At 71.2% G+C, this 57,671-nt stretch carries 44 protein-coding genes (1 of these 44 running past the window's edge); 25 read left to right on the top strand and 19 right to left on the bottom strand.

The features are described from left to right. The 3 genes in view from AB0I66_RS31280 to AB0I66_RS31270 are tightly spaced (at most 52 nt apart) and all read right to left on the bottom strand, a layout consistent with a single transcriptional unit that may run on beyond the window. Nucleotides 1-10 carry the 5' end (the start) of a hydroxymethylglutaryl-CoA lyase gene (locus tag AB0I66_RS31280; protein WP_363211325.1) on the bottom strand. Its footprint begins 965 nt before the window's first position, so 10 of the gene's 975 nt are visible here — the first part of the coding sequence; it begins with the start codon at nt 8-10; the stop codon falls past the left edge of the window. Then, nucleotides 7-1,953, bottom strand: coding sequence for an acetyl/propionyl/methylcrotonyl-CoA carboxylase subunit alpha (locus AB0I66_RS31275; RefSeq protein WP_363211324.1), 1,947 nt, complete (start codon nt 1,951-1,953; stop codon nt 7-9). Before AB0I66_RS31275 ends, AB0I66_RS31280 begins: the two co-directional genes overlap by 4 nt. Before the next feature lie 52 nt (nt 1,954-2,005). Further along, nucleotides 2,006-3,622: a carboxyl transferase domain-containing protein gene (locus AB0I66_RS31270; RefSeq protein WP_363211323.1), complete on the bottom strand. Its 1,617-nt coding sequence runs from the start codon at nt 3,620-3,622 to the stop codon at nt 2,006-2,008. Nucleotides 3,623-3,709: 87 nt separating this feature from the next. Here AB0I66_RS31270 and AB0I66_RS31265 point away from each other — a divergent pair, with 87 nt between their 5' ends. The 4 genes from AB0I66_RS31265 to AB0I66_RS31250 all read left to right on the top strand — a co-directional run bounded on the left by AB0I66_RS31265 (nt 3,710) and on the right by AB0I66_RS31250 (nt 7,493). Then, nucleotides 3,710-4,300 carry a TetR/AcrR family transcriptional regulator gene (locus AB0I66_RS31265; protein ID WP_363211322.1) on the top strand — a complete coding sequence of 197 codons (591 nt, stop codon included), beginning with the start codon at nt 3,710-3,712 and terminating at the stop codon, nt 4,298-4,300. Between the two features lie 126 nt (nt 4,301-4,426). Continuing rightward, entirely contained in the window at nt 4,427-5,584 is a 1,158-nt protein-coding gene (locus AB0I66_RS31260; protein WP_190080337.1) for an acyl-CoA dehydrogenase family protein, read from the top strand. Nucleotides 5,585-5,625: 41 nt separating this feature from the next. Continuing rightward, the gene (locus tag AB0I66_RS31255; protein ID WP_363211321.1) at nt 5,626-6,495 is read left to right on the top strand and encodes an acyl-CoA thioesterase II; all 870 of its coding nucleotides are present in this window, start codon (nt 5,626-5,628) and stop codon (nt 6,493-6,495) included. A 20-nt stretch (nt 6,496-6,515) separates the two neighbouring features. Continuing rightward, nucleotides 6,516-7,493, top strand: a complete 978-nt coding sequence (locus AB0I66_RS31250) for a cation diffusion facilitator family transporter (protein WP_363211320.1) — start codon at nt 6,516-6,518, stop codon at nt 7,491-7,493. A 19-nt stretch (nt 7,494-7,512) separates the two neighbouring features. On the opposite strand, the gene AB0I66_RS31245 is transcribed toward AB0I66_RS31250, so the two are convergent. Both AB0I66_RS31245 and AB0I66_RS31240 read right to left on the bottom strand, forming a co-directional pair. Then, entirely contained in the window at nt 7,513-8,310 is a 798-nt protein-coding gene (locus AB0I66_RS31245) for a phosphatase (protein WP_363211319.1), read from the bottom strand. Between the two features lie 77 nt (nt 8,311-8,387). Continuing rightward, nucleotides 8,388-9,917: a PucR family transcriptional regulator gene (locus tag AB0I66_RS31240; protein WP_363211560.1), complete on the bottom strand. Its 1,530-nt coding sequence runs from the start codon at nt 9,915-9,917 to the stop codon at nt 8,388-8,390. 167 nt (nt 9,918-10,084) lie between these two features. Between AB0I66_RS31240 and AB0I66_RS31235 the strand changes: the two genes are divergently transcribed. The 7 genes from AB0I66_RS31235 to AB0I66_RS31205 all read left to right on the top strand — a co-directional run bounded on the left by AB0I66_RS31235 (nt 10,085) and on the right by AB0I66_RS31205 (nt 21,425). Then, nucleotides 10,085-11,554 (top strand): sodium:solute symporter, encoded by a 1,470-nt coding sequence (locus tag AB0I66_RS31235; RefSeq protein ID WP_363211318.1) that lies wholly within the window; start codon nt 10,085-10,087, stop codon nt 11,552-11,554. Between the two features lie 98 nt (nt 11,555-11,652). Then, nucleotides 11,653-12,651: an agmatinase gene (gene speB, locus AB0I66_RS31230; RefSeq protein WP_363211317.1), complete on the top strand. Its 999-nt coding sequence runs from the start codon at nt 11,653-11,655 to the stop codon at nt 12,649-12,651. Further along, on the top strand, nt 12,648-14,333 hold the full coding sequence (locus AB0I66_RS31225) for a thiamine pyrophosphate-binding protein (RefSeq protein ID WP_363211316.1): 1,686 nt from the start codon (nt 12,648-12,650) through the stop codon (nt 14,331-14,333). The genes speB and AB0I66_RS31225 overlap by 4 nt, the downstream gene beginning before the upstream one ends. Nucleotides 14,334-14,546: 213 nt before the next feature. Continuing rightward, entirely contained in the window at nt 14,547-15,485 is a 939-nt protein-coding gene (locus tag AB0I66_RS31220; RefSeq protein WP_363211315.1) for a serine hydrolase, read from the top strand. A gap of 131 nt (nt 15,486-15,616) precedes the next feature. Beyond that, nucleotides 15,617-19,375 (top strand): ABC transporter ATP-binding protein, encoded by a 3,759-nt coding sequence (locus AB0I66_RS31215; protein WP_363211559.1) that lies wholly within the window; start codon nt 15,617-15,619, stop codon nt 19,373-19,375. Nucleotides 19,376-19,471: 96 nt separating this feature from the next. Further along, on the top strand, nt 19,472-19,867 hold the full coding sequence (locus AB0I66_RS31210; RefSeq protein WP_363211314.1) for a hypothetical protein: 396 nt from the start codon (nt 19,472-19,474) through the stop codon (nt 19,865-19,867). 139 nt (nt 19,868-20,006) lie between these two features. Further along, complete coding sequence (locus tag AB0I66_RS31205) at nt 20,007-21,425, top strand: S28 family serine protease (RefSeq protein ID WP_363211313.1); 1,419 nt, start codon at nt 20,007-20,009, stop codon at nt 21,423-21,425. 222 nt (nt 21,426-21,647) lie between these two features. Here the strand turns inward: AB0I66_RS31205 and AB0I66_RS31200 are convergent, their stop codons facing one another. The 6 genes from AB0I66_RS31200 to AB0I66_RS31175 all read right to left on the bottom strand — a co-directional run bounded on the left by AB0I66_RS31200 (nt 21,648) and on the right by AB0I66_RS31175 (nt 28,504). After that, the gene (locus AB0I66_RS31200; RefSeq protein ID WP_363211558.1) at nt 21,648-22,262 is read right to left on the bottom strand and encodes a hypothetical protein; all 615 of its coding nucleotides are present in this window, start codon (nt 22,260-22,262) and stop codon (nt 21,648-21,650) included. Between the two features lie 130 nt (nt 22,263-22,392). Then, nucleotides 22,393-24,231 carry a glycoside hydrolase family 3 protein gene (locus AB0I66_RS31195; protein ID WP_363211312.1) on the bottom strand — a complete coding sequence of 613 codons (1,839 nt, stop codon included), beginning with the start codon at nt 24,229-24,231 and terminating at the stop codon, nt 22,393-22,395. A gap of 364 nt (nt 24,232-24,595) precedes the next feature. Next, complete coding sequence (locus tag AB0I66_RS31190) at nt 24,596-25,519, bottom strand: LysR family transcriptional regulator (RefSeq protein WP_363211311.1); 924 nt, start codon at nt 25,517-25,519, stop codon at nt 24,596-24,598. Nucleotides 25,520-25,609: 90 nt separating this feature from the next. Further along, complete coding sequence (locus tag AB0I66_RS31185; RefSeq protein ID WP_363211310.1) at nt 25,610-26,413, bottom strand: sugar phosphate isomerase/epimerase family protein; 804 nt, start codon at nt 26,411-26,413, stop codon at nt 25,610-25,612. After that, entirely contained in the window at nt 26,410-27,357 is a 948-nt protein-coding gene (locus AB0I66_RS31180; protein ID WP_363211309.1) for a bifunctional helix-turn-helix transcriptional regulator/GNAT family N-acetyltransferase, read from the bottom strand. The genes AB0I66_RS31185 and AB0I66_RS31180 overlap by 4 nt, the downstream gene beginning before the upstream one ends. Before the next feature lie 88 nt (nt 27,358-27,445). After that, a complete protein-coding gene (locus tag AB0I66_RS31175) occupies nt 27,446-28,504 on the bottom strand; it encodes a LacI family DNA-binding transcriptional regulator (protein ID WP_363211308.1) in 1,059 nt (352 codons plus the stop codon). A gap of 122 nt (nt 28,505-28,626) precedes the next feature. Between AB0I66_RS31175 and AB0I66_RS31170 the strand changes: the two genes are divergently transcribed. The 3 genes from AB0I66_RS31170 to AB0I66_RS31160 are packed head-to-tail and all read left to right on the top strand — an operon-like array spanning nt 28,627 to nt 31,789. Continuing rightward, nucleotides 28,627-29,793: a Gfo/Idh/MocA family oxidoreductase gene (locus AB0I66_RS31170; RefSeq protein ID WP_363211307.1), complete on the top strand. Its 1,167-nt coding sequence runs from the start codon at nt 28,627-28,629 to the stop codon at nt 29,791-29,793. Beyond that, complete coding sequence (locus tag AB0I66_RS31165) at nt 29,790-30,947, top strand: dihydrodipicolinate synthase family protein (protein WP_363211306.1); 1,158 nt, start codon at nt 29,790-29,792, stop codon at nt 30,945-30,947. The genes AB0I66_RS31170 and AB0I66_RS31165 overlap by 4 nt, the downstream gene beginning before the upstream one ends. Then, nucleotides 30,944-31,789 carry a sugar phosphate isomerase/epimerase family protein gene (locus AB0I66_RS31160; protein WP_363211305.1) on the top strand — a complete coding sequence of 282 codons (846 nt, stop codon included), beginning with the start codon at nt 30,944-30,946 and terminating at the stop codon, nt 31,787-31,789. Before AB0I66_RS31165 ends, AB0I66_RS31160 begins: the two co-directional genes overlap by 4 nt. Before the next feature lie 37 nt (nt 31,790-31,826). Here AB0I66_RS31160 and AB0I66_RS31155 read toward each other — a convergent pair whose 3' ends face one another. After that, a complete protein-coding gene (locus AB0I66_RS31155) occupies nt 31,827-32,366 on the bottom strand; it encodes a DUF937 domain-containing protein (RefSeq protein ID WP_363211304.1) in 540 nt (179 codons plus the stop codon). A 263-nt stretch (nt 32,367-32,629) separates the two neighbouring features. On the opposite strand from AB0I66_RS31155, the gene AB0I66_RS31150 reads away from it, so the two are divergent. Then, nucleotides 32,630-34,870: an ATP-dependent RecD-like DNA helicase gene (locus AB0I66_RS31150; RefSeq protein WP_363211303.1), complete on the top strand. Its 2,241-nt coding sequence runs from the start codon at nt 32,630-32,632 to the stop codon at nt 34,868-34,870. Between the two features lie 198 nt (nt 34,871-35,068). Then, on the top strand, nt 35,069-36,361 hold the full coding sequence (locus AB0I66_RS31145; protein WP_363211302.1) for a citrate synthase: 1,293 nt from the start codon (nt 35,069-35,071) through the stop codon (nt 36,359-36,361). Nucleotides 36,362-36,793: 432 nt separating this feature from the next. On the opposite strand, the gene AB0I66_RS31140 is transcribed toward AB0I66_RS31145, so the two are convergent. The 4 genes from AB0I66_RS31140 to AB0I66_RS31125 all read right to left on the bottom strand — a co-directional run bounded on the left by AB0I66_RS31140 (nt 36,794) and on the right by AB0I66_RS31125 (nt 40,898). Further along, the gene (locus tag AB0I66_RS31140) at nt 36,794-39,031 is read right to left on the bottom strand and encodes a heavy metal translocating P-type ATPase (protein WP_363211301.1); all 2,238 of its coding nucleotides are present in this window, start codon (nt 39,029-39,031) and stop codon (nt 36,794-36,796) included. Nucleotides 39,032-39,113: 82 nt separating this feature from the next. Continuing rightward, nucleotides 39,114-39,434 carry a heavy-metal-associated domain-containing protein gene (locus AB0I66_RS31135; RefSeq protein WP_363211300.1) on the bottom strand — a complete coding sequence of 107 codons (321 nt, stop codon included), beginning with the start codon at nt 39,432-39,434 and terminating at the stop codon, nt 39,114-39,116. 132 nt (nt 39,435-39,566) lie between these two features. Further along, nucleotides 39,567-39,764: a MarR family transcriptional regulator gene (locus tag AB0I66_RS31130; protein WP_363211299.1), complete on the bottom strand. Its 198-nt coding sequence runs from the start codon at nt 39,762-39,764 to the stop codon at nt 39,567-39,569. Between the two features lie 234 nt (nt 39,765-39,998). After that, nucleotides 39,999-40,898, bottom strand: coding sequence for a sugar phosphate isomerase/epimerase (locus AB0I66_RS31125; protein WP_363211298.1), 900 nt, complete (start codon nt 40,896-40,898; stop codon nt 39,999-40,001). A 136-nt stretch (nt 40,899-41,034) separates the two neighbouring features. On the opposite strand from AB0I66_RS31125, the gene iolC reads away from it, so the two are divergent. From iolC to AB0I66_RS31085, 8 genes are all read left to right on the top strand, one after another. Beyond that, a complete protein-coding gene (iolC, locus tag AB0I66_RS31120; protein WP_363211297.1) occupies nt 41,035-41,994 on the top strand; it encodes a 5-dehydro-2-deoxygluconokinase in 960 nt (319 codons plus the stop codon). Beyond that, nucleotides 41,994-42,872: a deoxyribose-phosphate aldolase gene (locus tag AB0I66_RS31115; RefSeq protein ID WP_363211557.1), complete on the top strand. Its 879-nt coding sequence runs from the start codon at nt 41,994-41,996 to the stop codon at nt 42,870-42,872. The genes iolC and AB0I66_RS31115 overlap by 1 nt, the downstream gene beginning before the upstream one ends. Nucleotides 42,873-42,881: 9 nt before the next feature. Continuing rightward, nucleotides 42,882-43,697 carry a 5-deoxy-glucuronate isomerase gene (iolB, locus tag AB0I66_RS31110; RefSeq protein ID WP_363211296.1) on the top strand — a complete coding sequence of 272 codons (816 nt, stop codon included), beginning with the start codon at nt 42,882-42,884 and terminating at the stop codon, nt 43,695-43,697. 16 nt (nt 43,698-43,713) lie between these two features. Next, nucleotides 43,714-45,588 carry a 3D-(3,5/4)-trihydroxycyclohexane-1,2-dione acylhydrolase (decyclizing) gene (gene iolD / locus AB0I66_RS31105; RefSeq protein ID WP_363211295.1) on the top strand — a complete coding sequence of 625 codons (1,875 nt, stop codon included), beginning with the start codon at nt 43,714-43,716 and terminating at the stop codon, nt 45,586-45,588. 24 nt (nt 45,589-45,612) lie between these two features. Next, nucleotides 45,613-47,115, top strand: a complete 1,503-nt coding sequence (mmsA, locus tag AB0I66_RS31100) for a CoA-acylating methylmalonate-semialdehyde dehydrogenase (RefSeq protein WP_363211294.1) — start codon at nt 45,613-45,615, stop codon at nt 47,113-47,115. 197 nt (nt 47,116-47,312) lie between these two features. Beyond that, nucleotides 47,313-49,967 (top strand): alpha/beta fold hydrolase, encoded by a 2,655-nt coding sequence (locus AB0I66_RS31095; protein ID WP_363211293.1) that lies wholly within the window; start codon nt 47,313-47,315, stop codon nt 49,965-49,967. A 35-nt stretch (nt 49,968-50,002) separates the two neighbouring features. Then, complete coding sequence (locus AB0I66_RS31090; protein ID WP_363211556.1) at nt 50,003-50,863, top strand: ABC transporter permease; 861 nt, start codon at nt 50,003-50,005, stop codon at nt 50,861-50,863. A 618-nt stretch (nt 50,864-51,481) separates the two neighbouring features. Then, on the top strand, nt 51,482-53,122 hold the full coding sequence (locus AB0I66_RS31085) for a von Willebrand factor type A domain-containing protein (RefSeq protein WP_363211292.1): 1,641 nt from the start codon (nt 51,482-51,484) through the stop codon (nt 53,120-53,122). 178 nt (nt 53,123-53,300) lie between these two features. Here the strand turns inward: AB0I66_RS31085 and AB0I66_RS31080 are convergent, their stop codons facing one another. The 3 genes from AB0I66_RS31080 to AB0I66_RS31070 form a co-directional block, all read right to left on the bottom strand. Then, nucleotides 53,301-55,013, bottom strand: coding sequence for a hypothetical protein (locus AB0I66_RS31080; protein WP_363211291.1), 1,713 nt, complete (start codon nt 55,011-55,013; stop codon nt 53,301-53,303). Between the two features lie 72 nt (nt 55,014-55,085). Next, entirely contained in the window at nt 55,086-56,309 is a 1,224-nt protein-coding gene (locus AB0I66_RS31075) for an acyl-CoA dehydrogenase family protein (RefSeq protein ID WP_363211290.1), read from the bottom strand. Between the two features lie 38 nt (nt 56,310-56,347). Continuing rightward, entirely contained in the window at nt 56,348-56,818 is a 471-nt protein-coding gene (locus AB0I66_RS31070; RefSeq protein ID WP_363211289.1) for an SCP2 sterol-binding domain-containing protein, read from the bottom strand. 69 nt (nt 56,819-56,887) lie between these two features. On the opposite strand from AB0I66_RS31070, the gene AB0I66_RS31065 reads away from it, so the two are divergent. Next, nucleotides 56,888-57,562, top strand: coding sequence for a TetR/AcrR family transcriptional regulator (locus AB0I66_RS31065; RefSeq protein ID WP_363211288.1), 675 nt, complete (start codon nt 56,888-56,890; stop codon nt 57,560-57,562). Nucleotides 57,563-57,671 lie beyond the last annotated feature (109 nt).

Genomic DNA, 57,671 nt, shown 5'->3' with positions numbered 1-57,671 from the left:
CGGTGGTCATTCCGTGTCTCCCTCGGCCTCGTCGGGGATCACCACGGCCAGGACCTGGTCCATGGCGACGGTCGAGCCCGGTGTGACGTCGAGCTCGCTGACGGTGCCCGCGTGCGGGGCGGAGATGACGTGCTCCATCTTCATCGCCTCCACCACCAGGAGGCTCTGCCCCTGGGTCACGTGATCGCCGGTGGACACCTTGACGACCGTGACCGTGCCGGGCATGGGCGCGGTAAGGGCGTCGGCCCCGCTGTGGGCGGCGCCGGTCAGGCTCGCCGCCACGGGGTCGTGGTCCTGGACGTGCCAGGCGTCGCCGTCCCTGCCGAGCCAGTCGGCGGCGCGGTGGAAGGTGTGGGCGACGCCGTCCACGTGCACCGTGACGCAGTCGGGCTGCACGGTGCGCGGGCCCTGGCCGGCGATGTGCGCCACGGGCTCGTGTCCGGGCACGCGCAGGTCGTGCGTCAGCGGGGCGGGAGTGCCGCCGAGGCGCCAGCTGCTCGGGGCCGAGAAGGGGTCCCGCCAGCCGGCACCGGTGGGTTCTAGGGCGGCGGTGCGGACGGCTGCCGCCGCCTCGTACACCTCGACGGGCACCCCTTCGGGGACGAGGCCGTCCGCCTCGCGCTCCACGAGGCCGGTGTCCAGCTCTCCGGAGACCACCGCCGGGTGGGCGAGGAGGCGCCGCAGGAACCCCGCGTTGGTCGGCACGCCCAGGGTGACCGTCTCCGCGAGCGCGGCCCGCAGCTTGCGCAGGGCGGTCGGACGGTCGGGGCCGTACGCGATGACCTTCGACAGCATCGGGTCGTACAGACTCCCGACCTCCGTGCCCTCGCTCAGGCCGGAGTCCGTGCGCACGCCGTCGCCCTGCGGCTCGCGCAGGGCGAGGACGGTCCCACCGGACGGCAGGAAGCCGCGGGAAGGGTCCTCCGCGCAGACGCGGGCCTCGATCGCGTGGCCCGTCAGCGTGATGTCCTGCTGCCCGTACGGGAGTTCCTCGCCCGCGGCGACCCGCAGCTGCCACTCCACCAGGTCGAGGCCGGTGATCAGCTCCGTCACCGGGTGCTCCACCTGGAGGCGGGTGTTCATCTCCATGAAGTAGTACGACGCCGGGTCCTTGCCCGGGACGATGAACTCCACCGTGCCCGCGCCCGCGTAGCCGCAGGAGCGTGCCGCCTGGACCGCCGCCTCGCCCATCGACGCGCGCGTGGCCTCGTCGAGCAGGATGCTGGGCGCCTCCTCGATGATCTTCTGGTGGCGGCGCTGGAGCGAGCACTCGCGCTCCCCGAGGTGGATCACGTTCCCGTGGCCGTCCGCGAGTACCTGGATCTCGATGTGCCGGGGGCGGTCGATCCAGCGCTCCACGAGCAGCGTGTCGTCACCGAAGGAGGAGCGTGCCTCGCGCCGCGCGGCGGCGATCTCGTCCGCGAGCAGCGAGGCGTCCCGCACGAGCCGCATGCCCTTGCCGCCACCGCCCGCCGACGGCTTGAGCAGCACCGGCATGCCGATCTCGCGTGCGGCGTCGGCCAGTTGCGCGTCGGTCAGGCCGCTGCCCGAGGAGCCGGGGACCACCGGGACCCCGGCCGCCTTGACCGTCTCCTTGGCGCGGATCTTGTCGCCCATCAGGTCGATCGCCGATGCGGGCGGCCCGATGAAGACCAGGCCGGCGTCCGCGCAGGCCTGCGCGAACTGCGCGTTCTCGGCGAGGAAGCCATAGCCCGGGTGGACGGCCTGGGCGCCGCTGCGGGCCGCCGCCTCCAGGAGCCGCTCTGCCGAGAGATAGCTCTCGGCGGCCGGAGCCGGGCCCAGGCGCACGGCAGTGTCGGCCTCCCGCACATGCCGGGCGTCCGCGTCCGCGTCGCTGAAGACGGCGACGGAGCGCACGCCGAGGGCGCGCAGCGTCCGGATGACGCGGACCGCGATCTCGCCCCTGTTGGCGACCAGAACCGTGTCGAACATCGTCCCTCTCCCCGGGATGGTCCCTTGCTGGAAGTCGCTCATCGTCCGCCCCTCACATCCGGAAGACGCCGAAGCCGGGCTCGCCCAACGGGGCCTCGGCGCAGGCGGTCAGGGCGAGGCCGAGGACCTGCCGGGTCTCCATCGGGTCGATCACGCCGTCGTCCCACAGCCGTGCCGTGGCGTAATAGGCGCTGCCCTGCTCCTCGTACTGAGCGCGGACCGGGGCCTTGAAGGCCTCCTCGTCCTGCGCCGACCACTCCTCGCCCCGCGCCTCCAACTGGTCGCGCTTGACGGTCGCGAGGACCGACGCGGCCTGCTCGCCGCCCATCACGGAGATCTTGGCGTTCGGCCACATCCACAGGAAGCGGGGGGAGTAGGCCCGGCCGCACATCGAGTAGTTCCCCGCGCCGTACGAACCGCCGATGACGACCGTCAGCTTCGGCACGCGCGTGCAGGCCACCGCCGTCACCATCTTGGCGCCGTGCTTGGCGATGCCACCCGCCTCGTAGTCCCGGCCGACCATGAAGCCGGAGATGTTCTGCAGGAAGACGAGGGGGATGCCGCGCTGGTCGCACAGCTCGATGAAGTGGGCGCCCTTCTGGGCGGACTCGGAGAACAGGATGCCGTTGTTCGCGATGATGCCGACCGGGTGGCCGTGCACGTGGGCGAAGCCGGTCACGAGCGTCTGGCCGTACTCCGCCTTGAACTCGGCGAAGCGCGAGCCGTCGACCACGCGCGCGATGACCTCGCGGACGTCATAGGGGGTGCGGGAGTCCGTCGGCACCGCCCCGTAGAGCCCGAGGGGGTCGACCTTCGGCTCCTCGACCGTCCGGACCGACCACGGGAGTTCGCCGCGCTCGGGGAGCGTGGAGACGATCGTGCGCACGATCCGCAGCGCGTGCGCGTCGTCCTCGGCGAGGTGGTCCGTCACGCCGGAGACCCGGGAGTGGACCTCGCCGCCGCCCAGCTCCTCGGCCGTCACGACCTCGCCGGTCGCGGCCTTCACCAGGGGCGGTCCGCCGAGGAAGATCGTCCCCTGATTGCGGACGATCACCGCTTCGTCGCTCATCGCGGGGACGTACGCCCCGCCCGCCGTGCACGAGCCGAGCACGGCCGCGATCTGCGGGACGCCCGCACCGGACATCCGCGCCTGGTTGTAGAAGATCCGCCCGAAGTGCTCGCGGTCCGGGAAGACGTCGTCCTGCATGGGCAGGAAGGCGCCGCCCGAGTCCACCAGATACAGACAGGGGAGGCGGTTCTCCAGCGCGACCTCCTGGGCGCGCAGGTGCTTCTTCACCGTCATGGGGTAATACGTGCCGCCCTTGACGGTGGCGTCATTGGCGACGATCACGCAGGTGCGCCCGGAGACCCGGCCGATGCCGGCGATGACCCCGGCGGCCGGCGCGTCCCCGCCGTACAGACCGTCTGCCGCGAGGGGTGCCAGCTCCAGGAAGGGCGAGCCGGGGTCGAGCAGGGCGTCCACGCGGTCGCGGGGCAGCAGCTTGCCGCGCGCGACATGGCGGGCCCGGGCCCGCTCGCCACCGCCGAGCCGTGCCGCCGCGAGCTTGGCCCGCAGGTCGTCGACGAGGGCGGTGTGCGCCGCCTCGTTCGTCCGCCATGCCTCGGACGCGGGATCAGCCGCGCTCGTCAGCACCGGTGCCTGCAGCATCAGTCGAGCCCCCTTGCTCGGTTAATGAGCGTTAACGCGTTTCCAACAGGTTAACGACCGCTAACCGCCCTGTCTAGAATTGATTCCATGGCCACCAGAACCGACGCCCCCACCCGTCGCGAGCAGATCCTCAGGGAAGCCGCCAGGCTCTTCGCCGAGCGCGGCTTCCATGGAGTAGGAGTGGACGAGATAGGGGCTGCCGTCGGCATCAGCGGGCCCGGCCTCTACCGCCACTTCGCGGGCAAGGACGCGATGCTCGCCGAGCTGCTCGTCGGCATCAGCGGACAGCTCCTGACCGGCGGGAAGCGGTGCGTGGCCGACACGGACGGACCGCCGGAGCGAGTGCTCGACGCGCTCATCGAGGGGCACATCGACTTCGCCCTCGACGACCGTTCCCTGATCACGCTGCACGACCGGGAACTCGACCGCCTGCGGGACACCGACCGCAAGCTGGTCCGCCAGCTCCAGCGGCAGTACGTGGAGATCTGGGTCGACGTCGTGCGCAAGGTCTATCCGGATCTCGCGGAGAACGCCGCCCGCGTCTGTGTGCACGCGGTCTTCGGGCTGCTCAACTCCACGCCGCACCTGAGCCGCCGCGACGCGCTGCCCAGCCGCAGCGCCATGGCCCAGCTGCTGCACGGGCTCGCGCGCGGGGCCTTCGCGTCGGCGGTGGCGTGACGGGAGCGACAGGACTTCTCTCTGGACGGTCCGGTGACCGACGGGTAACGTTGTTCTGAGCAAGCGCTTAGTCCGTGCTTGGACCACAGTGAGCCGCTGGGGCCGTCGTAGCAGAGGGAGTTTTCCGTGCGCCGTACCGTTTTCAATGAGGACCACGAGGCGTTCCGGGAGACCCTGCGCGCCTTCATCGAGGCCGAGGTCGTCCCGGTCCACGAGGAGTGGTTCGCCGCGGGTCAGGTGCCGCGCGAGTTCTACTACAAGCTGGCCGAGCTCGGCCTGTTCGGCATCAACGTCCCCGAGGAGTTCGGCGGCGCGGGCCTGGACACCCACAAGTTCGAGGCCATCCAGTACGAGGAGACCGCCCGCGCGGGCGTCACCTTCGGCGGCTCCGGCGTCCACGTGCTGCTCGCCCTGCCCTACATCAAGGCGCTCGCCACCGACGAGCAGAAGAAGCGCTACCTGGAGAAGTTCGTCTCCGCCGAGGAGATGTGGGCCCTGGCGATGACCGAGCCGGGCACCGGCTCCGACCTCGCGGGCATGAAGAGCACGGCCAAGCTCTCCGAGGACGGCACGCACTACGTCCTCAACGGCTCCAAGACCTTCATCACCGGCGGCGTGCACGCCGACCGCGTGATCGTCTGCGCCCGTACGTCGGCGCCCACCGCCGAGGACCGCCGCTACGGCATCTCCCTCTTCGCCGTGGACACCAAGTCCGAGGGCTACTCCATCGGCCGCAAGCTGGACAAGCTCGGCCTGAAGACCTCCGACACCGCCGAGCTCGCGTTCGTCGACGTCAAGGTCCCCGTCGAGGACCTCCTCGGCGAGGAGAACAAGGGCTTCTACTACCTCGGAAGCAACCTCCCCTCCGAGCGCTGGGGCATCGCCTACGGCGCGTACGCGCAGGCCAAGGCCGCCGTCCGGTTCGCCAAGGAGTACGTCCAGGACCGCACGGTCTTCGGCAAGACGGTCGCCTCCTTCCAGAACACCAAGTTCGAGCTGGCCGCCTGCCAGGCCGAGGTGGACGCCGCCGAGGCCGTAGCCGACCGCGCCCTGGAGGCCCTGGACGCGGGTGAGCTGACCGCCGCCGAGGCCGCTTCCGCGAAGCTCTTCAACACCGAGGTCGCGCACCGCGTCATCGACAAGTGCCTCCAGCTGCACGGCGGCTACGGCTTCATGAACGAGTACCCCATCGCCCGCCTGTACGCGGACAACCGCGTCAACCGCATCTACGGCGGCACCAGCGAGGTCATGAAGATGATCATCGCCAAGAACATGGGCCTGTAGGAACAGTGGGCCTGTAAAGACCGCCCTGTAGAACTGGATTCATGAACAAGGCACTTGAGTCACTCCTCGATCTGCTCGACCTCGAGCAGATCGAGGAGGACATATTCCGGGGCGTGAGCCGTTCGGCCCTCGTCCCGCGCGTCTTCGGCGGCCAGGTGGCCGCCCAGGCGCTGGTGGCGGCCGGCCGCACGGTCCCCGCCGACCGGCCCGCCCACTCCCTGCACGCATACTTCCTGCGCGCGGGGGACCCGGGCGCGCCCATCGTCTACACCGTCGACCGGATCCGCGACGGCCGCTCCTTCACCACGCGCCGGGTCGTCGCCGTCCAGCACGGGCAGCCGATATTCCACCTCTCCGCGTCCTTCCAGACGGACGAGGAGGGCCTGGAGCACCAGACGGGCATGCCGTCCGCCCCGGACCCGGAGACCCTCCCCACCGCCGCGGAGATGCTGCCGCGCCACCTGCCGTCGCACGTCGCCGAGCGCCTGATCGAGGCCCGCGCGGCCGTCGACCTGCGCTATGTGGACGCGCCGCCCTGGGCCACGGTCGGGCAGCCGCGCGAACCGCGCTCCCAGGTGTGGTTCCGCACGAACGGCAAGCTCGACAGCGGTGTCGACGCGTCTTTGCTGCACGTCTGCCTCGCCACGTACGTCTCCGACATGACGCTGCTCGACTCGGTGCTGCTCGCGCACGGCCGTGGCGGCTGGGCGGTCGGTGACGTCGTCGGCGCCTCGCTCGACCACGCGATGTGGTTCCACCGCCCCTTCAGGGCCGACGAGTGGCTCCTGTACGACCAGGAGTCCCCCTCGTCGTCCGGCGGGCGCGGGCTCGGCCAGGCGCGGATCTGGACCCAGGACGGGCAGCTCGCGGTGACGGTCATCCAGGAAGGCGTCGTTCGCGTTCCCCGCTGATCGGACATACCGTCCGATACATGACTGAGCAGCCGTCAGAGGGCGGGGGCGAGAACGGCGAGAGCACCTTCACCGTCATCGTCGCCGCCGTCGCCAATCTCGGGATCGCCGTCGCCAAGGCCGTCGCCGGTGTCATCAGCGGGTCGAGCGCGATGCTTTCCGAGGCGGCGCACTCGCTGGCCGACACCGTCACCGAGGTGCTGCTCCTCACCGCCCTGAAGCGGAGCGAGAAGCCCGCCGACGAGGACCACCCGCTGGGGTACGGCCCCGAGCGCTACATCTGGGCGATGCTCGCCGCCGTCGCCACCTTCGTCGGCGGCGCCGTCTTCTCTGTCTACGACGGCATCCACACCCTGGTGGCGGGCGAGGAACTCGGCGACCCGCTCATCTCGTACATCGTGCTCGCCGTCGCCTTCCTCCTGGAGGGCTACTCGCTGCGCACCGGCGTCAAGCAGGCCCGCGGTGAGGCGGCGCGCTTCGGGGCGTCCTTCGGGCGCTATCTGCGCCACACGCCAGACACCGCCGTGAAGGCCGTCGTCCTGGAGGACTCCGCCGCCCTGGCCGGGCTCGTGCTCGCCGCGGGCGGACTGCTCGGCGGGCAGCTCACCGGGTCCGGCGTGTGGGACGGCGTGGCCTCGCTCTGCATCGGCGCGCTGCTCCTGTACGTCGCCTGGGTGCTCGGACGCAGCAACGCCCAGCTGCTCATCGGGCGGCCGCTGCCGAGGCCGATGCGCGCGGAGATCCGCGAGGTGCTGCTCGCCTCCGAGCACATCGAGGCCGTCCTTGAGTTGACGACGCTGCTCCAGGGGCCGCGTGAGGCGCTGGTCGCCGCCAAGGTCGACTTCCGGGACGCCTCCACGGCGGCACAGATCGAGTGGGCCTGCGAGCAGGCCGAACGTCGGCTGCGGGAGCGCTTTTCCGGCGTACGACGGGTCTATCTCGACCCCACGCCGGGGTTCGCCCAGCGGCGCACGGAAGGGCTCAACCCGTGGCCGTGACTCAGGACGGCGGCGTGACTCAGGCCGCCGGCGTGAGGCCCGCGGCGTCCAGCAGGTAGGCCGTCATGGGGTCGTAGAAACGCGGGCTGGTGACGTGGTCGTCCAGCGGGACCGTCACCTGGACGGTGCCCTCGGCCTCGCCGATGAACAGCGCCGGGTCGTTGCAGTCCGCGTACCCGATGGAGTCGAGACCGCGCTGGCCCGCCCGGCCGGCCCACCCGTGGTCGGCGACGACCAGGTCGGGCAGCGGGCGTCCCGCGCGCTCCAGGCCGTCCAGGATCGCGTTCATCGGCTCGGGGGAGTGCGTGTGCCAGAGGGTCGCGCCACGCTCCAGCATCGCCACGTCCGCGAACTGGAAGACCATGCCCTCGTCGGCGGTGAGGCCTTCCGGGATGACGACGATCTCGCAGCCCGCCGCGCGCAGGGCCGCCGCTGTCGCGCGGTGCACGTCGAGCAGGCCCCCGGGGTGGCCGGTGGCGAAAAGGACCCTCTCCTTGCCGGCCGCGGCCTTACGGAGGCGCGCCGCCATCCGCTCCAGGGCGTCGACCGTCAGCTCCGGGTCGATGGTGTCCTGCCCGTGCCGGTGCTCGGCGTCGTCGATCACACCGCACCGCTCGGCCATTACCGCGAGGACGTCCTGCTCGTCGGTCCAGCGGTCACCGAGCTCCAGGCCGAGCCAGTAGTGACGGTCGCCGTTCGCGAGCTTCCTGTAGTGGCTGAGGTTGTTCTCGCGTGGCGTGGCGACATCGCCCGCGATACGGGAGCGAACGAGGTGATCGACGAGCGCGGGACGGCTGGGTATCGGCATGAAGCCCATTCTGCCGTCGGTGACCGGATGGTGGCGGGCAGTCCCGAACCCTGGACCTGTGAGTTGCGCCCCTCCGCAGCTCTGCGTCACCTCTCGCGGCCCAGCGCGAACCACAGCTCCATGCGGACGTCAGGGTCGTCCAGGTCCGCCTCCAGAAGCGCCCCGCACCGCGTGATCCGCTGTCGGACCGTGTTGCGGTGGACTCCCAGGGCCGTGGCCGTGCGGTCCCAACTGCCGTGCAGGGAGAGCCAGGTGCGCAGGGTCTCCGTGAGCGCCTCGCCGGCGCCGAGCGGGGCGAGCAGCACGCGCGCGTGGGCCGCGGCCTCGGCGGGCGACACCAGGGCCGCGATGCCGCCCTCCCGGTGCCGCACGAGCGGCGCGCGGGTGGCCTCGGCGCGGCGCAGGGCACGGTCCGCCTGGGCGTCGGCGGCGGGCAGGTTCCCGGGGGCGGTGGGGGCGGAGGCGCCCAGGGTCCAGCCCGGCTCGGCGGTGAGCTCACGGCCGGCGGGGAGCAGCAGCCGTACGAGGCCCTGTCCCGCGTCCGCGTCCACCAGGCCGCTGCCCAGCGCGGCGGCCAGCGCGGAGGCGGCGACGGAGTGCGCCACCGGGTCGTCGCCGGTGTCCCCGCGCGCGTGCACCACGGTCCACTCACCGGCCCCCAGGAGAGGCGCGACATCGCCGACCGCCGAGCCGAGCAGCAGCCGTACGAGAGCCGCCGACCGCACCGAGTCGGCGGCGCCCTGGTGCTTGCCGGTCAGGAGCGAGAGGAGGACGACCGCGACCCCGGTGATCGTGTGGTCCCCCGGCTCGCGCTGCTCGGCGGCGACCCCGAGCGCGAACCCCTGCCCGCCGCCCAGCGCGTACGCGGTGAGGTGGGCGCCGCCCACGGAGTCGGTGGCGGAGGCGGGGGCGGGGCCGGGCCGCCCCGAGGGACGCACGACTTCGGAGAGGTCGCGCACCGCCTGCCGCGCCCCTGCTCCCGGCGCTGTTCCCGCCGAGTGGAGCACCGTGCCGTCCGGGGCGTAGAGCGCCGCCCAGCCGCCCAGGCGCACCGCGAGCTGGCGAAGCACCGCGGGCACCGGGTCGGGGCGTGCTGCGGCCGTGGCGAGCCCCTGCTGTGCCTCGGTCACGCGGCGCAGCTCGGCGTGCCTGGCCTCCGCCACAAGGCGCCACACCGCGCGGGCGACCCCGCTGAACGTCGTGCGCGGCGGTACTTCGAGGAGCGGCAGGCCGTGGCGGTCGCAGGCCGTCACCAGGGCGCGCGGCACCGTGTCGTGCACGGGCGCGACGCCGAAGCCGAGGGCAGCGCCGCCCGCCTCGACGATCCGCGCCACATAGTCGTCGAGGTACACGCCCGCGCCCGCCGGGTCGGTGATGTGCACGCCCGCCGTCAACAGCAGCTCGCCGCCCAGGAGGTACGGATACGGGTCCGCCATCTCCGAGGTGTGCACCCACTGGACGGCAGCGCCGCTCTCCCCGGCGTCGGGGCCCGCGATCTGGCGCAGACCCAGGTCCTCCCGGGCCAGGAGCGCCGTCAGGGGGACGGGCGGGGTCGGGGGAGCGGGGGAGGGGGCTGAAGGGGCGAGGGGGTCCGGCACGGTGGATGTTCCATCCAGTTCGATCACGGGGAGTGGATGAAACGTACACTTCAGCGTTGCTTTCCGGCCACCTAAGGTCGTGCCGACCCCAGGCCGCGGGTACGGGCGGATGTCCCCGCGGCCGGTTGCCACCCCCCCACCCCCATCTGCACGACACGCCACCGAGGTGCGCGAAGGAGGGCCCTATGGCCGTCGACTACACAGTGATCGTCGTCTATCTCGCCGGCATGCTCGCGATGGGCTGGTGGGGCATGCGCCGCGCCAAGTCCAAGAGCGAGTTCCTGGTCGCCGGACGCCGCCTCGGACCGTGGATGTACTCCGGGACCATGGCCGCCATCGTCCTCGGCGGCGCGTCCACCATCGGCGGCGTCGGCCTCGGCTACCAGTACGGGCTCTCCGGCGCCTGGATGGTCTTCACGATCGGCCTCGGCCTGCTCGCGCTGAGCGTCTTCTTCTCGGCGCGCATCGCCCGCCTGAAGGTCTACACCGTCTCCGAGATGCTCGACCTCCGCTACGGCGGGCGCGCGGGCGTCATCTCCGGGGTCGTCATGTGGGCGTACACGCTGATGCTCGCGGTCACCTCGACCATCGCGTACGCCACGATCTTCGACGTCCTGTTCGACATGAACCGGACGATCGCGATCATCCTCGGCGGCTCGATCGTCGTCGCCTACTCGACGCTCGGCGGCATGTGGTCCATCACGCTCACCGACATGGTGCAGTTCGTGGTGAAGACCATCGGCGTGCTGCTCCTGCTCCTTCCCATCGCGGTCGTCAAGGCAGGCGGCTTCAGCGAGATGAAGGCCAAGCTGCCCACCGAGTACTTCGACCCGCTGGGCATCGGCGGCGAGACGATCTTCACGTACGTCCTGATCTACACGTTCGGCATGCTCATCGGGCAGGACATCTGGCAGCGCGTCTTCACCGCGCGCAGCGACAAGGTCGCCCGCTACGGCGGCACCGTCGCCGGTACCTACTGCCTCGTCTACGCGATCGCGGGCGCCGTCATCGGTACGGCCGCCAAGGTCATGTACCCGAAGCTGCCGAGCGCCGACGCGGCCTTCGCGACCATCGTCAAGGACGAACTGCCCATGGGCGTACGCGGCCTGGTGCTGGCCGCGGCACTCGCCGCCGTGATGTCCACGTCCTCCGGGGCGCTCATCGCGTGCGCGACCGTGGCCAACAACGACATCTGGTCGCGGCTGCGGGGCGTCGTGAAGTCCGGCGGAACCGACGACGAGCCGCACGACGAGGTGAAGGGCAACCGCCTCTTCATCCTGGTCATGGGCATCGCCGTCGTCTGCATCGCCATCGCCCTCAACGACGTCGTCCAGGCACTCACCGTCGCCTACAACCTGCTCGTCGCCGGTCTGCTCGTGCCGATTCTCGGCGGGCTGCTGTGGAAGCGCGGCACCGCGCCCGGCGCCCTCGCGGCCGTCGCCGCCGGTGGGCTCTCGGTCATCGGGCTCATGTGGGGGTACGGAATCCTCGCCAACGAGCCGGTCTACTACGGCCTGCTGATCTCCCTCGGCGTGTACGTCGTCGTCTCCCTCGCCACGAAGCCGACCGACGCGGCCGTGCTCGCCGCCTGGCGCGAGCGGCTCGCGGGCCGGGGGTCCGAAGAAGCGGAACCGGAAACGCCGGTAGCCGTCTAGTCCTGCGCGCGGCCCACTGCCGACGTCACTGTCAGTGGGCCGCGCGACACTTGTCCCAGCAGCAACGCAGTACTCGTACCAGCAGGAGGAACCCGACCATGAGCAGCGCCGAGACCCCGACCCCCCGCGGCCCGGTCGACTCCTCCCGCGTCCCGCGGTACGCGGGCCCGGCGACCTACGCCCGGCTGCCCCGCCTCGACGAGGTGGGCGGCAAGACCGACATCGCCGTGGTCGGCGTGCCCTTCGACACCGGTGTCTCGTACCGCCCCGGCGCCCGCTTCGGCGGCAACGCGATCCGTGAGGCCTCGCGCCTCCTGCGTCCGTACAACCCCGCGCAGGACGCCTCGCCCTTCGCGCTCGCGCAGGTCGCCGACGCGGGCGACATAGCCGCGAACCCGTTCAACATCAACGAGGCGGTCGAGACGATCGAGGCCGCCGCGGACGACCTGCTCGGCTCGGGCGCCCGCATGATGACGCTCGGCGGCGACCACACCATCGCCCTGCCGCTGCTCCGCTCGGTCGCCAAGAAGCACGGCCCGGTCGCCCTGCTGCACTTCGACGCGCACCTGGACACCTGGGACACGTACTTCGGCGCCGAGTACACCCACGGCACGCCGTTCCGCCGCGCCGTGGAGGAGGGCATCCTCGACACCGAGGCGCTCTCCCACGTCGGCACGCGCGGCCCGCTGTACGGCAAGAAGGACCTCACCGACGACGAGAAGATGGGCTTCGGCATCGTCACCTCTGCGGACATCTACCGCCGTGGCGCCGACGAGGTCGCCGACCAGCTGCGCCAGCGCATCGGCGACCGCCCGCTCTACATCTCCATCGACATCGACTGCCTGGACCCGGCCCACGCGCCCGGCACGGGCACCCCGGAGGCGGGCGGCATGACGTCGCGCGAGCTCCTGGAGATCCTGCGGGGGCTCTCCTCCTGCAACCTCGTCTCGGCGGACGTCGTCGAGGTCGCCCCCGCCTACGACCACGCGGAGATCACGGCTGTCGCCGCCTCGCACACCGCGTACGAGCTGACGACGATCATGTCCCGCCAGATCGCGGAGGCCCGCCAGAGCACTGAGGGGAGCGCGGCCAAGTGACGCACGACCACGACGTAGTACTGCGGCCCACCGACGCACAGCGGGACGCGGCCCTGAGCCCGCCGCCGGGGCGCAACGGCGGCGATCTCGTCGTGGAGACCCTCCAGGGCCTCGGCGCGACGACGGTCTTCGGCCTCCCCGGCCAGCACGCGCTCGGCATGTTCGACGCCCTGCGGCGCTCGTCCCTGTCGTACGTCGGCCTGCGCGTCGAGAACAACACGGGCTTCGCCGCGGACGCGTACGGCCGGATCACCGGTGAGGTGGCCCCGCTGCTGCTCTCCACCGGGCCCGGCGCGCTGACCTCGCTCGCCGCGCTCCAGGAGGCGGCGGCCGGGTCCTCGCCCGTGCTCGCGATCGGCAGCCAGATCCCGGTGGCGGGCCTCGGCGGCGGCCGGCACGGCTACCTCCACGAGCTGCGCGACCAGCAGGCCTCGTTCCGCGACATCGTGAAGTCCGTCCACACCGTGCGCACGGCCTCGCAGATCCCGTCCGCGATTGCCGCGGCCTGGGAGTCGGCGCTGACCGCCCCGCACGGCCCGGTGTGGGTGGAGATCCCGCAGGACGTCCTGCTCGCGGAGACGACGCTGCCCGTCGTCACGGCCATGGACGCGACCCCGGACGAGGTCGTCCCGCGCCCCGAGCTGACCGCGGTCGCGGCCGACCTGCTGTCCCGGGCCGAGCGCCCGGCGATCATCGCGGGCGGCGGAGTCGTGCGCTCGGACGCCTCCAAGAAGCTCCTCGCACTCGCCGAGCTGGTGAACGCGCCCGTCGTGACGACCTTCGGCGGCAAGGGCGCCTTCCCCTGGGAGCACCCGCTGTCGCTCCAGTCCTGGCTGGAGGACCGGTACACCACGGACTTCCTGGAGGACGCGGACGTCCTCCTGGTGGTCGGCTCCGGCCTGGGCGAGCTCTCCTCGAACTACCACACGTTCAAGCCGCGCGGCCGGGTCATCCAGATCGAGGCCGACGCGGGAAAGCTGGAGTCCAACCACCCGGCGCTCGGCATCCACGCGGACGCGCGGCTCGCGCTGTCCGCGCTCCTGGAGACGATCGACGCGCCGAGGGAGGACTCCGAGGCCCCGGAGCGGGTCCGGACGGTCCTTGCCAAGGTCAAGGACCGGATCGCCGCCCAGGAGCTCACCCTGGAGCAGCAGGTCCTCGCGTCGGTGCGGGAAGCCCTGCCGGACGCCTCGCCGTCCTTCTGGGACATGACGATCCTCGCCTACTGGGCCTGGTCCGCCTTCGACGCGCGGCGCCCCAACACCATGCACTCGGCACAGGGCGCGGGCGGCCTCGGCTACGGCTTCCCGGCCGCCATCGGAGCGGCGGCCGCCGACCCCTCGACGCCGGTGCTCGCCGTGTCGGGTGACGGCGGCGCGATGTACTCCATCGCGGAACTGGCCTCCGCCAAGCAGCACGGTCTGCCGGTCACCTGGCTGATCGTGGACGACGGGGGCTACGGAATCCTCCGGGAGTACATGGCGGACGCGTTCGGCGAGCCCACGGCCACGGAGCTCTCCCGTCCCGACTTCGTCGCGCTCGCGGAGTCCTTCGGGGTGCCGGGCGTCCGGTCGACCCCGGAGACCCTGCGCGACGACCTGACGAAGGCGCTCGCGGAGCCCGGCCCCTCGGTGGTCGTGCTCCCGGCCGTCCTGCGCATGTTCGAGCCGACGCATCTCTGAGCCGACGCATCTCTGAGCCGACGGCTCCTGTCGGCGAACGAGTGTGGACGCGTGCCATGACACGGGCTGATTACAGATCGGTCATCTGTTCTCAAACTCGTGCATCCATGTACGGGTGCCGGTGAGTCATCTGGGGTGAGTGTGCCGGGGGGCGCGCTTGTACGGGCCCGGAGGGTCTTGTACGGACCCGAACGGACCCCAGGGGGAAGATCCATGACTCACCGGACATCCGGTATATCCAGGCGTGCCCGCGTGCTCTCGGCGGGCCTCGCCGCCGGCGTGCTCGTGCCGCTCGGCACGGCCGCGACCGCCACGCCCGCCGCGGCCGCGACGCCACCGAAGGTCACCTGCACCTCCGCGCAGGCCGGCCTGGCCGCCAAGCTCACGAAGGACATCACGGCGGCCCTGAAGAACCGCAAGGGCACCATCGCGGTCGGTCTCCACGACCGCTCCACGGGCACCACCTGCACCCTGCGTTCCACCACATCGTTCGACTCGGCGAGCGTCGTCAAGACGACCGTCCTCGCGGCGCTGCTGTGGGACGCGAAGAAGACCGACCGCAAGCTCTCGGCCCGTGAGTCGGACCTCGCGTACGCCATGATCACCAAGTCGGACAACGCGGCGACGACCAAGCTCTGGCGCCAGCTCGGCACGGGGAAGATCAACGGCTTCCTCAGGGCCGCCAAGATGACGAAGACCGTGCCGGGTTCCGGCGGCTACTGGGGCCTGACCCGGATCAACGCGGCCGACGAGCAGAAGCTCCTCGCCCTGATCACCGCCAAGAACGCCGTCCTGAGCGACAACGCGCGCGCCTACATCCTCAAGCTGATGAACAAGGTCGTCGCCTCGCAGCGCTGGGGCACCCCGGCGGGCGCGCCGTCCGGCGTCAAGATCCACGTCAAGAACGGCTGGCTGCAGCGGTCCACCCACGGCTGGCGGGTGCACAGCATCGGCGCGTTCAAGGGCGGCGGCCACGACTACACGCTCACCGTGCTCACCCACGGCAACAGCACCATGAACTACGGCGTCGCCACCATCCAGGGCGTGGCCAAGGCCGTCCACAAGGACCTGGCGCCCAGGGCCTCCGCGGCCGGGCGTTACGCCCCGACGGTCACCCCGCGCGAGGCGTTCGTGGCGGCCCCCGCCGGTTGATCGCCTGTTCGAGGCCGGCCCCCTCCGGGTGGTCCTAGGACCTCCGACCCGTCTTTGTTGCGGTGGGATGAAATTCTCGTCCCACCGCGTTGGGCCTCTCGGCAGGTCAGGTCGACGGGAGGCAGCACGTGGTGGAGCAACGGGGCGGGGTCGAGCCGGAGAAATCCGGGGGTACCGAGGCGTTGAGATCCGGCTGGGCGAAACGGCTCACCGGGTACGCGTGGCGGTACCCCAAGGACGTCGTGCTCGCGCTCGGCTCCTCGCTCGCCGGCATGGCCGTCATGGCGCTCGTCCCGCTGATCACCAAGGTGATCATCGACGACGTCATCGGGGACAAGTCCCGCGACATGGGCCCCTGGATCGGCGCCCTCATCGGCGCGGCCGTCCTCGTCTACGTCTTCACCTACATCCGCCGCTACTACGGCGGCCGTCTCGCCCTCGACGTCCAGCACGACCTGCGGACCGAGATGTACGGGACGATCACCAGACTCGACGGACGGCGGCAGGACGAGCTGTCCACCGGGCAGGTCGTCGGGCGCGCCACCAGCGATCTCCAGCTCATCCAGGGCCTGCTCTTCATGCTGCCGATGACCATCGGCAACATCCTGCTCTTCGTGATCTCCCTCGTGATCATGGCGTGGCTCTCCCTGCCCCTGACCGCCGTCGCGCTCGCCGTGGCCCCCGCCCTCTGGTTCATCGCCAAGCGCAGCCGGGGCCGCCTGCACCCCTCCACCTGGTACGCGCAGGCCCAGGCCGCCGCCGTCGCCGGGGTCGTGGACGGCTCCGTCTCCGGCGTACGCGTCGTGAAGGGCTTCGGCCAGGAGGACCAGGAGACCGGGAAGCTCAGAGAGGTCGGCCGCAAGCTTTTCGCCGGCCGCCTGCGCACCATCCGCCTCAACTCCAAGTACACGCCCGCCCTGCAGGCCGTGCCCGCGCTCGGGCAGGTCGCGATGCTCGCGCTCGGCGGCTGGCTCGCGGTGCGCGGACAGATCACGCTCGGCACGTTCGTCGCCTTCTCCAGCTACCTCGCCCAGCTCGTCGGACCCGTCCGGATGCTCGCCATGGTCCTCACCGTCGGCCAGCAGGCCCGCGCGGGCGCCGAGCGCGTCCTGGAGCTCATCGACACCGAGCCGACGCTGACGGACGGCACGAAGGAACTGCCCGCCGACGCCCCGGCCACCGTCGAGTTCGACGACGTCTCCTTCGCCTACGAGGACAGCCGCCCCGTCCTCGACGGCCTCTCCTTCGAGATCCGGCCCGGCGAGACCCTCGCCGTGGTCGGCACCTCCGGCAGCGGCAAGTCCACCGTCTCGCTGCTGCTGCCCCGCTTCTACGACGTGACGCACGGCGCCGTCCTCATCGGCGGCCACGACGTGCGCGAGCTGACCACCGATTCGCTGCGGGCCGCGATCGGCCTCGTGCCCGAGGACTCCTTCCTCTTCTCCGACACCATCCGCGCCAACATCGCGTACGGAAAGCCGGACGCCACCCAGGAGGAGATCGAGACCGCCGCCCGCGCAGCCCAGGCCGACCGCTTCATTGCCGAACTGCCCGACGGCTACGAGACCACGGTCGGCGAGCACGGCCTGACGCTCTCCGGCGGCCAGCGCCAGCGCGTCGCCCTCGCCCGCGCCATCCTCACCGACCCCCGCCTGCTCGTCCTCGACGACGCGACGTCCGCCGTGGACGCGCGGGTCGAGCACGAGATCCACGAGGCGCTGCGCGGCGTCATGGCGGGCCGCACGACCCTCCTCATCGCCCACCGCCGCTCCACCCTGAACCTCGCCGACCGCATCGCCGTGCTGGACGGCGGACGCCTCGCGGCCATCGGCACGCACGAGGAGCTGACCGAGCGATCGGCGCTCTACCGGCGCCTGTTGACCGACCCGGACGAACTCGGCGGCGTCTCGCCGGGCCGCACGGTCCCGGTCGAGATCCCCGAGGACACCTCCGTACGCGACGAACTCGACGCCGAGTTCGACGCCGAGCGCGGCATCACCCCGCAGCTCTGGGTGGGCGACCGGGAGCCCAAGGACACCGCGATGGCCGGGATGCCCGCGACGCCCGAGCTCCTCGCCCAGGTCGACGCGCTGCCCCCGGCCACCGACACCCCTCAGATCGACGAGGCACGCGCGGTCACCCCGGAGGAGTCGTACGGCCTGCGCCGCCTGCTCGCCGGATTCGGGAAGCCGCTGCTCCTCGCCCTGCTCCTTGTCGCCGTCGACGCGGGCATGGGCCTGCTGCTTCCGGTGCTGATCCGGCACGGCATCGACGAGGGCGTCTCGCAGCTCGCGCTCGGCGCCGTGTGGGTGGCCGCCGGGCTCGCGCTGCTCGCCGTGCTCGCCCAGTGGGTGGCCCAGATCGGCGAGACGCGGATGACGGGGCGGACGGGCGAGCGCGTCCTCTACGCCCTGCGCCTGAAGATCTTCGCCCAGCTCCAGCGGCTCGGACTCGACTACTACGAGCGGGAGTTGACCGGGCGCATCATGACCCGGATGACCACGGACGTGGACGCCCTGTCCACCTTCCTGCAGACCGGACTCGTCACCGCCTTCGTCTCCGTCGTCACCTTCTTCGGCATCATGGTCGCCCTCGTCGTCATCGACGTGGAGCTCGCGCTCGTCGTCTTCGCGACCCTGCCGCCGCTGATCATCGGCACGGTCTTCTTCCGCCGCTCCAGCGTCAAGGCGTACGAGCTGGCGCGTGAGCGCGTCTCGGTGGTCAACGCCGACCTCCAGGAGTCCGTCGCCGGGCTGCGCATCGTGCAGGCCTTCCGGCGCGAGCGCTCCGGCGGCGAGAAGTTCGAGCGGGCCAGCGCCGACTACCGCAGCGCCCGTATCCGCGGGCAGTGGCTGATCTCGATCTACTTCCCGTTCGTGCAGCTGCTCTCGGCGGTCGCCGCCGCCGCGGTCCTGATGGTCGGCGCGGGGCGCGTGGAGGCGGGCACGCTGACGACCGGTGCCCTGGTCGCCTACCTCCTCTACATCGACCTGTTCTTCGCCCCCGTCCAGCAGCTCTCCCAGGTCTTCGACGGCTACCAGCAGGCCACCGTCTCGCTCGGCCGCATCCAGGAACTGCTCCGCGAGCCGACCTCCACCGAGTCCGCCGACGAGCCGCTCGACGTGCTGTCCCTGCGCGGCGAGATCGCCTTCGAGGGCGTCGACTTCGCGTACGGTTCCGCCGACGAACCGGAGGAGGCGCTGAGCGACGTGCGCCTGCACATCCCGGCGGGCCAGACCGTCGCCTTCGTGGGCGAGACCGGCGCGGGCAAGTCGACGCTCGTCAAGCTCGTCGCCCGGTTCTACGACCCGACCGGCGGCCGGGTGACGGTGGACGGCACCGACCTGAGGTCCCTCGACCTGACCGCGTACCGCCACCGGCTCGGCGTCGTCCCGCAGGAGGCCTACCTCTTCGCGGGCACGGTGCGCGACGCGATCGCCTACGGGCGGCCCGACGCCACCGACGCCGAGGTGGAGGCCGCGGCCCGCGCGGTCGGCGCGCACGACATGATCGCCACCCTGGACGGCGGCTACCTCCACGAGGTCTCCGAGCGCGGCCGCAACCTCTCCGCGGGGCAGCGCCAGCTGATCGCCCTGGCCCGCGCGGAGCTCGTCGACCCGGACATCCTGCTCCTCGACGAGGCGACCGCGGCCCTCGACCTCGCCACGGAAGCGCAGGTCAACCAGGCCACCGACCGCATCGCGGGCAAGCGCACCACCCTGGTCGTCGCCCACCGCCTCACCACGGCGGCCCGCGCGGACCGCGTGATCCTGATGGACCACGGCCGGGTCGCGGAGGACGGCACGCACGAGGAGCTGCTCGCGCTCGACGGGCGGTACGCGACGCTGTGGCGGACGTTCGTGGGCGAGGCGGAGCCGACGGCCGCCTGACCCGGAGAACAAATGGACCGTGGGGCGCAACCAGGCGCCCCACGGTCCGCGTCCGTACATCAGTACGCTGATGCGGAAGTGTCGGGAGGGAACCTGGTGAGCAGTGGTCGAATACGGCGGAGCCTCGCGCTCGGCGCCGTCGTCCTTGCGGCTGCCGTCCTGCTCGGTGTCGCGGGCGCGGGTGCCGCGCAGGCACAGGCGTCGGCCGGGCGCTGCGCCGGGCACAAGGTGCGCACCCTCTCCTTCAGCACCGGCAAGGTCGTCGTCTACAAGAGCCGCGGCTACGTCTGCGCCGTCACCGTCGCCAAGCGCCCCGGCGCCCGCAAGACGATGTCCGTGAGCGTCCAGGCCCGGGGCAACCGCCCGGCCAGGGACAAGGGCCGCTACACGCATCACGCGGGGCCGGTGACGGTGCACGCGGGACAGCGCTGCGTGTGGGTGAAGGGCAGGGTCGGCGGGGGTAGCACCAGCTCGGGCTGGATCCTGTGCTGACGGCTCACTGATCGCATGGTGCACGTTGTGCACCCCTTTGTGACGTACTGCGTCCGGACGTGACGCAAGAGCCCCTAGTGGTGAGCGAGTTGCTCCGATAAGTTCCGGCGGACGCAATCGCGAACTTAGGGGAGAGTGCATGCGCAAGGCGCTCAGATGGCTGCTGTCGCTCGTGGTGCTGATAGGCATCGGCACCGCGGGCACAGTGAGTGCGGCAGGGGCGGCCACCGCCGCGAAGCCGCAGGCCACCGACATCAAGGACCGGCTCCTGGCGATCCCGGGCATGAGCCTGATCGAGGAGAAGCCGTACACCGGCTACCGCTACTTCGTCCTCAACTACACCCAGCCGATCGACCACCGGCACCCCTCCAAGGGCACCTTCAAGCAGCGCCTTACGGTCCTGCACAAGGACACCGCCCGCCCCACGGCCTTCTTCACCAGCGGCTACAACGTCTCGACGAACCCCAGCCGCAGCGAGCCGACGCGGATCATCGACGGCAACCAGGTCTCCATGGAGTACCGCTTCTTCACGCCGTCCCGCCCCGAGCCCGCCGACTGGTCCAAGCTCGACATCTGGCAGGCCGCGAGCGACCAGCACCGCATCTTCAAGGCCCTCAAGCCCGTCTACGACAAGAAGTGGGTGGCGACCGGCGGCTCGAAGGGCGGCATGACCGCCACGTACTACGAGCGCTTCTACCCGCGTGACATGGACGGCGTCGTCGCGTACGTCGCCCCGAACGACGTCGTGAACAAGGAGGACTCGCGCTACGACGAGTTCTTCGAGACGGTCGGCACCAAGGAGTGCCGCGCCGCGCTGGAGGCCGTGCAGCGCGAGGCGCTCGTGCGCCGCGAGCCGCTGGAGAAGAAGTACGCGGAGTTCGCCGAGGCCGGCAACTACACCTTCAAGACCGTCGGCAACCTGGACAAGGCCTACGAGGCCGTCGTCCTCGACCTGGTGTGGGGCTTCTGGCAGTACCAGCCGGAGTCCGCGTGCGCGGACGTCCCCGACGCCAAGTCCGCCTCCGACCAGGCGATCTTCGACTACGTCGACCAGGTGGGCGGCTGGACCTCCTACACGGACCAGGGCCTGACCCCGTACACGCCGTACTACTACCAGGCCGGTACGCAGCTCGGCTCGCCCGACATCAAGCAGCCCTGGCTCGGCGACCTGAGCCGTTACGGCTACCAGCCGCCGCGGAACTTCGTGCCGCGTGAGATCCCGATGAAGTTCCAGTCGGGCGCCATGAAGGACGTGGACCGCTGGGTGCGGCACAACGCGCAGCGGATGATGTACGTCTACGGCGAGAACGACCCGTGGGGCGCCGAGCCGTTCCGTCCCGCCAGGGGCGCGAAGCACGACTCCCACGTCTTCACCGCGCCGGGCGCCAACCACGGGGCGAACGTGGCCGGGCTCGTCGCGGCGGACAAGGCGAAGGCGACGGAGCGGATCCAGGCCTGGGCCGGGGTCTCCTCTTCGGCTACGCCGAAGCCGCTGGCTCCGTACGACGCGAAGCTCGACCGCAAGGAAGAGCAGAAGCAGCTGACCCTGCGCCCGTAGGGACCGAAATTTTCCCCAACCCCACCCCTTCCCAAAAACCCGCTCGGCGCGGGGGCCTTGGTGGCCGTCGATCACCGGCTTCGCCGAGTTCGTCCTCAAACGCCGGACGGGCTGAGATTTCCCCGGCCGGGGAAATCTTTCAGCCGTCCGGCGTTTGAGGACCGGGGGCTGGGGCGGAGCCCCAGCTTCGGGAAGGGGCGGGATTGGGGAAAGAAACCCCGCTCACACCCGCACCGCACACCCCACCGGCTTCCCACCCTCCAGTGACACATAGAGCTGCGTGGCGGCCGGACACGCGTCACGTGACGGGACCGCTGAAATCACCCGGTACTCAGGGGCTTTCGCGCCCGACCCGTCACACGCCGTCTCGCGGACCTCCCCCTCGCCCGCCCCATAAACACAGTCCCCGACAACAGTCCGAGGACCACCCCCGCCCCCGGGATCCCCGGGATGCGGCAGCTCCAGGTTCCGCATGCAGGCGTACCCCCGCGGCACCTCGCCGTTCCCGTCCTCGTCCACCGTGGGGCGGTTCTCGCTGATGTGGAGGACGAAGTCCGTGCGGGCGGGGCACGAAGGGCCCTCGGCGACCTCGGCGTCATGACGGGCGATGACCCGCGCCGCCGCCCGCTCACTCGTGCAGGACACCTCCGTGAAGGTCTCGCGCCCCCGCGAACTGCACTCGTCCACCGCGAGGAAGACCGCTCCGTGCCCGGAAGGCGCCGCCGATGACGGTCGCCGGCCGGACGCGTCCGACCCCGGGTCCGAGGAGTTCTGGCAGCCGGCCGCACCGACGCACGCGACCAGAAGCAACACCCCCGCACACCGCCGCCCAAGCATGACAAGCACGACAAGCATGGCGAACCCCCGATATGTGCACCCAGCGTGGCCCGCGGGGGCGGGCGCACGCCAGGTGCGCGGGGTGCTTTGGGCCAGGTGGAGGTGGCGCGCCGCAGGCCCGGCGTACGGGTCAGTACGTCAGGCCGTGCCCGACCGGGTACAGCACCTGCGCCGGGTCATCCGCACGCTGAACCGGCACGGGAAGCTTCCCGCGTGGCTCGGCGCGCCCCGCGATCACCCGTACCGCGGCGCGCAGTTCGACGTCCGTCCAGCAGTACGCGGCAAGGGACGCGCTCACGCCCCCGAGCCGCGCCACGTCGTACGGATTGCGGATCGCGAGCGCGACGACCGGGACGCCCGTCGCCACCAGCGCCTCCACCAGGGCGATCTGAGCGCTGCCCGCCCCCACGTTGTACGTGCCCACGAGTACCGCGTCCTTGCCCGCGGCCGCCGCCACCGCCTCGGCGATCTTGGCGGCGGAGGGGGCGGTGCCCGTCGGCAGTACCGTCGGCGTGAAGCCGAGGTCCGTCAGCTCGCGCCCGATGACGGTCGTCGGCGGCCCCGTCGTCCCCGACGGCGACGCCGGATCGGCGCCCACGACGAGCACGTTCCGCTGCGTGCGCCGCGAGAGCGGAAGCACCCCGTCCGCGTTGATCAGCAGCGTCGTCGTCTCCTCCGCGATCCGGTCGGCGGCGGCGAGATGCGCGCGCGTGCCGACGGCCCGGTCGACGCCGCGCGCGGTGACGTACGGATCGGAGAAGAGGTCCAGCTTCGCCTTGAGGCGCAGGATCCGCAGGATCGATTCGTCGAGCCGTGCCTCTGTCAACTCGCCGTCCCGTACGGCCTGGAGCACCGCGTTCCAGGCGATCTCCGGCTTCGGCGGGTTCAGGAGCTGGTCGACGCCCGCCTTCAGCGCGAGCACCGGCACGCGGTCGTCGCCGTACTTGGTGCGCACACCCTGCATGCCGAGCGAGTCCGTCACCACGACCCCGTCGTAGCCCAGTTCCTCGCGCAGGATGCCGGTGAGGATGGGGCGGGAGAGCGTGGCCGGGTCCTCCGCCGGGTCGAGGGCCGGGACCACGATGTGCGCCGTCATGATCGAGTCGATGCCCGCGGCCACCGCCGCCCGGAACGGCGGGGCGTCCAGGGTCTCCCACTGCTCGCGCGTGTGGTGGATGTACGGCAGCTTGGAGTGGCTGTCGTCCTTGGTGTCGCCGTGCCCGGGGAAGTGCTTGGACGTCGAGGCGATGTCCGCGCCCTGGTGGCCCTTGACCTGCGCGGCGACCAGCTCGGCGACCGCTTCGGGGTCCGAGCCGAAGGACCGTACGCCGATGACGGGGTTGGCGGGGTTGACGTTCACGTCGGCCACCGGGGCGTAGTTCTGCCGGATGCCGAGCGCGCGCAGCTCGGTGCCCGCGATGCGGGCCGCCTTGCGGGCGGCGGAGCGTGAGCCGCTGGCGCCCAGGGCCATCGCGCCGGGCAGGAGCGTGGCGGGGATGCCGACGCGGGCGACGGCCCCGTGCTCCTGGTCGGTGGAGATGAGCAGCGGGATGCGGGCGGTGGGGGACTGTTCCGGGGCGTCCGGGGTGAGGGCGGCGCGCTGGATGCCGTTCGAGAGGTCGGCGATCTGGAGCGGGGCGCGGGTGTTGTGGGCCCAGCCGAAGTAGATGATGCCGCCGAGGTGGTACTTGGCGACCGCCTCCGCGGCGGTGCGCACGCCGAGCTCCTTGAGGTTGGCGTCGATGTCGGCCTGGTCGGGCTCGGTGGCGGAGTGGCCGTACACATGCATCACGAAGAGCTGGCCGACCTTCTCCTCGAGGCTCATGCGGGAGATGAGCTCCCGCAGCTTCCGGTCACGGCCGCGGTCGCCGCTCCCGGCCGCGTGGGCGGCGGAGGGTGCGGCCAGGGCCGTCGCCGCGACGGCCGTGGCCGTGAGCAGGGTGCGTCTGGAGGCGTTGCGGTGGGTCATGTGCGCTCCTTCGGGGACGTCCTTCGGGGACGGATGCCGGACCGTAGCCGGGCTGGGGAAACCGGCTGAAGGAAACTTTCCGAGTTCACGGATATCCCGAAGATTTCTGCCGGTCAAGGGAATCGGCAGCCACTGTGGAGGAGAGGGGCCGTCACCGGCGCTGGTGGAGGGGGGCGCACCGGTGACGGCATGCTGCCGGCCACGGGCGGCAGAGAGGGTGGTCAGCGTTCGCAGCCAGCAGCGATGCCGACACCGCCTCGCGGAGACTCACCCGGCAGCACGGCGGTTTGACGGAGGGCGGTCCGAGCGGGTTCCCCCGCGGCGGGCGTTTTCCGGAAAGTGGTGCTCAGGGGAATCCTGAGGCTCAGGAGGCCGCCTTCCTTCCGGGCGCCGCCTCGGCCCAGTGGCTCTGCAGCGTCCGTACCGTCTCCGCGATCGAGGGGCGCCGCGACGCCCCGGTCCGCCACAGCGCGTACAGCCGCCGCACCGGCAGCGGATCGAGCCGCACGGTGACCGCGCCGTCCGGGACAGGACCCCGGCCCAGACGCGGGATGAGCGCGATGCCGAGCCCTGCCGCGACCAGGGCGACCAGGGTGGGGTTCTCCTCCGCCGTGTGCGCGATGTCCGGCTCGCAGCCCGCCTCGCGCAGCGTGCGCACCAGCCACTCGTGGCAGACGAGCCCCGGCGGCTGGGTGATCCACCGCTCGCCCTTGAGGCCTTCGCGGCGTACGGAGACCTGTTCCGCGAGGGGGTGCGCGGCGGGCACCACGAGATCGCAGAAGTCGTCCCCGATGACGGCCTGTTCGACGCCGGGCGGCGTCGGCAGCGGCGCGATGTCCCAGTCGTGCACGACCGCCATGTCCACCGCGCCCTTGGCCACCAGGTCGATGGAGAGATGCGGGTCGATCTCCGACATGCGGGCGTCGAGCGCGGGGTGCCGCCGGGCCAGGTCCGCGAGGACGCCGGGCAGCAGTCCGCGCGCCGCGGAGGGGAACGCGGCGACGGTCAGCCGCCCCGCGGGCAGCCCGCGCCGCTCCTCCAGCTCGGTCTCCGCGCGCTCCACGATCGCCATCAACTCCTGCGCGGTGGAGGCAAGATGGCGCGCCTCCTCGGTGAGGGCCACGCCCCTGCCCTGGCGTTCGAGGAGGGTGGTGCGGGTCTCGCGCTCCAGCTTGGCGATCTGCTGGGACACGGCGGAGGGGGTGTAGCCGAGTGCGGTGGCGGCGGCGCCGACGGTGCCGTGCACGGAGACGGCGTGCAGGGCGCGGAGCCGGGCGAGATCGAGCACGGGTGGCCCTTCCCATGGGGCGGCGACGTCCGTCGGCGCCGTCGGTTTGCTTGGCGTTGCTTCTTGGCGGTGCAGGCGTCGGGGACGGTGTCAGCCCTGACGGTTCAGGAGGCGTGACAGGAAGTCCCGCCCCTGGCCCAGGAGTTCGGGAAGGGGCTTCGCCTCCTCGTACCACCGCTTCTCGTACTCCCAGCACAGCCAGCCGTCCCGGTGTTCCCCGCCGAGCAGCACGTCGACGCACTCGGCGAGCGGCAGGACGCCCTCGCCGAGACCCAGCGGCGTCGTGTCGTCGGCGGACGCGATGTCCTTCACCTGGACGTAGCCGAGGTACGGGGAGAGCGCCGCGTGGCTGTCGGCGGGGGACTCGCCGCCGAGCCAGGTGTGCATCACGTCCCACAGGGCGCCCGCGTTCCGGTGGCCGACCGCGCCGAGCACGCGCGTCGCCGCGGCGCCGGTGCGGTGCGAGTCGTGGGTCTCCAGAAGGATGCGTACGCCGAAGTCCGCGGCGGACTCCGCTGCCGTGCCGAGCCGTCGTGCGGCCGTCGCGTCGGCCTCGTCCGCGCTCTGCTCGGTGCCGCCGCCGGGGAAGACGCGGACGAAGGGGGCGCCCAGGTCGCGGGCGAGGGCGAGCAGGGAACGTATCTCTTCGAGCACGGGCCCGTCGTCACCCGGCTCGGCCACGCGCGCGTACCCGGAGACGCCGAGGATCTCGATGCCCGCGGCCTTGAACCGCGCGGCCACGTCGGCCCGTTCGGCGAGATCGATCCCCGGGTGGACCGGCTCCTCGGGATGCGCGCGCAGCTCGATGCCGTGATAGCCGTGGGTGGTGGCGAGGTTCAGCACGTCGGCGAGGGGGAGCCCGGGCACACCGAGGGTGGAGAAGGCGAGTTTCATGGGGCAGACCCTAGGTGCAGTTGCCAGTCCTGCCCCACGAGGTCGACGCCGAAGGAGCGGTGCGGCTTCTCGTCGACGAGGACGAAACCGTGCTTCTGGTAGATGGAGCGGGCGGCGCCGAGGATGTCATTGGTCCACAGGACCATCTCGCGATAGCCGACGCCACGCGCGAACTCGACGCAGGCGCAGACCAGTTGGTCCCCGATGCCGTGCCCCCGCGCGTCGGGCTCGACGAGCAGGAGCCGCAGCCGTGCGGTCCCCGGCGCGTCGTCGCGCACGCACATCACACAGCCCACGGGCCGCCCGTCGAGCTCGGCGATCCACGTCCGCTCCAGATGCGGGTCGTGATCCTCGGCGTAGTCGGCGATGATCCGGGCGACCAGGCCCTCGTAGTCGGTGTTGAAGCCGTACTCCGCCGCGTACAGGGCCGCGTTGCGCTGCACGATCCACCCGAGGTCACCGGCCCCGGGCTCGCGCAAGAAAGGGCGCGAGGGCTCCTTCCCCTCGCGGTCGGCCAGGATCTCCCGGACGGTGCGCAGGGCGTCCGCGAGGCGGGGCCGCTCACGGGCCGGGACGGTGGACAGCAGTGACCCCATGGCCTCGTTGGACCGCTCGTCCAGCAGCCCCGCGGTCTCGCGCCCCCGCTGGGTGAGCGTGATGCGCTGGCGCCGCGGATCGCGCTCGGAGGGAGCACGCTCGATGAGCCCCGCCTTCTCGAACTTGCCGAGCAGACGGCTCAAGTACCCTGCGTCGAGGGTGAGTTCAGCGCGCAGGTCGGCGGCGTCGGGGTGGGACGAGTGGGCGATCTCGTAGAGGACCCGGGACTCGGTGAGGGTGTACGGGACGTACAGCTGACGGCTGTAGTCGAGGGCGCCGATGAGGTTCGTGTAGAAGCGGTTGAAGGCGCGGATCTCCTGGATCGGCGTCTCGGAGGCGTGCGACATGACGGTTTCCTCCCGGGGCGGCCACGCGAGCCACCCTTGACTGAGTCAACGGTACGCCGCGCCGTCCAAGACCGCCATGCCTTGGGCCTCACCGACGTGGCGGCGCCGTGGACCCCCGCACCATCAGCTCCGCCCCGATCGTCGCCACGCCTCCGGGCGGCGCCTCCTCCGCACCCGTGGCCAGGCGGCCCGCTCGGGCGCCCGCCTCGTGCAGGGGCAGGCGTACGGTCGTCAGGGCGGGTACGGCGTCGATCGAGAAGGGCAGGTCGTCGAAGCCGGCCACCGAGATGTCCTCGGGGATGCGCAGGCCCTGGTCGCGCAGGGCGGCCGAGGCGCCGAGGGCGACCGTGTCGTTGGCGGCCACGATGGCCGTCAAGTCCGGGTCGCGGCGCAGGAGTTCGAGGGTCGCCTCGTAGCCGGACCGGCGGGTGTAGGGGCCGTGGACCGTGAGCTCGTCCGGGTCGCCCTTGGCTGCGCCCGACGCCGCCAGCGCCTCCCGGTGGCCTTCGAGCCGGTGCCGAGTGGTCGTGCGCTCCATCGGGCCCGCCACGTACCCGATCCTGCGGTGGCCCAGCGTCAGCAGATGCTCCGTGAGCCGCCGCCCGCCGCTGCGGTTGTCGAAGGTGAGCGTGGCCGCCACCGCGCCGGTGTCCTCCAGGGGCGGCCGCCCGCAGAGCACGATCCGGGTGCCCGCGTCCGCGAGGCGTGCCAGCTTCGCGGACATCGCGGCGGCATGCGCTGGGTCCTCCAGGGCGCCGCCGGTCAGGATGACGGCGGCGGCGCGCTGGCGCTGCAGCAGCGTCAGATAGGTCAGCTCGCGCTCCGGTGAGCCCCCGGTGTTGCAGACCACGGCCATCCGCTCGCCGCCGGCGCGCCCGCCGGGGCCGCCGATCTCGGACTGGACGGCGCCCGCCATGATCCCGAAGAAGGGGTCGGCGATGTCGTTCACCAGGATGCCGACCAGGTCGGACGTGGCCGCGGCGAGCGAACTCGCGGGGCCGTTGAGGACGTAGTCGAGATCGTTCACGGCCCGCAGGACGCGCTCCCGGGTAGCCGCGGCCACGGGGTAGTTGCCGTTCAGCACGCGGGAGACGGTCGCGGGGGAGACCTGGGCGCGGGCCGCCACATCGGCCAGGGTCACGGTCATCTCGTCGTCCTCCGGTCACGGCTCTGGTCCGAAGCCCTTGTCCGAACCTTGTGCGGCAGGCTAGCTTCTTCTCGTATAGAAAGCGCTTGCTATACGCTTACCTGCGTACGGAGGGACCCCCTGTGACTCGCAAGACGGTGCGCATCGCCATGAACGGTGTGACGGGACGGATGGGCTACCGCCAGCACCTCGTCCGCTCGCTGCTTGCCCTGCGCGAGCAGGGCGGACTCGCCCTCGGAGATGCCGACAACACGGTGCTGTGGCCCGAGCCGGTCCTGGTCGGCCGCAGGGAACACGCCCTGCGGGAGATCGCCGAGCGCCACGGACTTGACGCCGAGAAGGCCGTCTCGACCGACCTGGACGCGGTCCTGGCCGACCCCACCATCGACATCTACTTCGACGCGCAGGTCACCTCCGCGCGCGAGGAGGCCATCAAGAAGGCCATCGCCGCGGGCAAGCACGTCTACACCGAGAAGCCGTCCGCGACGGGCCTGGCCGGCGCCCTCGAACTGGCCCGCCTCGCCCAGTCCGCCGGCATCAAGCACGGCGTGGTCCAGGACAAGCTCTTTCTGCCGGGACTGCTCAAGCTGAAGCGCCTCATCGAGGGCGGCTTCTTCGGCAAGATCCTGTCCGTCCGGGGCGAGTTCGGCTACTGGGTCTTCGAGGGCGACTGGCAGAGCGCCCAGCGCCCCTCCTGGAACTACCGCGCGGAGGACGGCGGCGGCATCGTCGTCGACATGTTCCCGCACTGGGAGTACGTCCTGCACGAGCTGTTCGGCCGCGTACGCAGCGTCCAGGCGCTCGCCGCGACGCACGTACCGCAGCGCTGGGACGAGCGGGACAAGCCCTACGACGCGACAGCGGACGACGCCGCGTACGGCATCTTCGAGCTCGAAGGCGGCGCGATCGCGCAGATCAACTCCTCCTGGACGGTCCGCGTGAACCGCGACGAACTCGTCGAGTTCCAGGTGGACGGCACGGAGGGCTCGGCGGTCGCGGGCCTGCGCAACTGCCGCGTACAGCACCGGAGCAATACCCCCAAGCCGGTCTGGAACCCGGACCTGCCCGTCACCCACTCGTTCCGCGACCAGTGGCAGGAGGTCCCCGACAACCAGGAGTTCGACAACGGCTTCAAGGCGCAGTGGGAGCTGTTCCTGCGGCACGTGTACGCGGACGCGCCCTACCACTGGGACCTGCACGCGGGCGCGCGCGGCGTACAGCTCGCCGAACTGGGCCTGAAGTCCTCGGCCGAGGGCCGCCGCATCGAGGTGCCGGAGATCGCACAGTGACGCTTCAGCTGCCGCGGCCGGACGGCACGACGTACGCGTACGAGCCGCATCGCACCCCTCTGTCCGCCGACGCAGGCACCTCCCCGCTCACCTCCCGCACGGTCTTCTCGGCGGCCCACGTGGTCGCGGACCCCCGCGCCGACGTGTCCCCGGACTCCCCGGCGGCCGTCGACTGGGACGCGACCCTCGCCTTCCGCCGCCACCTGTGGGCGCAGGGCCTGGGCGTGGCCGAGGCGATGGACACGGCGCAGCGGGGGATGGGCCTCGACTGGAAGGGCGCGGCGGAACTGATCACGCGTTCCGCCGCGGAGGCGAAGTCGGTGGGCGGCGCGATCGCCTGCGGCGCGGGCACGGACCAACTGGCCGGCCCCGCGGACCTCCTGACGGTCCGCGGGGCCTACGAGGAACAGCTGACCCTGGTCGAGTCGAGCGGCGCCCAGGTGATCCTGATGGCGTCCCGGGCGCTCGCGGCGGTCGCGAAGTCGCCGGACGACTACCTGGAGACGTACGGCCACCTCCTGCGCCAGGCGAGCGAGCCGGTGATCCTGCACTGGCTCGGCCCGATGTTCGACCCGGCGCTCACCGGCTACTGGGGCAGCGAGGACCTGGACGCGGCGACCGAGACCTTCCTGGAGGTCATCGCCGCGCACCCCGACAAGGTCGACGGCATCAAGATCTCCCTGCTCGACCCGGGGCGGGAGATCGCCCTGCGCCGCCGCCTCCCCGACGGCGTCCGCTGCTACACGGGCGACGATTTCAACTACCCCGAGCTGATCGCGGGCGACGACCGGGGCTTCAGCCACGCCCTGCTCGGCATCTTCGACCCGCTGGCGCCGCTGGCCGCGCGGGCGGTGCGTCTGCTGGACACCGGTGACACGAAGGGGTTCCGCGCCTGTCTCGACCCGACGGTCGAGCTGTCCCGCCATCTCTTCCAGGCCCCCACCCGCTTCTACAAGACGGGGGTGGTCTTCCTGGCGTGGCTGGCGGGCCACCAGAGCCACTTCACGATGGTGGGCGGCCTCCAGTCGGCACGATCGCTGCCGCACCTGACCCGCGCCTACGAACTGGCGGACGGGCTCGGCCTGTTCCCGGACCCGGCTCTGGCCGAGTCCCGCATGAAGTCCCTGCTCACCACGTACGGAGTCCAGCAATGAGCGTGTTCGGGAGCGGGGACCTGGCGCGGTTCTCCGTCAACCAGATGACCGTCAAGCAACTGTCCCTGCCGGAACTGGCCGAGGCCTGCACCGACTTGGGCGTCCCCGGGGTCGGGCTGTGGCGGGAGCCGGTCCAGGCATACGGCCTGGAGGCGACCGCCAAGCTGATGCGTGACGCGGGCCTGACGGTGACCACGCTCTGCCGCGGCGGATTCCTGACGGCCGTCGAACCGCACGCGCGCGTGGCGGCCGTCGACGACAACAAGGCGGCAATCGACGAGGCCGCCGCCCTCGGCACGGACACGCTGGTCCTGGTCTCCGGCGGCCTGCCCGCCGGCGGCAAGGACCTGCACGGGGCGCGCTCGCGGATCGCCGATGCGCTGGCGGAACTGGCTCCGTACGCGGCTGCGCGGGGTGTCCGCCTGGCCATCGAGCCCCTGCACCCCATGTTCGCGTCGGACCGCTGCGTGGTCTCCACGCTGTCCCAGGCGCTGGACCTGGCGGAGCGGTTCCCGGCTGCGCAGGTCGGGGTCTGCGTCGACACGTATCACGTGTGGTGGGACGACACGGCTCCCGCGCAGATCGACCGCGCGGGGCGGGGCGGGCGCCTGCACGCGTTCCAACTGGCGGACTGGGTGACGCCGTTGCCGGAGGGCGTCCTGAACGGGCGTGGCCAGCTGGGGCAGGGTTCGGTCGACCTGCGGTTGTGGCGCGCGCTGGTGGAGAAGGCGGGCTACGAGGGTCCCATCGAGGTGGAGCTCTTCAACGACACCCTGTGGTCACGCCCGGGCAAGGAACTCCTGGCGGAGACGGCCACGGCCTACACCGAGCACGCCTGCTGACGTCCCGCCCGATGCCGGTGGCCCCGGCCTCACGGGGCTACCGCTTCTTGCCGCCCAGGATCTGGTTCAGGAGGTCGCCGATGCCGCCGCCTCCGGGGGAGCCCGTGGCGCCCGGCTTCGACGACGTCCGGGCCCGCTTCGTCAGGACCGTCAGGAGCACCGGGATCAGGAGTTCGATCACCCGGGTCACGGAAGCCGCGGGCAGCCCCGTCTTCTTCGCCACCGCGGTCGCCACCGGACGGCTCATCTTCGCCAGTACACCGGACAGCATCCCGCCCGCCGCGAGACCGCCGAACCCGCCGAACCCGGCGATCCCCTGCAAAGGAGGTTCGGCGGGCGCCGTCTCCGTCTCGGTGAGCGCCTGCTCGACCTCGGCCGCCTCCGCGGGGTCCTCCGCCTTCTCCTGAAGGTTCCCCGAGAGCGCGGTCACCGTGGTGCCCACCACGTCCTGCGCCCCCGCGGCGTCCGTACCGAGGAGCCCCGCGATCTCCTGGAGCCTGTCGTCGCCGAGTTCGTCGAGGACGTCCTTCTCCAGCGAGGTCTCGGGCGCGGGGTTTTCGGGAGATTCTTCGCTCATGCGTTAAAAGTTACGTCTGCACGACTTCGTCGGCACCCCGAAAATTCTTCGCCTTGCCCGTGCAACCCTTCCCGCCCGACGCGGGTCGTACTTTGCGTCGGGACTTCCGTGGGGGGAGATCTGGGGGGATCAGCGGAGTTCCGGCAGGGGAGGGGAGACCCGAGGGGGCCCGGTCGAAAGACCGGGCCCCCTCGAAGTTGTCCACAGCTCGAAGTTGTCCACAGACTTCCCGCGCTGTCGGCGCCGGGCGATAGCGTCGGCCCATGTCGAGTCCAGCCAGAGCAGCGGCCGCTTCGGCGGTGGTCGAGGGGGTCCTGGAGCGGATCACCTACGCGAACGAGGAGAACGGGTACACGGTCGCCCGCGTGGACACCGGCCGCGGCGGCGGCGACCTCCTCACCGTCGTGGGCGCACTGCTCGGCGCCCAGGTCGGAGAGTCCCTGCGCATGGAGGGCCGCTGGGGCTCCCACGCCCAGTACGGCAAGCAGTTCACGGTGGAGAACTACACCACCATCCTCCCCGCCACCATCCAGGGCATCCGTCGCTACCTGGGCTCGGGCCTCATCAAGGGCATCGGCCCCGTCATGGCCGACCGCATCACCACCCACTTCGGCGTGGACACCCTCGACATCATCGAGCAGGAGCCGAAGCGCCTCGTCGAGGTCCCGGGCCTCGGCCCCAAACGGACCAAGATGATCGCGGCGGCCTGGGAGGAACAGAAGGCCATCAAGGAAGTCATGGTCTTCCTGCAGGGCGTGGGCGTCTCCACGTCCATCGCCGTCCGCATCTACAAGAAGTACGCGGACGCCTCCATCTCCATGGTGCGGAACGAGCCCTACCGCCTTGCCGCCGACGTCTGGGGCATCGGCTTCCTCACCGCGGACCGCATCGCCCAGTCCGTCGGCATCCCGCACGACAGCCCGGAACGGGTCAAGGCGGGCCTTCAGTACGCCCTCTCCCAGTCCACCGACCAGGGCAACTGCTTCCTCCCGGAGGAGCGCCTCATCGCCGACGCGGTGAAGCTGCTCCAGGTGGACACGGGCCTGGTCATCGAGTGCCTGGCGGAGCTGGCGAAGGAAGAGGAGGGCGTCGTACGCGAACGGGTCCCCGGCCCCGAGGGCGAAGGCGACGTCACAGCCGTCTACCTGGTCCCCTTCCACCGCGCGGAACTCTCCCTCTCCGCCCAGCTCCTGCGCCTCCTGAGGGCTCCGGAGGACCGCATGGCGGCTTTCCGGGACGTGGCCTGGGACAAGGCCCTGTCCTGGCTCGCCACCCGTACGGGCGCCGACCTCGCCCCCGGGCAGCAGGAGGCGGTCAAACTCGCGCTGACGCAGAAGGTGGCCGTCCTCACCGGAGGCCCGGGCTGCGGCAAGTCCTTCACGGTCCGCTCCATCGTGGAGCTGGCCCGCGCCAAGAAGGCCAAGGTCGTCCTCGCCGCCCCCACGGGCCGTGCCGCCAAACGCCTCGCCGAACTCACCGGCGCCGAGGCCTCCACCGTCCACCGCCTCCTGGAGCTGAAGCCGGGAGGAGACGCCGCCTACGACAAGGACCGCCCGCTCGACGCCGACCTCGTCGTGGTCGACGAGGCGTCCATGCTGGACCTGCTCCTGGCCAACAAGCTGGTGAAGGCCGTCGCCCCCGGCGCCCACCTCCTGTTCGTCGGAGACGTGGACCAGCTGCCGAGCGTCGGCGCCGGCGAGGTGCTGCGGGACATGCTCGGCGAGCAGAGCCCCGTCCCCGCGGTCCGGCTCACCCACATCTTCCGCCAGGCCAAGCAGTCCGGCGTCGTCACCAACGCCCACCGCATCAACTCCGGGGTGCCGCCCATCACCCAGGGCCTGAATGACTTCTTCCTCTTCGTGGAGGACGAGACCGAGGACGCGGGCCGGGTCACGGTGGACGTGGCCGCGCGCCGCATCCCGGCGAAATTCGGCCTCGACCCGCGCCGCGACGTCCAGGTGCTCGCGCCCATGCACCGCGGCCCCGCGGGCGCGGGCAACCTGAACGGCCTGCTCCAGCAGGCCATCACCCCCAGCAGACCCGACGTACCGGAGAAGCGTTTCGGTGGCCGGGTGTTCCGCGTCGGCGACAAGGTCACCCAGATCCGCAACAACTACGAGAAGGGGCAGAACGGCGTCTTCAATGGCACCGTCGGAGTAGTCACCTCGCTCGACTCCGACGAGCAGCGGCTCACGGTCCTTACGGACGAGGACGAGGAGATTGCGTACGACTTCGACGAACTGGACGAACTGGCGCACGCGTACGCGGTCACGATCCACCGCTCCCAGGGCAGCGAGTACCCGGCGGTGGTGATCCCCGTGACCACGGGCGCGTGGATGATGCTCCAGCGGAATCTGCTCTACACGGCGGTCACCCGCGCCAAGAAGCTGGTCGTCCTGGTCGGTTCGCGCAAGGCTCTGGGGCAAGCGGTGCGCACGGTCTCCGCGGGCAGGCGCTGTACGGCCCTGGATTTCCGGCTTGCCGGAGGCCGTGGGAAGTTTTGATCGATCAAACGAGTAGGAAAGGTCACAGAGCACTTCCGCAACCGGGGCACAGGGGGGCAGGATGAGTAGGTTGGCGGCACTCAGTGCCGCCAATAGGCCCAATGGTCGACCCCGAGTGCACTCTCCAGGGCCAAATGGGGGATGGTAGAGACAGTCAGGGCACCTCGAAGAAGAGGCACAACGTCGGTGAGGGATGACGTGAGCGACAACTCTGTAGTACTGCGGTACGGCGATGGCGACGAGTACACCTACCCGGTGATCGACTCAACTGTCGGCGACAAGGGCTTCGACATCGGGAAGCTCCGCGCCCAGACCGGTCTGGTGACCCTGGACAGCGGCTATGGCAACACCGCCGCCTATAAATCCGCCATCACCTACCTCGACGGCGAGCAGGGCATCCTCCGGTACCGCGGCTACCCGATCGAGCAGCTGGCCGAGCGCTCCACCTTCACCGAGGTGGCGTACCTGCTGATCAACGGCGAACTGCCGAAGGTCGACGAGCTCGCCAGCTTCAAGAACGACATCACGCAGCACACGCTGCTGCACGAGGACGTCAAGCGGTTCTACGACGGCTTCCCGCGTGACGCCCACCCGATGGCGATGCTGTCGTCCGTGGTCAGCGCGCTGTCGACGTTCTACCAGGACAGCCACAACCCGTTCGACGAGGAACAGCGCGACCTCTCGACGATCCGCCTGCTCGCCAAGCTTCCGACGATCGCGGCGTACGCCTACAAGAAGTCCGTGGGCCACCCGGTCGTCTACCCGCGCAACGACCTCGGCTACGTCGAGAACTTCCTGCGCATGACCTTCTCGGTGCCTGCCGCCGAGTACGACCTGGACCCGGTCGTCGTCTCCGCGCTGGACAAGCTCCTGATCCTGCACGCGGACCACGAGCAGAACTGTTCGACCTCCACCGTGCGTCTGGTGGGCTCGTCGCAGGCCAACATGTTCGCCTCGATCTCCGCCGGCATCTCGGCCCTGTGGGGCCCACTGCACGGTGGCGCCAACCAGTCCGTCCTGGAGATGCTCGAGGGCATCAAGCAGGACGGCGGCGACGTCGACAACTTCATCCGCAAGGTGAAGAACAAGGAAGACGGCGTGAAGCTCATGGGCTTCGGGCACCGCGTCTACAAGAACTTCGACCCCCGGGCGAAGATCATCAAGGCGGCGGCACACGACGTCCTCTCGGCTCTCGGCAAGGACGACGAGCTGCTCGACATCGCGCTCAAGCTCGAAGAGCACGCGCTGGCCGACGACTACTTCGTCGAGCGCAAGCTCTACCCGAACGTGGACTTCTACACGGGTCTCATCTACCGCGCGATGGGCTTCCCGACCGAGATGTTCACCGTTCTCTTCGCGCTGGGCCGCCTGCCGGGCTGGATCGCCCAGTGGCACGAGATGATCAAGGAGCCGGGATCCCGCATCGGGCGCCCGCGCCAGATCTACACCGGCGAGGTGCTCCGGGACTTCGTCCCGGTCGAGGGCCGCTGACCTTCGAGGCCGCCGGGCCAAGCGAAAAGCGCCCCGCCGTCGATCCCCCCACGGGTCGACGGTCGGGGCGCTTTCCTGTTTCCCGGTGCGGATTCCCCCCACGGGATCCGGCCGGGCGTCTGTGGTGGCAGCGCGCCAGTCGTACTGCGATCTGCCGGGACCCGTACTGATCGGGAGGGCCGCTCAAAGCTCCCCGGTGCACGTGTCCCGGCCTACGCATTCCTAGGAACATCCCCCAAGATGTCCCCGATGTCTAGAGACGTCCCCCAAGACGTCCCTGGCATCGTCCTCTTAGACTCACGAGCCCCCCGAATGGTTACGTTGGGATCGCTGTGATCTGCGTCTCCTGCATATGTCCTGTACATGCGCAAGAGGCCCGATATGCCGATCGAGACTCAGGCGTGAGAATGCTGCGACCAAGATGTGAAGAGCTTATGTGAAGTTCCTGAGACGGAGGCTATTGGTGACAACAAAGACCGAGGAAAATGCCATCGCGGCCCCGGCGATCATCGGATTCAGGAGCCCGGCGGCGGCGAGCGGCAGTGCGGCGACGTTGTAACCGAAGGCCCAGAAGAGATTGCCCTTGATCGTGGCGAGGGTCTTACGGGAGAGCCTGATCGCGTCGGCCGCCCCGCGCAAGTCCCCGCGCACCAGCGTCAGGTCACTCGCCTCGATGGCCGCGTCCGTGCCCGTGCCCATCGCGAGGCCCAGATCGGCGGTGGCGAGCGCGGCGGCGTCGTTGACCCCGTCCCCGACCATCGCGACGACCTTGCCCTCGTCCCGCAGCCGCCGCACGACGTCGACCTTGTCCTCGGGCAGCACCTCGGCGTACACGGCGTCCGCCCCGATGCCCACGGACTGCGCCACCGCCAGGGCCACGGCGCGGTTGTCGCCGGTGAGCAGCACCGGCGTCAGACCCAGGGCACGCAGCTCGCGCACCGCGTCGGCGCTGGTGTCCTTGACGGTGTCGGCGACGGTCAGGACACCGCGGGCCACGCCGTCCCAGGCCACCAGGACGGCCGTACGGCCCGCCTCCTCGGCCCGCGCCCTGAGCGAGGCCACCGAGGCGAGTCCCTCGACTCCCGCGTCCGCCAGGAGCCGTTCACGGCCCGCGAGCACCAAGTGCCCTTCCACCGTGCCGCGCACGCCCGACCCCGCGATGTTCTCGAAGCCCTGCACGGCGGGCAGCGCGCCCACCGGGAGCCCCGACTCCGCGGCGGCGCCCGCGGCGACGGCCCGCGCCACGGGGTGCTCGGAGGCGTGCTCCAGGGCCCCCGCGAGCCGCAGCAGCTCCTTCTCCTCGGTGTCCCCGACGGCGTACACGTCCCGCAGGGTCATGCGCCCCGTCGTCACCGTCCCGGTCTTGTCCAGGACGATCGTGTCCACCCGCCGTGTGGACTCCAGGACTTCGGGGCCCTTGATGAGAATGCCGAGCTGCGCGCCCCGCCCCGTGCCGACCATCAGGGCGGTCGGGGTCGCGAGGCCCAGGGCGCACGGGCAGGCGATGATCAGGACGGCGACGGCCGCGGTGAAGGCGGCGGTCACGTCGCCCGTGGCGCCGAGCCAGCCGCCGAGCGTCGCGGTGGCGATCATCAGGACCACCGGCACGAAGATCCCCGCTATCCGGTCGGCCAGGCGCTGCACCTGGGCCTTGCCGGTCTGCGCGTCCTCCACCAGCCTGGCCATCCTGGCCAGTTGGGTGTCGGAGCCGACGCGTGTCGCCTCGACGACGAGCCGCCCCGAGACGTTCGTGGTCGCCCCGGTCACCGCGTCGCCCGCGGCCACGTCCACCGGGACGGACTCGCCGGTCAGCATCGAGACGTCGACCGCGGACGCGCCGTCGACGACGGTGCCGTCGGTCGCGACGGTCTCCCCGGGGCGTACGACGAACCGGTCGCCGACCACGAGACGCGCGACCGGTGTGCGGACCTCCGCGCCGTCGCGCAGTACGGCCGCCTCCTTGGCGCCCAGTTCGAGCAGCGTGCGCAGGGCCGCGCCCGCCTTCCGCTTCGAGCGGGCCTCCAGCCAGCGGCCGAGCAGGATGAACGTGATGACGCCCGCGGCGACCTCCAGATAGAGGGTCGAGGCGGCGTCGGCGCGCGAGACGGTGAACTCGAAACCGTGCCGCATTCCCGGCATTCCCGCGTCGCCGAGGAAGAGCGCCCACAGCGACCAGCCGAACGCGGCGAGCGTGCCCACCGACACCAGCGTGTCCATGGTCGCGGCGCCGTGCCGCAGGTTCGTGAACGCGGCACGGTGGAAGGGGTGTCCGCCCCAGACGACGACCGGCGCGGCCAGTGTCAGCGAGAGCCACTGCCAGTTGTCGAACTGGAGGGACGGGACCATCGCGAGCAGCACGACCGGCAGTGAGAGCAGCGCCGAGCCGATGAGCCGCTGACGCAGGGTGTCCGGCTCGGTGATGTCGGCGGTGGTCTCGGGAGCCTGTGGCTCGGGGGGTGCCGGGACGATCTCCGCCGCGCTGTAGCCGAGCTTCTCGACCGTCGCGATCAGCTGCGCGACCTCGACCCCTTCCGCGTACGAGACCTTCGCCTTCTCGGTGGCGAGGTTGACCGACGCGGTCACGCCCTCCACGCGGTTCAGCTTCTTCTCGATGCGGGCGGAACAGGAGGCGCAGGTCATGCCGCCGACGGCGAGTTCGACTTCGTTCATGGCTCTTTCATGCGGCTGGGGTGAAGCGGCTGCGGGCCCTGCGACGGTGTCACAGGGCCCGGGGTACCCGGCAGGGGGTGGGTCAGGCCTTGCTGACACCGGCGAGTTCGTAGCCCGCCTCGTCGACCGCGGCGCGGACCGAGGCCTCGTCGAGCGGGGCCTCGGAGACCACGGTCACCAGGCCGGTGGAGGCCACCGCCTTGACGGAGCTGACGCCGGCGATCTCCGAGATCTCCTCGCTGACGGCGCCCTCGCAGTGGCCACAGGTCATGCCGGTCACCTCGTACACGGTCGTCACGGCGCCCTGCGGCGTTCCGGCGGCGCCGTCGGAGTGGCAGGAACCGCTGGGGGAGCAGCAGGAGCCGGAGGTCTCGGCCTGCGGGAGCTCGGTCTGGGCGCTCATGTCGTTCTCCTCGATGAGGGTGCGGCGTGTGTGCGTGCCTGTATATGCGTCGTAATGTGCAGGAGTGGTCCCGGTGTTCCCGGAGACCTCCTGACACTCACACTGTATACCCCTAGGGGGTACTCCTCAAGGTCAGTCTCTGCGCCCGCGGTTGCCGGGCCTCGCGGCGACCCAGGCGCGGATGGTGTCCGCGTACCAGAAGGGCTTCCCGGACTCCACGTGGTCGGGCTCGGGGAGCAGGCCGTGCTTGCGGTAGGAGCGCACGGTGTCGGGCTGCACGCGGATGTGTGCGGCGATGTCCTTGTAGGACCAGAGCTTGCGGTCGGTCATCAGTGGCACCTCCCTGCGGTCGCCGCAGGGGCGGCTCGGGAGGAGCCGTCGGGGGAGCTGCGGCGTGACGCTGGCGATCAACTCAGCCTGTTCCCGGAGAACGACGCGGAGTGACCACCGGAGGGCGGCTGTCGACCGGCTGTGACGAGGAGCCCGCGTATACGGGACATGTGTGACAGAAAGAGGTTCTTTGTGACGCGTGTGATGCGAAGCGAACAGGGAGCCGCGAGGGAGCTAGGCGCCGCAGGAACGCAGATACGAGCGGGTGCGGCGGGCGATGGGCAGCGGCTTGTCCGGCGGGCACGGGTACATGTCCTGCTCGACGATCGCGAACAGGTCGACGCCCAGCTTCTGGGCCGCCGCGAGGACCGGCTCGATCGCGGGCACCCCGGTCGGCGGCTCGCACATCACGCCACGGGCCACGGCGGGCCCGAACGGCATCTCCTGCGCGCGCACTTCGGCCAGGACGGCCGGGTCGACCTGCTTGAGGTGCAGATAGCCGATGCGCTCGCCGTACGTCTCGATCAGCTTGACGTTGTCGCCGCCGCAGTAGGCGTAGTGGCCCGTGTCCAGGCAGAGCGAGACGAGGTCGGGGTCGGTCGCGTCGAGGAAGCGGGTGACGTTGGCCTCGTCGTCGATGTGCGTGTCGGCGTGCGGATGGACGACCACGCGCAGGCCGTAGCGCTCGCGCACCTCGTGCGCAAGGCGCTCGGTCTGGAGCGTGAGCTGACGCCACTGCTCCGGGGTGAGCGTGCGGTCCTCCAGGACCACGCCGGTCTTGTCGTCGCGCCAGAACGAGGGGATGACGACGAGGTGTTCGGCGCCCATCGCCTGCGCGAGCGCGGCGTTCTCGGCCACATGCGCCCACGTCTTGTCCCAGACGGCGGGGCCGTGGTGCAGGCCCGTGAAGACCGTCCCGGCCGACACCTTCAGGCCACGTTTTTGGGTCTCTTCGGTCAGCACGGCCGGGTCGCTCGGCAGGTAGCCGTACGGACCGAGCTCGATCCACTCGTACCCGGAGTCCGCCACCTCGTCGAGGAAACGGCTCCAGGGGACCTGACCCGGGTCCTCGGGGAACCACACCCCCCACGAGTCGGGTGCCGAACCGATCCGGATGCGTGACAGCGTCGTCATGTCTTCAAGCTTTCAGGCCGCCGCGGAACGGTGTCAAGGAGTGGTCCGAATGTAAGGACAATGTGTTGACAGGGGTGATGGGGCGGAATAGACCTAGGGGTGGCCTCAAGGGGGCGATGTCGAGAGGGAGTGCAGGGTGACCGATCCGTACGACGTGATCACGATGGGCCGGATCGGGGTGGATCTGTATCCCCTGCAGGCCGGGGTGGCGCTCGCCGACGTCAGCACGTTCGGCAAGTTCCTGGGCGGCTCCGCGTCGAACGTCGCCGTCGCCGCGTCCCGGCTCGGCCGCCGCGTCGCGCTCGTCACCCGCACCGGCCAGGACCCCTTCGGGGACTATCTGCACCGGGAGCTGCGGGAGTTCGGTGTCGACGACCGGTGGGTGAGCGCGGTCGCCGGCCTGCCGACCCCGGTGACCTTCTGCGAGATCTTCCCGCCGGACGACTTTCCGCTCTACTTCTACCGGCAGCCCAAGGCGCCCGACCTGGAGATGTACGAGAAGGAGCTCGACCTGGACGCCATCGCCTCCGCCCGGGTGTTCTGGATGACGGGCACGGGGCTCTGCGCGGAGCCCAGCAGGTCGACGACGCTGGCCGCGCTGCGCCACCGGGCGAAGGCGGGGCTCACCGTCTTCGACCTCGACTGGCGGCCGATGTTCTGGGAGCGGGCCGAGGAGGCGCGGGGCTTCTACGCCCAGGCGCTCGCGCAGGCCACCGTCGCCGTCGGCAACCTCGACGAGGTCGAGATCGCCACGGGCGTGCGGGAACCGGACGCCGCCGCCCGCGCGTTGCTCGACTCCGGCGTCGAACTCGCCGTCGTCAAGCAAGGCCCCGAGGGGGTCCTCGCGATGAACCGCGCGGGTGAGCGCGCACAGGTGCCGCCGCTGCCCGTGACGGTGCTCAACGGCCTCGGCGCCGGGGACGCCTTCGGCGGCGCGCTGTGCCACGGGCTGCTCGCGGGCTGGGAGTTGGAGCGGATCATGCGGTACGCGAACGCGGCGGGGGCGATCGTCGCCTCCCGCCTTGAGTGCTCCTCCGCGATGCCGTTCCCGGACGAGGTCGAGGCGGCCCTTGCGGCGGGAGCCGTTGACGCATGATGGACCTCTCCGAGCTCATCCGGGTCAGGGCCCAGCACCCCGAGGCCATCGCCGAGGCAGCCGCCCGGCGCGTCCGGCGCCCGCTGCTCGGCGACAGCGGGCGGCTCATGATCATCGCCGCCGACCACCCCGCCCGGGGCGCCCTCTCCGTGGGCGGGGACAGGCTGGCCATGGCCCACCGCGGGGACCTGCTCGAACGGCTCTGCCTGGCGCTCTCACGGCCCCGGGTGGACGGCGTGCTCGCCACCGCCGACATCCTCGAAGACCTCCTGCTGCTCGGCGCCCTCGACGGCAAGGTCGTCATGGGGTCGATGAACCGCGGTGGGCTCGCGGGGGCCTCCTTCGAGCTGGACGACCGGTTCACGGGCTACCGGGCCGAGGACATCGACCGGCTCGGGTTCGACGCGGGGAAGCTCCTGCTGCGGGTCGACTACGACGACTCCGGGTCGCTCGACACGCTGCACGCCAGCGCCCGCGCCGTCGACGCCATGGCCGCCCGCAGACTGCCCGTCTTCGTCGAGCCGTTCCTCTGCCGCCGCGCCCCCGAGGGCGGGCCGCCGCGCAACGACCTGAGCGCCGAGGCCGTCACGACGTCCATCGCCATCGCCTCGGGGCTCGCCGGAACATCGGCGTACACCTGGCTGAAGGTCCCGGTGACCGAGAATCCGGACGACATGGCGCGCGTCATGGAGACCTCGACCCTGCCCGCCGTCCTCCTGGGAGGTGACCTCGGTGACGACAGTGACGCCGCGTACGAGAAGTGGCGCGGGGCGCTCCAACTGCCCACCGTGCACGGCCTCGTCGCGGGGCGCACGCTGCTGTACCCGGCGGACGGCGACGTGGCGGGCGCCGTCGACACCGCCGTCGGACTGCTGTAGGAGGGCCACATGACGTACGTACCGAAGGGCAGCGCGGCCGAAGGGCCGTACGCCCTCGAACTCGACCCGAAGCGGTCCGGTCTGGTCTATTCCGCGCTGCGCGTGGTCGACATCGAACCCGGCACCACACACTCCTTCGCCACCGGGGAGAGTGAATGGATCGTGCTCCCGCTGACCGGCGGCTGTACGGTGCACGCAGAAGGCGAGATCATTGAACTGCTGGGCCGGAAGAGCGTGTTCAGCGGAGTGAGCGACTTCGCCTACGTGCCTCGTGACGCCCAGATCCAGATCGCCTCCGGCGCGGGAGGCCGCTTCGCCCTGGCAGGAGCGAAGTGCGAGCGTCGACTCCCCGCCCGCTACGGCTCCGCGCCGGAGGTTTCCGTCGAACACCGCGGCAGCGGCACCTGCGCCCGCGAGGTCCGCAACTTCGCGTCCGCCGACGCCTTCGACTGCGACCGCCTCATCGCCGTCGAGGTGATCACTCCCGGCGGCAACTGGTCCTCGTACCCGCCGCACAAGCACGACGAGCACCGCCCGGGTGTGGAGGCGGAACTCGAAGAGATCTACTACTTCGAGATCGAGCCCGGCGACGCGGGACAAGAAGGCTTCGGCTACCAGCGGGTCTTCCCGTCCCGCCCCGGCGGCACCGACGTCCTGGCCGAGGTCCGGACGGGGGACGCCGTGCTGGTCCCCGACGGCTGGCACGGCCCGTCGATCGCCCAGCCGGGGCACAGCATGTACTACCTGAACGTGATGGCCGGTCCCGGCGAGGAGCGGGAGTGGCGGATCTGCTTCCACCCCGACCACACGGAGGGATACCGATGACAGTGGAGGGAAAGCGATGACCTCGATCAGGCTGACCACCGCGCAGGCCCTGGTCCGCTTCCTGTCCCGGCAGTTCACCGAGCGCGACGGCGAGCGGCAGCGGCTGATCGGCGCCACCTGGGGCATCTTCGGGCACGGGAACGTGGCGGGCATCGGCCAGGCGCTCGTCGAGTACGCCGACGAGATGCCCTTCCACCAGGGCCGCAACGAACAGGCCATGGTGCACGCCGCCGTCGGGTACGCCCGCCAGTCGGGCCGCCTGTCCACGCACGCCGTCACCACTTCCATCGGCCCCGGCGCGACCAACCTCGTGACGGGCGCCGCGCTCGCGGCCATCAACCACCTGCCCGTCCTCCTCCTGCCGGGCGACATCTTCGCGACCCGCCCCGCCGACCCGGTGCTTCAGCAGCTCGAAGTCCCGTACGCGGGCGACGTATCGGTGAACGACTGCCTGCGCCCGGTGTCGAAGTACTTCGACCGCGTGACCCGCCCCGAGGCCCTGATCCCGGCCGCGCTCGCCGCGATGCGCGTCCTGACGGACCCGGCGGACACCGGCGCCGTCACGCTCGCGCTTCCGCAGGACGTCCAGGCGGAGGCGTACGACTGGCCGGAGGAGTTCTTCGCGGAGCGGGTGTGGGGCGTGCGCCGTCAGGCGCCCGATCCGCGCGAACTGGACGTCGCCGCACGGGCCGTGCGCGCGGCGTGGCGCCCGCTGATCGTCGCGGGCGGCGGAGTCCACCACAGCGCGGCCGAGGAGGCGCTGCGGGCCCTCGCGGACGCGACCGGCATCCCCGTCGCCTCCACCCAGGCCGGGAAGGGCTCCCTGCGGTTCGACCACCCCGCGGACGTCGGCGGCATCGGGCACACGGGCACGGCCACGGCCGACGAACTCGCGCGCACCGCGGACCTGGTGATCGGCGTCGGCACCCGCTACAGCGACTTCACCACCGCGTCCGGCACCCTCTTCACCGAGCCCGCCGTGCGCTTCCTGAACCTCAACATCGCCGCGTTCGACGGCCACAAGATGGCGGGCACGCCCCTGATCGCGGACGCGCGCGCCGGCCTGGAGGCGCTGACCGAAGCCCTGGAGGGGTGGCGCGTGCCGCCCGCGTACGTCGGCGAGTACACCGAGGACAAGGCGCGCTGGGAGCATCGCGTCGACGCGGCGTACGCGGCCGACGAACCCGACGTACGGCCCACACAGCTCCAAGTCCTCGGATTGCTGGACAAGTTGGTCACGGACGAGGACGTGCTCATCAACGCGGCGGGCTCGCTCCCCGGAGATCTCCACAAGCTGTGGAGGACGCGCTCACCCCGGCAATACCACGTCGAGTACGGCTACTCCTGCATGGGATACGAGATCCCCGCCTCGATCGGCGTCGCGCTCGCGGCGCCGGGCCGTCCGGTCTGGGCGCTGGTGGGCGACGGGACGTATCTGATGATGCCCACCGAAATCGTCACGGCCGTCCAGGAGAACATTCCGGTCAAGGTCGTGATCCTGCAGAACCACGGGTACGCGTCCATCGGTGGGCTCTCCGAGTCCGTCGGCGCGGAGCGGTTCGGCACGGCCTACCGCTACCGGGAGGCGGACGGGACGTACACCGGCGCACCGCTGCCGGTGGATCTCGCGGCCAACGCGGCCTCGCTCGGGATGCGTGTGATTCGCGCCAAAACAGTGGCTGACCTGCGGGATGCCCTCGCGGACGCGCGGGCGGCCGAGGGTCCCACATGTGTCTACGTGGAGACGGAAACGGCAGACACAGTGTCGCCCCCGCCCCCGGCGCAGGCGTGGTGGGATGTGCCCGTGGCCGAGACCGCGGACCGACCGTCGGCGGTCGAGGCCAGGAAAGAGTACGACCGGCACGTCTCAGCCCGACGCCGCCACCTGTGAGATGTGAGAGTAGGGATGCTTGTCATGACGAAGACCGTCAACCACTGGATCGGTGGCAAGACTGTCGAGGGCGCGTCGGGTACGTACGGCCCGGTGACCGACCCCGCGACCGGCGCCGTCACCACGCAGGTCGCCTTCGCGAACGTGGACGAGGTGGACGCCGCCGTCGCCTCCGCACGCGAGGCGTACGCCACGTGGGGCAAGTCGTCGCTCGCCAAGCGCACCTCGGTCCTCTTCGCCTTCCGCGCGCTCCTGGACGCCAACCGCGACGCGATCGCCGAGCTGATCACCGCGGAGCACGGCAAGGTGCACTCGGACGCGCTCGGTGAGGTCGCCCGCGGCCTGGAGATCGTGGACCTCGCCTGCGGGATCACGGTCCAGCTCAAGGGCGAGCTGTCGACGGAGGTCGCCTCGCGCGTGGACGTCTCGTCCATCCGCCAGCCGCTCGGTGTCGTCGCGGGCATCACGCCGTTCAACTTCCCGGCCATGGTGCCGATGTGGATGTTCCCGCTGGCCATCGCGTGCGGCAACACCTTCGTGCTGAAGCCGTCGGAAAAGGACCCGTCGGCCGCGCTGAAGATCGCGGAGCTGCTGAGCGAGGCCGGTCTCCCGGACGGCGTCTTCAACGTCGTGCACGGCGACAAGGTGGCCGTCGACCGCCTCCTGGAGCACCCGGACGTGGCGGCCGTCTCCTTCGTCGGCTCCACGCCGATCGCCCGCTACATCCACACCACCGCGACCGCCAACGGCAAGCGCGTCCAGGCGCTCGGCGGCGCCAAGAACCACATGCTGGTCCTGCCGGACGCGGACCTCGACGCGGCGGCCGACGCGGCCGTCTCGGCGGCGTACGGCTCGGCGGGCGAGCGCTGCATGGCCATCTCGGCCGTCGTCGCGGTCGGCTCGGTCGGCGACGAACTGGTCGCCAAGATCAAGGAGCGGGCCGAGAAGATCAAGATCGGCCCCGGCAACGACCCGGCGTCGGAGATGGGCCCGCTGATCACCGCCGCCCACCGCGACAAGGTCGCCTCGTACGTCACCGGGGCCGCGGCCGAGGGCTGCGAGGTCGTCCTCGACGGCACAGGCCACACGGTCGAGGGCTTCGAGGACGGCCACTGGATCGGCCTCTCGCTCCTGGACCGCGTGCCGGTGACGGCCGCCGCGTACAAGGACGAGATCTTCGGCCCCGTCCTGTGCGTGCTGCGCGTCGACACGTACGAGGAGGGTGTGGCGCTGATGAACGCCTCGCCCTTCGGCAACGGCACCGCGATCTTCACGCGGGACGGCGGCGCCGCGCGGCGCTTCCAGCTGGAGATCGAGGCGGGCATGGTCGGCGTGAACGTCCCGATCCCGGTGCCGGTCGGCTACCACTCCTTCGGTGGCTGGAAGGACTCCCTGTTCGGAGATCACCACATCTACGGAAATGACGGGACGCACTTCTACACCCGCGGCAAGGTCGTCACGACCCGCTGGCCGGACCCGTCGGACGCGCCGGAGGGCGTGGACCTGGGCTTCCCGCGGAACCACTGAGGGCGGGTTCGGCCGGTCATGAGGGTCCCCCCTGCTCCTTGAGAGCCTGGGGGAGTTTGCGGACATCCGTGCGGGGCACGAGGGCCTGCCGTACCGCATCCGTGGTACGGCTCGCTCGTGTCCTACTCCTCAGGTAGGCAAGCGGGTTCAGACCACCGGCTGCCTCGTATGTCAGCCCTCGCCCGTACGGTTGACACATGGATCTACGACTGCCCAGGCGCAGACTGCTCGCCGCCGCGGCCGCCCTCGCCATCCTGGCGGGGGCCGGCACGTGGACGGCGGCGGCCTCGGACGACGGGCCCGCCGTGCACCGCGAGGATCGCCTCATGGAGATGCCCGGCGTGGACAAAACGGGCGGCGCGAAGATCGACACCTCGTACTTCACCGCGGGCGACCCGGACACGAAGCGCCCCGCCGTCCTCATCGGCCACGGCTTCGGCGGCAGCAAGAACGACCTGCGCGCCCAGGCCGAGGAACTGGCCGAAAAGGGATACGCGGTACTGACCTGGTCGGCCCGCGGCTTCGGCAAGTCCACCGGCAAGATCGGCCTGAACGACCCGAAGGGCGAGGTCGCCGACGCCCGCCGCCTCATCGACTGGCTGGCGAAGCGCCCCGAGGTGCAGCTGGACAAGAAGGGCGACCCCCGCGTCGGCATGACCGGAGCCTCGTACGGGGGCGCGGTCTCCCTGCTGGCCGCCGGGTACGACGACCGGGTGGACGCCATCGCCCCCCAGATCACGTACTGGAATCTGAGCGACGCACTCTTCCCGAACGGCGTCTTCAAGAAGCTCTGGGCCGGGCTCTTCATCAACACCGGCGGCGGCTGCGAGCGCTTCGAGAAGCAGCTGTGCGAGATGTACAACCGCGTCGCGGAGGCCGGGAAGCCGGACGCCGCCGCGCAGAAGCTCCTCGCCGCCCGCAGCCCCGAAGCCGTCGGCGACCGCATCGACGTGCCCGCCCTGCTCTTCCAGGGCCAGTCCGACTCCCTCTTCCCGCTCGGTCAGGCCGACCGCATCTCGCAGGCGATCCGGGGCAACCACGCGCCCGTGTCCGTCGACTGGATCTCGGGCGGCCACGACGGCGGCGACCGCGAGACGGGGCGGGTGGAGACGCGCATCGGCTCGTGGTTCGACCGCTACCTGAAGGACGACAAGGGCGCGGACACCGGCCCCGCCTTCCGCGTCACCCGCACCGGCGGCATCGACTCCACCGACGGCGCGGCGCAACTGCGCGGCGCGAGCGGCGACCGGTACCCCGGCCTGGAGAGCGGGCAGCGCAAGATCGCGCTCAGCGGGCGCGACCCGCAGCGCGTCGAGAACCCCGCGGGCGCCGCGCCGCCCGCCATCTCCGCGCTGCCCGGCGCGGGCGGCGGCGGACTCAACCAGCTCTCCTCGCTCGGCGTCGGCGTCTCCCTCGACTTCCCCGGCCAGCACGCCGCGTTCCAGTCGGCGCCGTTCAAGGACGACCTGCGGATCACCGGCTCACCGAAGGTGCGGGTGCACGTCAAGTCCGACAGCGAGGACGCCGTGCTCTTCGGCAAGGTGTACGACGTCGGGCCCGGCGGCGGCCAGAAGGTGCTGCCCTCGCAGCTGGTCTCGCCGATCCGCGTGGAGGGCGCGAAGGCGGGCAAGGACGTGACCATCACCCTGCCCGCAGTCGACCACGACGTGCAGAAGGGCCACCGTCTGCGCCTCGTCCTCGCCTCGACGGACCTGGGCTACGCCTCCCCGGCGAAGCCCGCCACCTACACGGTGTCCGTGCAGGGCGACCTGTCGGTCCCGACGGCGCCCGGCGTGAAGACGGCGGCGGCCCCGCTGCCCGCCTGGGTGTGGTGGCTCCCCGTGGCCGGAGCGGTCATCGCGGTCCTGCTCCTGATCACCGCAAGGCGCCGCACCTCGGCGCCCGCACCGGACCCGCAGCTCGCCGAAGTCCCCCTGGTCATCACGGACCTGAGCAAGCGGTACGCCAAGTCGACCGACCGTTACGCGGTCCGTGACCTCTCCTTCGCGGTCGAGAAGGGCCAGGTGCTCGGCCTCCTCGGCCCGAACGGCGCGGGCAAGACGACGACCCTGCGCATGCTCATGGGCCTGATCCGGCCCGACGCGGGCGAGATCCGCGTCTTCGGCCAGGCGATCCGGCCCGGCGCCCCGGTCCTCTCCCGGGTCGGCGCGTTCGTCGAGGGCGCGGGCTTCCTGCCGCACCTCTCCGGCCGCGAGAACCTGGAGCTGTACTGGAAGGCCACCGGCCGCCCCGCCGAGGACGCCCGCATGGACGAGGCGCTGGAGATCGCCGGGCTCGGTGACGCGCTGGCCCGCGCGGTGCGCACGTACTCGCAGGGCATGCGGCAGCGGCTCGCCATCGCCCAGGCGATGCTCGGCATGCCGGACCTGCTGATCCTCGACGAACCGACCAACGGCCTCGACCCGCCACAGATCCGCGAGATGCGCGAGGTGATGATCCGGTACGCGCGAGGCGGCCGCACGGTCATCGTCTCCAGCCATCTCCTCGCCGAGGTCGAGCAGTCCTGCACCCACCTGGTGGTCATGGACCGCGGCCGGCTGATCCAGGCGGGCCCGGTCGCCGAGATCGTCGGTTCGGGCGACACGCTCCTGGTGGGCCTCGCGGACGCCGTCTCCGACCCGATGGTCGACAAGGTGGGCGCCCTGCCCGGCGTCGCGTCGGCGGTCCGCGCGGACGGCGGCCTCCTCGTACGCCTGGACGGCACGGAGGCAGGCAGCGCGGCACGGCTGCTGCCCGAACTGGTGCGCCTGGAGCTGCCGGTGGAGTCCATGGGCCCGCACCGCCGCCTCGAGGACGCGTTCCTGACCCTGATCGACGGAGGCACCGCATGAGCGCCACAGCCACCGGGCCCGGCACGGAGCCGGGCATGCATCCGGGCACGGAGCGCGCCACGGCTCCCGGCTACCGCCCCGGCCGCACGCTGCCGCTGCGGGTCGAGGCGATGCGCCAACTGAAGCGGCGCAGGACCTTGGTCATGGCGGGGGTGATGACCCTGCTGCCCTTCGTGCTCGTCGCGGCGTTCGCCATCGCCGGTTCACCGGAGTCCCGAAGCGGCCGGGTGACGCTGATGGACACGGCCACGGCCTCCGGCGGAAACTTCGCGGCGACGTGCCTGTTCGTCTCCGCCGGTTTCCTCCTCGTCATCCCCGTCGCGCTGTTCTGCGGGGACACGGTGGCCTCGGAGGCAAGCTGGTCGTCCCTGCGCTACCTGCTGGCGGCCCCCGTCCCACGGGCCCGCCTCCTGTGGTCGAAGCTGGCCGTCGCGCTCGGCCTCAGCGCTGCGGCCATGGTGCTGCTCCCCTTGATCGCCCTCGCGGTCGGAACGGCGGCCTACGGCTGGGGCCCTCTAGAAATCCCAACTGGCGGCACGATGCCCGCCGGCACGGCCGCGCAGCGCCTGGTGATCGTCGTGGCGTACATCTTTATCTCCCAACTGGTCACGGCCGCGCTCGCGTTCTGGCTCTCCACAAAGACCGACGCGCCCCTGGGCGCGGTGGGCGGCGCGGTCGGCCTGACCATCGTCGGCAACGTCCTGGACGCGGTGACGGCACTGGGCAGCTGGCGCGACTTCCTCCCGGCGCACTGGCAGTTCGCCTGGGCGGACGCGATCCAGCCCAAGATGGAGTGGAGCGGAATGATCCAGGGCTCCGCAGTCTCGGTGGCATACGCACTGGTGCTGTTCGCGCTGGCCTTCAGGGGGTTCGCACGGAAGGACGTGGTGTCGTGAGGGAGGCTTCCAGCGTGTCCGGCACTTGAGGGCTCGTTCCCACGGGTTCTCAGCCCGTCCGGCGTCTGAGGACGAACTCGGCGGAGCCGGTGACCGATGTCGCGCAGGGCCGGGGGCTAGCCGGTCGGGCGTTTGTGGACGAGCTTGGGGGAGCCGGTGACTGGCGTTGCGCAGGGCTGGGGGCTAGCCGGTCGGGCGTTTGTGGACGAGCTTGGGGGGGCCGGTGACTGGCGTTGCGCAGGGCTGGGGGCTAGCCGGTCGGGCGTTTGTGGACGAGCTTGGGGGGCCGGTGACTGGCGTTGCGCAGGGCTGGGGGCTAGCCGGTCGGGCGTTTGTGGACGAGCTTGGGGGAGTCGGTGACTGGCGTCGTGCAGGGCCGGGGGCTAGCCTGTCCGGCGTTTGAGGACGAACGCGGCGGAGCCGGTGACTGACGTCGCGCAAGGCCGGGGGCCAGCCGGTCCGGCGCTTGAGGACGAACTCGGCGGAGCCGGTGATCAGAACCCCCCAAGGCCCAGGGGCCCGTTCCCGCATTGAGACTCTTCCGCAACCCTTTCGAGCGAGCGTTCACGGAGCCCCCCGCGTCACAGTCATGTGAACCGACGACGCGAGGGGGCCGGGATGCGGACCTGGAAAGTACGGCGGGGGCTGCTCGCCGCAGCCGTGGCGGGCGGGCTCGTGCTCACCGGGTGCAACTCCGGCGGGGAGAACACGGACCGGTCCGCCGCCGACAAGAGCGGCAGGGAACGGCGCGGCTCGGCCCCGCTGCCCGCCCCGGGCCCCGCCTCGCCCGGCACCGGCGACGCGGTCACCCCCGGAGAGCAACAGGACGAAAAGGGGCGCGGCTTCACCCCGCGCCCCGACTACCTCTCCACGTTCGCCCTGGACGTGGACACCGCCTCCTACGGCTTCGCCCGCCGCACCCTCGCCGAAGGCCGCCTCCCGGACCCGGCGACCGTGCGCCCCGAGGAGTTCGTCAACAGCTTCCGCCAGGACTATCCGCGCCCCGACGGCGACGGCTTCTCGGTGAGCGTGGACGGCGCCCGCACCGAGGACGACGACTGGTCCCTGATGCGGGTGGGCCTCGCCACCCACGGCGACACGTCGGACGGCGAACGCCCGCCCGCCGCCCTCACCTTCGTGATCGACGTCTCCGGTTCGATGGCGGAGCCCGGCCGCCTCGACCTGGTCAAGGAGTCGCTCGCGATCATGACCGACGAGCTGCGCGACGACGACTCCATCGCGCTCGTCACCTTCAGCGACAGCGCGGAGACCGTACTGCGCATGACCCGCCTCGGCGATCACCGCGGCAAGGTGCACTCGGCGATCAGCGCCATGGAACCCACCCAGTCCACCAACCTGGAGGCAGGCGTCCGCACGGGGTACGACACCGCGGTGGGCGGCCGGCGCGACGGCGCGACCAACCGCGTCGTGCTCCTCTCCGACGCCCTCGCCAACACCGGTGAGACCAGCGCCGACGGCATCCTGGAGCGCATCTCCGACGCCCGCCGCGAACACGGCATCACCCTCTTCGGGGTCGGCGTCGGCAGCGACTACGGCGACGCCCTGATGGAACGCCTCGCCGACAAGGGCGACGGCCACACCACCTACGTGTCCGACACCGAGGAGGCCCGCAAGGTCTTCTGCGAGCAGCTCCCCGCCAACATCGAGCTACGGGCCCGCGACGCGAAGGCACAGGTCGCCTTCGACCCGCGGACGGTCAAACAGTTCCGGCTCATCGGCTACGACAACCGCGCGGTCGCCGACGACGACTTCCGCGACGACAGCGTGGACGGCGGCGAGGTCGGCCCCGGACACACCGTGACCGCGCTGTATGCCGTACGGATGAGGCCGGGCGAGACCGGACACGTGGCGACGGCCAGCGTCCGCTGGCTCGACCCCGACAGCCGTGCCCCGCACGAGGAGTCGAACGAGATCGAGTCCGGGGACATGGAGGGCGGCCTGTGGGACGCCGACCGCGGCCTGCGCACCGCGGCGGTCGCCGCCTACTTCGCGGACGGCCTGCGGCACGGCACCGGCACGACGGCCGACGCCCCCGAGCCCTCTTGGCGGCCGCTGCCCGGCGCGCCCACCTTCGCGGAACTGGCACGAAGCGCCGAGGAGTTGTCGTCGGACGCGGACGGCGACAAACCCCTGCGGGACCTCGCGACCGCCGTCCGCCAGGCGGACCGCCTGAAGGGCGGTTCCGAGCACGGCGGAAGCGGGGGAGAGGACGAGGGCGAGATCACCGACGGCCTCTGACACCAGCGGGGTCCTAGGCCCCTTCTGACGGATCTCTGTGGCGTCGCGACGCCCGGCACGCACCCTCGCCGCACGGCGCAAAGGGACAGGTGGCTCCGCCACATGACCCTTCACACCGCGCGCCGAGCGCACGCACCGAACGCCGCTCCTTCTTCCACAGAGATCCACCAGAAGGGACCTAGCGCCGGCCGCAGAGCTGACGCTCGGCCCGCACCGGGTCGTTGGGGAAGCGGAACGAGGTGCGCTCCCAGACGCCGGTGACATTGCGCAGGAACCTGCCGGGCGTCATCGGGTCCCGCGTCGCCGCCCGCAGCTCGGCCAGCGGACCGCAGTCGAGCGCACGCCGGGCGGCGGCGACACCCGCCGGATCGAGGCCCTCGGGGAGGGGGCCACGGCCACGGTCGGCGAAGATCCACGTGTCCGGCAGCCGCTTGTCGTGACCCACGCGGGCGTCGAGGCGCTCGGAGTGCGCGGCCAGCGGATAGGCGAGCCCGATCGGGTCGAGGGCGGCACCGTCCCGAGGCACCACGGTGCCGTTGAAGCCGAGGGTGCTGTAGACGCCGGTGATCGTGGGGGAGTTGGCGCCGACGGCAGTCCTGGCGAGGAACAGGCCGGGCATGCCCGCACGGTCGGCCTCGCGCACGAGACGGGCGTACGCGACGTTGCTCGGGTAGCCCGCGAAGTCGTGGTGGAGGGGGTGGGCCGCCGCGTTCTGCCGGACGTACACACCGCGCTCGTCCGCGACGCCGCCGGGCCCGATCCGCCCCTCGTACGGAATCCGCAGCCAGCTCGCGCAGGCCACGGCCCAGATCCCGACGCCCACCGTGGCGATGGTCCACGCGCGCGTGCAGGGCACCAGGAAGACCGGCAGGAGCATGAGGAGCAGCCCCGGCAGGAACATCCGGCCGTGCATGAAGTCGCCGCCCACCTTGATGACGTAGACCCAGCAGAGGATTCCCGCGACGACGGGCGCGAGCGCGGGAACGAGGGAAGCGACGTCCCGCCGGACGGCCGTCGCGGGCAGCAGCGCGGCGAGCAGGAACAGCGCGGGCACCCAGAGGAGATAGGGCCCGGCGAAGTCCGCGAGGTAGTCGAAGCCGCGCCCCCACAGGCTCTGCGAGGCCTCCTTGGTCACGCCGGGCAGCGGCATCAGCTGCCCGTAGTACCCGATCCGGAAGATCTCGTACGCGACCGGCAGGACGAGGGCCGCTCCCAGGCCGCCGAGGGCGGTCCGCCGCGCGGGCCGCGCGATCAGCCACTGAGCGCCGAGAAAGACGGCGGACACGAGCGCCAGGTCGGGCCGCACGAGAGGGCCGAGACCCAGGATCACGCACGTCGTGAGCGACTTGGCCCGGGTCACCAGGAGGAGCCAGGCGCCCGCGATCCAGCAGGTGGCGAGCCCGGTCTCCAGGCCCGAGGTCGCGAAGTCCCAGACGGGCGGCAGCGCGAGCAGGACGAGGCAGCCGAGGGGGAGGACCGCCTTGGTCGTGTCGCTCGCGTTGTGTGCGTTCAGCCGCAGCGCCCCGAGCGAGGCGAGCGCGAACCCGGCCGCGGTCAGCAGCAGCCCGCCGTACATCGCGGCCCTGGCGATGTCGAGGCCCGGCAGCCCCGCGAGCACGAGCAGCCACTGCCAGAGAGTGCCGGTGGAGGACTCGGCGCGTTCGCCCGCGTTGAAGACGGGGCCGTTGCCGGCCAGGATCTGCCGGACCGTACGGACGTAGATGTGCCCGTCGTCGGACATCCAGCGCCGCTGGAACCCGGCGAACGCGATGACACAGGCCGGCAGCAGACAGAGGACGCCGCGCCGGAGCCTTCGCCCGGCGTCGCTTCGGCTGTTGATCAGCCCGAGGACGGCGTCGGGCTCACGGAGGGAGAGTTGCGTCGACGTCATGATCTTTTCATCGGCGCCGTCCGGGCGTGGCTTGAGAGCGGGGCTTCCACGACAACCCGAGGCCAAGGCCCCTCAGCGAATCTGCCGCCCCGAGATGGCCCGTGCGATCACCAGACGCTGGATCTCGCTCGTCCCCTCGAAGATCGTGTAGATCTTCGCGTCCCGGTACATCCGCTCCACCGGATGCTCCCTGCTGTATCCCGCGCCCCCCAGCACCTGCACGGCCTTCTCCGTGGCCGCCACGGCCAGCTCACCGGCGCGCAGCTTGGACATCGAGCCCTGCCCCGCGTCGAACGCCTTGTCGTTGCGCGCCATCCACGACGCCTGCCAGATCAGCAGCCGCACGGCCTCGATCTCGGTCCGCAGGTCGGCGAGCGCGAAGGCGATGGACTGGTTCTCGATGATGGGGCGGCCGAAGGCGACCCGGGAGCCCGCGTAGTCGAGGGCGTACTCGTACGCGGCCCGCGCGATGCCCAGCGCCTGCGCGCCCACCGTCGGGCGGCTCACCTCGAAGGTCGCCATGGCGGCCTGGCCGCGGCCCCCGGAACCGGAGGTGGTCCCCTCGCGGGCCCGCGCGAGCCGGGCGTCGAGGCGCTCCTTGCCGCCGAGCAGACAGTGCCCGGGCACGCGTACGTCGTCCAGGAAGACATCCGCGGTGTGCGAGGCCCGCAGCCCCAACTTCTTGATCTTCTTGGCGCCTTCGAGACCGCGTGTGCCGGGCGGCACGATGAAGGCCGCCTGCCCCCGCGAGCCCAGCGACGGATCGACGGAGGCGACCACCACATGGATGTTCGCGATGCCGCCGTTCGTGATCCACGCCTTCTGGCCCGACAGGGTCCACTCGTCGCGTGCCTCGTCGTACGTCGCGCGCGTCCGCATCGCCGAGACGTCCGAGCCCGCGTCGGGCTCGGAGACGCAGAACGCCGCGACCTTGGGGTCGTCCTCGTCGCCGAAGCACTGCGGCACCCACTCGGCGAGCTGGTCGGGCGTGCCCGCGGAGAAGATCCCGGCCACCGCGAGCGACGTGCCGAACAGGGCCATCCCGATGCCCGCGTCGCCCCAGAACAGCTCCTCGTTGGCGATCTGCAGCGAGAGTCCGCTGGGGTCACCGAACAGGTCGGCCAGGGACTCGAATCCGTACAGGCCGATCTTCGCGGCCTCCTGGATGACGGGCCAGGGCGTCTCCTCGCGCTCGTCCCACTCGGCGGCCGCCGGCCGCACCACGTCGGCGGCGAAGCCGTGCACCCAGCCGCGCAGATCCCGTTGTTCCTCGGTCAGTTCGAGCGAGAAGGCCATGGTGTGCTCCCTTCGGGGGTCGGTTCAGACGTACGGGGTCAGGCCTTCGGGATGTCGAAGTAGCGGGTCAGACCGGCGGCGAACGCCACATCGCCCACGATCTTGAGCTTGCGCATCATGAACATCGTCACGGGGCTCGCGTTGCCGGAGACCAGCTTGAGGAACTCGGCGTCGGCCATCACGAGCGTGACGCGCGGTTCGGCGTCCGAGCGGCCCTCGCGGACGGTGCAGGCCCCCTGGGAGATCTCCGTCTCGTACACCGCTTCGTCGACCCCGGTGATCTTCCAGCGGATCAGCGCCTCGACGGTGCCCGCGGCCTCCGGCCTGAACTGCCGGCCCATCCGCCCGAACACCTCCTCCAGGACGCGGGCGCGCAGCTCGGCGTCCTGGGCGATCGCGGTGATCTCCTTGCCGGAAAGCCCCTTCACGATCTTCGCGAACTCCTCGGGGGTGACGCTCGCGAAGTCCAGTCCGGCCAGGCCCTCGGGGCCGCCGATGCCGTCCGCCATGGCGATCTCCTTACTCAAGAGTAAACTTACTAAAGGGTAAGGTAGCCCCGAGTCTGGGAGGCTGCAAGAGTGACGGTCAACGGGAGAACTGAGGGACGACGGAAGCGTGTTCCGCGTCAGGAGCGCGAGCAGCAGATCATCGATGTGGCGGTGACGGTCTTCGCCAAGCGCGGCTATCACGCAGCGTCCGTGGACGAGATCGCCGAACTGGCCGGGATCTCCAAGCCGATGGTCTATCTCTATCTCGACTCCAAGGAGGGGCTTTTCCTCGCCTGCCTGCGGCGCGAGGCCGACCGCCTGGTCGCCGCGTTCCAGGACGCGGCGCGAGCCGGCGGCGAGGCGCCCGAACTGCGCCTGCACGCGGGCCTTTCGGCGTTCTTCGCCTTTGTCGCCGAACACCGCGACAGCTGGGTCGTGCTGCACCGCCAGGCGTCCGAGCTGAGCGAGGCCATCGCGTCCGCCGTCGCCGACGCGCGGCGTGCGGTGATGGCGGAGGTCGCGGGCCTGGTCTGGGACGGCATCGCGCAGAATCCCGGCGGGTCGCAACTGGACGACGAGGACGCCGACTTCGTGGCGCACGCGCTGGTCGGCGCGGCGGACTCGCTCACCGACTGGATGGGCGGCCATCCGGGCCAGTCGCCTGAGGGGGTCACCCTGCGGCTGATGAACATGGTGTGGGTGGGGATGGGGCGGGTGCTTGAGGGGGAGGTGTGGGTGCCGGGGGAGGGGCCCTCGTCGGGTTGAGCGCTCCTGGCGCCTTCGTCCTTGTCAGCCGGGTGCGGGTGGCTCGCTGATTTCTGTGCCGCCCAACCCATTGAACTTTCCCTACGCGTCGGTAAGTTGACCTCCCAGT

Origin of the sequence: Streptomyces sp. NPDC050439 (genome assembly GCF_040655335.1) — a bacterium.
Taxonomy (GTDB): domain Bacteria; phylum Actinomycetota; class Actinomycetes; order Streptomycetales; family Streptomycetaceae; genus Streptomyces.
The sequence above is the reverse complement of the archived record's forward strand: the minus strand, read 5'-3'. Positions and strand labels throughout refer to the sequence as shown.

Bases quoted from the DNA above. Each gene is read 5' to 3' on its own strand.
- AB0I66_RS31185 (WP_363211310.1), bottom strand. From the start codon at position 26,413: ATGAAACTCGCCTTCTCCACCCTCGGTGTGCCCGGGCTCCCCCTCGCC.
- AB0I66_RS31125 (WP_363211298.1), bottom strand. From the start codon at position 40,898: ATGACGACGCTGTCACGCATCCGGATCGGTTCGGCACCCGACTCGTGG.
- AB0I66_RS31130 (WP_363211299.1), bottom strand. From the start codon at position 39,764: ATGACCGACCGCAAGCTCTGGTCCTACAAGGACATCGCCGCACACATC.
- AB0I66_RS31160 (WP_363211305.1), top strand. From the start codon at position 30,944: ATGAGCGTGTTCGGGAGCGGGGACCTGGCGCGGTTCTCCGTCAACCAG.
- AB0I66_RS31205 (WP_363211313.1), top strand. From the start codon at position 20,007: ATGCGCAAGGCGCTCAGATGGCTGCTGTCGCTCGTGGTGCTGATAGGC.
- AB0I66_RS31270 (WP_363211323.1), bottom strand. From the start codon at position 3,622: ATGCTGCAGGCACCGGTGCTGACGAGCGCGGCTGATCCCGCGTCCGAG.
- speB (WP_363211317.1), top strand. From the start codon at position 11,653: ATGAGCAGCGCCGAGACCCCGACCCCCCGCGGCCCGGTCGACTCCTCC.
- AB0I66_RS31255 (WP_363211321.1), top strand. From the start codon at position 5,626: ATGAACAAGGCACTTGAGTCACTCCTCGATCTGCTCGACCTCGAGCAG.
- iolD (WP_363211295.1), top strand. From the start codon at position 43,714: ATGACCTCGATCAGGCTGACCACCGCGCAGGCCCTGGTCCGCTTCCTG.
- AB0I66_RS31095 (WP_363211293.1), top strand. From the start codon at position 47,313: ATGGATCTACGACTGCCCAGGCGCAGACTGCTCGCCGCCGCGGCCGCC.
- AB0I66_RS31250 (WP_363211320.1), top strand. From the start codon at position 6,516: ATGACTGAGCAGCCGTCAGAGGGCGGGGGCGAGAACGGCGAGAGCACC.
- AB0I66_RS31150 (WP_363211303.1), top strand. From the start codon at position 32,630: ATGTCGAGTCCAGCCAGAGCAGCGGCCGCTTCGGCGGTGGTCGAGGGG.
- AB0I66_RS31070 (WP_363211289.1), bottom strand. From the start codon at position 56,818: ATGGCGGACGGCATCGGCGGCCCCGAGGGCCTGGCCGGACTGGACTTC.
- AB0I66_RS31075 (WP_363211290.1), bottom strand. From the start codon at position 56,309: ATGGCCTTCTCGCTCGAACTGACCGAGGAACAACGGGATCTGCGCGGC.
- AB0I66_RS31180 (WP_363211309.1), bottom strand. From the start codon at position 27,357: ATGTCGCACGCCTCCGAGACGCCGATCCAGGAGATCCGCGCCTTCAAC.
- iolB (WP_363211296.1), top strand. From the start codon at position 42,882: ATGACGTACGTACCGAAGGGCAGCGCGGCCGAAGGGCCGTACGCCCTC.
- AB0I66_RS31265 (WP_363211322.1), top strand. From the start codon at position 3,710: ATGGCCACCAGAACCGACGCCCCCACCCGTCGCGAGCAGATCCTCAGG.
- AB0I66_RS31115 (WP_363211557.1), top strand. From the start codon at position 41,994: ATGGACCTCTCCGAGCTCATCCGGGTCAGGGCCCAGCACCCCGAGGCC.
- AB0I66_RS31235 (WP_363211318.1), top strand. From the start codon at position 10,085: ATGGCCGTCGACTACACAGTGATCGTCGTCTATCTCGCCGGCATGCTC.
- AB0I66_RS31135 (WP_363211300.1), bottom strand. From the start codon at position 39,434: ATGAGCGCCCAGACCGAGCTCCCGCAGGCCGAGACCTCCGGCTCCTGC.
- AB0I66_RS31140 (WP_363211301.1), bottom strand. From the start codon at position 39,031: ATGAACGAAGTCGAACTCGCCGTCGGCGGCATGACCTGCGCCTCCTGT.
- AB0I66_RS31245 (WP_363211319.1), bottom strand. From the start codon at position 8,310: ATGGGCTTCATGCCGATACCCAGCCGTCCCGCGCTCGTCGATCACCTC.
- mmsA (WP_363211294.1), top strand. From the start codon at position 45,613: ATGACGAAGACCGTCAACCACTGGATCGGTGGCAAGACTGTCGAGGGC.
- AB0I66_RS31220 (WP_363211315.1), top strand. From the start codon at position 14,547: ATGACTCACCGGACATCCGGTATATCCAGGCGTGCCCGCGTGCTCTCG.
- AB0I66_RS31090 (WP_363211556.1), top strand. From the start codon at position 50,003: ATGCATCCGGGCACGGAGCGCGCCACGGCTCCCGGCTACCGCCCCGGC.
- AB0I66_RS31080 (WP_363211291.1), bottom strand. From the start codon at position 55,013: ATGACGTCGACGCAACTCTCCCTCCGTGAGCCCGACGCCGTCCTCGGG.
- AB0I66_RS31195 (WP_363211312.1), bottom strand. From the start codon at position 24,231: ATGACCCACCGCAACGCCTCCAGACGCACCCTGCTCACGGCCACGGCC.
- AB0I66_RS31200 (WP_363211558.1), bottom strand. From the start codon at position 22,262: ATGCTTGGGCGGCGGTGTGCGGGGGTGTTGCTTCTGGTCGCGTGCGTC.
- AB0I66_RS31275 (WP_363211324.1), bottom strand. From the start codon at position 1,953: ATGTTCGACACGGTTCTGGTCGCCAACAGGGGCGAGATCGCGGTCCGC.
- AB0I66_RS31085 (WP_363211292.1), top strand. From the start codon at position 51,482: ATGCGGACCTGGAAAGTACGGCGGGGGCTGCTCGCCGCAGCCGTGGCG.
- AB0I66_RS31175 (WP_363211308.1), bottom strand. From the start codon at position 28,504: ATGACCGTGACCCTGGCCGATGTGGCGGCCCGCGCCCAGGTCTCCCCC.
- AB0I66_RS31155 (WP_363211304.1), bottom strand. From the start codon at position 32,366: ATGAGCGAAGAATCTCCCGAAAACCCCGCGCCCGAGACCTCGCTGGAG.